At 50.8% G+C, this 57,671-nt stretch carries 51 protein-coding genes and 13 tRNA genes (1 of these 64 only partly in view); 60 read left to right on the top strand and 4 right to left on the bottom strand.

Translation table 11 applies throughout. The features are described from left to right. The first annotated feature begins 117 nt into the window (after nt 1-117). The 20 genes from prfB to WMO29_RS03110 all read left to right on the top strand — a co-directional run bounded on the left by prfB (nt 118) and on the right by WMO29_RS03110 (nt 19,322). A protein-coding gene (gene prfB, locus WMO29_RS03205; RefSeq protein WP_435391108.1) for a peptide chain release factor 2 occupies nt 118-1,237 on the top strand; the annotation gives its coding sequence in 2 pieces (ribosomal slippage) (nt 118-192 and nt 194-1,237; 1,119 coding nt in all). 147 nt (nt 1,238-1,384) lie between these two features. Next, entirely contained in the window at nt 1,385-1,828 is a 444-nt protein-coding gene (locus tag WMO29_RS03200) for an ACT domain-containing protein (protein WP_158361781.1), read from the top strand. Nucleotides 1,829-1,867: 39 nt separating this feature from the next. After that, nucleotides 1,868-3,085 carry a homoserine dehydrogenase gene (locus WMO29_RS03195; protein WP_349163736.1) on the top strand — a complete coding sequence of 406 codons (1,218 nt, stop codon included), beginning with the start codon at nt 1,868-1,870 and terminating at the stop codon, nt 3,083-3,085. A gap of 6 nt (nt 3,086-3,091) precedes the next feature. Next, nucleotides 3,092-4,303: a cofactor-independent phosphoglycerate mutase gene (locus WMO29_RS03190; RefSeq protein ID WP_349163735.1), complete on the top strand. Its 1,212-nt coding sequence runs from the start codon at nt 3,092-3,094 to the stop codon at nt 4,301-4,303. After that, the gene (locus tag WMO29_RS03185; protein WP_349163734.1) at nt 4,303-5,511 is read left to right on the top strand and encodes an aspartate kinase; all 1,209 of its coding nucleotides are present in this window, start codon (nt 4,303-4,305) and stop codon (nt 5,509-5,511) included. The genes WMO29_RS03190 and WMO29_RS03185 overlap by 1 nt, the downstream gene beginning before the upstream one ends. A 107-nt stretch (nt 5,512-5,618) precedes the next feature. After that, nucleotides 5,619-5,690 (top strand) — tRNA-Glu (locus tag WMO29_RS03180). A 4-nt stretch (nt 5,691-5,694) separates the two neighbouring features. Continuing rightward, nucleotides 5,695-5,768 (top strand) — tRNA-Ile (locus WMO29_RS03175). 31 nt (nt 5,769-5,799) lie between these two features. Continuing rightward, nucleotides 5,800-5,873: transfer RNA gene (locus tag WMO29_RS03170), tRNA-Asp, on the top strand. Nucleotides 5,874-5,892: 19 nt separating this feature from the next. Beyond that, nucleotides 5,893-5,978 (top strand) — tRNA-Leu (locus WMO29_RS03165). 282 nt (nt 5,979-6,260) lie between these two features. After that, nucleotides 6,261-6,334 (top strand) — tRNA-Arg (locus tag WMO29_RS03160). A 186-nt stretch (nt 6,335-6,520) separates the two neighbouring features. After that, a complete protein-coding gene (locus WMO29_RS03155; RefSeq protein WP_349163733.1) occupies nt 6,521-7,126 on the top strand; it encodes a cytidylate kinase-like family protein in 606 nt (201 codons plus the stop codon). An 18-nt stretch (nt 7,127-7,144) separates the two neighbouring features. Beyond that, a complete protein-coding gene (locus WMO29_RS03150) occupies nt 7,145-9,622 on the top strand; it encodes an efflux RND transporter permease subunit (RefSeq protein ID WP_349163732.1) in 2,478 nt (825 codons plus the stop codon). Continuing rightward, nucleotides 9,612-12,833 carry a coiled-coil domain-containing protein gene (locus WMO29_RS03145; protein ID WP_349163731.1) on the top strand — a complete coding sequence of 1,074 codons (3,222 nt, stop codon included), beginning with the start codon at nt 9,612-9,614 and terminating at the stop codon, nt 12,831-12,833. The genes WMO29_RS03150 and WMO29_RS03145 overlap by 11 nt, the downstream gene beginning before the upstream one ends. Before the next feature lie 80 nt (nt 12,834-12,913). After that, nucleotides 12,914-13,408, top strand: coding sequence for a DUF1700 domain-containing protein (locus WMO29_RS03140; protein WP_349163730.1), 495 nt, complete (start codon nt 12,914-12,916; stop codon nt 13,406-13,408). Nucleotides 13,409-13,653: 245 nt separating this feature from the next. Beyond that, nucleotides 13,654-14,508, top strand: a complete 855-nt coding sequence (locus WMO29_RS03135; protein ID WP_349163729.1) for a PRD domain-containing protein — start codon at nt 13,654-13,656, stop codon at nt 14,506-14,508. A 17-nt stretch (nt 14,509-14,525) separates the two neighbouring features. Then, the gene (locus tag WMO29_RS03130; protein ID WP_349163728.1) at nt 14,526-15,908 is read left to right on the top strand and encodes a PTS transporter subunit EIIC; all 1,383 of its coding nucleotides are present in this window, start codon (nt 14,526-14,528) and stop codon (nt 15,906-15,908) included. Nucleotides 15,909-15,964: 56 nt separating this feature from the next. Further along, on the top strand, nt 15,965-17,404 hold the full coding sequence (locus WMO29_RS03125; protein WP_349163726.1) for a glycoside hydrolase family 1 protein: 1,440 nt from the start codon (nt 15,965-15,967) through the stop codon (nt 17,402-17,404). Then, complete coding sequence (locus WMO29_RS03120; RefSeq protein WP_349163725.1) at nt 17,401-18,615, top strand: MFS transporter; 1,215 nt, start codon at nt 17,401-17,403, stop codon at nt 18,613-18,615. Before WMO29_RS03125 ends, WMO29_RS03120 begins: the two co-directional genes overlap by 4 nt. After that, nucleotides 18,612-19,088 (top strand): PTS sugar transporter subunit IIA, encoded by a 477-nt coding sequence (locus tag WMO29_RS03115; RefSeq protein WP_349163724.1) that lies wholly within the window; start codon nt 18,612-18,614, stop codon nt 19,086-19,088. The genes WMO29_RS03120 and WMO29_RS03115 overlap by 4 nt, the downstream gene beginning before the upstream one ends. Nucleotides 19,089-19,151: 63 nt before the next feature. Then, nucleotides 19,152-19,322 (top strand): hypothetical protein, encoded by a 171-nt coding sequence (locus WMO29_RS03110; RefSeq protein ID WP_349163723.1) that lies wholly within the window; start codon nt 19,152-19,154, stop codon nt 19,320-19,322. A gap of 125 nt (nt 19,323-19,447) precedes the next feature. Here the strand turns inward: WMO29_RS03110 and WMO29_RS03105 are convergent, their stop codons facing one another. After that, nucleotides 19,448-21,004 carry a helix-turn-helix domain-containing protein gene (locus tag WMO29_RS03105; protein ID WP_349163722.1) on the bottom strand — a complete coding sequence of 519 codons (1,557 nt, stop codon included), beginning with the start codon at nt 21,002-21,004 and terminating at the stop codon, nt 19,448-19,450. Between the two features lie 189 nt (nt 21,005-21,193). Between WMO29_RS03105 and WMO29_RS03100 the strand changes: the two genes are divergently transcribed. The 22 genes from WMO29_RS03100 to WMO29_RS02995 all read left to right on the top strand — a co-directional run bounded on the left by WMO29_RS03100 (nt 21,194) and on the right by WMO29_RS02995 (nt 36,948). After that, nucleotides 21,194-22,771, top strand: a complete 1,578-nt coding sequence (locus WMO29_RS03100) for a PTS transporter subunit EIIC (RefSeq protein WP_349163721.1) — start codon at nt 21,194-21,196, stop codon at nt 22,769-22,771. 5 nt (nt 22,772-22,776) lie between these two features. Continuing rightward, complete coding sequence (locus WMO29_RS03095; protein ID WP_349163720.1) at nt 22,777-24,162, top strand: class-II fumarase/aspartase family protein; 1,386 nt, start codon at nt 22,777-22,779, stop codon at nt 24,160-24,162. After that, nucleotides 24,143-24,610, top strand: a complete 468-nt coding sequence (locus WMO29_RS03090) for a PTS sugar transporter subunit IIA (RefSeq protein WP_349163719.1) — start codon at nt 24,143-24,145, stop codon at nt 24,608-24,610. Before WMO29_RS03095 ends, WMO29_RS03090 begins: the two co-directional genes overlap by 20 nt. Next, the gene (locus tag WMO29_RS03085) at nt 24,594-25,382 is read left to right on the top strand and encodes an HAD-IIB family hydrolase (protein ID WP_349163718.1); all 789 of its coding nucleotides are present in this window, start codon (nt 24,594-24,596) and stop codon (nt 25,380-25,382) included. The genes WMO29_RS03090 and WMO29_RS03085 overlap by 17 nt, the downstream gene beginning before the upstream one ends. A 123-nt stretch (nt 25,383-25,505) precedes the next feature. Beyond that, nucleotides 25,506-25,811 carry a rhodanese-like domain-containing protein gene (locus WMO29_RS03080; RefSeq protein ID WP_178040201.1) on the top strand — a complete coding sequence of 102 codons (306 nt, stop codon included), beginning with the start codon at nt 25,506-25,508 and terminating at the stop codon, nt 25,809-25,811. Nucleotides 25,812-25,999: 188 nt separating this feature from the next. Next, the gene (locus WMO29_RS03075) at nt 26,000-27,157 is read left to right on the top strand and encodes a THUMP domain-containing class I SAM-dependent RNA methyltransferase (RefSeq protein WP_349163717.1); all 1,158 of its coding nucleotides are present in this window, start codon (nt 26,000-26,002) and stop codon (nt 27,155-27,157) included. Further along, entirely contained in the window at nt 27,154-28,524 is a 1,371-nt protein-coding gene (locus tag WMO29_RS03070; protein ID WP_349163716.1) for a lectin like domain-containing protein, read from the top strand. Before WMO29_RS03075 ends, WMO29_RS03070 begins: the two co-directional genes overlap by 4 nt. A gap of 18 nt (nt 28,525-28,542) precedes the next feature. Further along, complete coding sequence (locus WMO29_RS03065) at nt 28,543-29,139, top strand: XTP/dITP diphosphatase (RefSeq protein WP_349163715.1); 597 nt, start codon at nt 28,543-28,545, stop codon at nt 29,137-29,139. Next, nucleotides 29,136-29,615, top strand: coding sequence for a YfcE family phosphodiesterase (locus WMO29_RS03060; RefSeq protein ID WP_178040205.1), 480 nt, complete (start codon nt 29,136-29,138; stop codon nt 29,613-29,615). Before WMO29_RS03065 ends, WMO29_RS03060 begins: the two co-directional genes overlap by 4 nt. 108 nt (nt 29,616-29,723) lie before the next feature. Next, a tRNA-Pro gene (locus WMO29_RS03055) sits at nt 29,724-29,798 on the top strand. 9 nt (nt 29,799-29,807) lie between these two features. After that, nucleotides 29,808-29,878, top strand: a tRNA-Gly gene (locus WMO29_RS03050). A gap of 151 nt (nt 29,879-30,029) precedes the next feature. Then, nucleotides 30,030-30,103 (top strand) — tRNA-Arg (locus WMO29_RS03045). 46 nt (nt 30,104-30,149) lie between these two features. Next, a tRNA-His gene (locus WMO29_RS03040) sits at nt 30,150-30,223 on the top strand. Between the two features lie 19 nt (nt 30,224-30,242). After that, a tRNA-Gln gene (locus WMO29_RS03035) sits at nt 30,243-30,314 on the top strand. Nucleotides 30,315-30,352: 38 nt separating this feature from the next. Then, nucleotides 30,353-30,425: transfer RNA gene (locus WMO29_RS03030), tRNA-Lys, on the top strand. 79 nt (nt 30,426-30,504) lie between these two features. Then, nucleotides 30,505-30,585, top strand: a tRNA-Leu gene (locus tag WMO29_RS03025). Between the two features lie 162 nt (nt 30,586-30,747). Next, nucleotides 30,748-32,274, top strand: coding sequence for a S1C family serine protease (locus WMO29_RS03020; RefSeq protein WP_349163714.1), 1,527 nt, complete (start codon nt 30,748-30,750; stop codon nt 32,272-32,274). Nucleotides 32,275-32,488: 214 nt separating this feature from the next. After that, nucleotides 32,489-33,913 (top strand): ATP-dependent Clp protease ATP-binding subunit ClpX, encoded by a 1,425-nt coding sequence (clpX, locus tag WMO29_RS03015; RefSeq protein WP_349163713.1) that lies wholly within the window; start codon nt 32,489-32,491, stop codon nt 33,911-33,913. A 3-nt stretch (nt 33,914-33,916) separates the two neighbouring features. Beyond that, nucleotides 33,917-34,903, top strand: coding sequence for an acyltransferase family protein (locus WMO29_RS03010; protein ID WP_349163711.1), 987 nt, complete (start codon nt 33,917-33,919; stop codon nt 34,901-34,903). Then, nucleotides 34,900-35,202 (top strand): hypothetical protein, encoded by a 303-nt coding sequence (locus tag WMO29_RS03005; RefSeq protein ID WP_349163710.1) that lies wholly within the window; start codon nt 34,900-34,902, stop codon nt 35,200-35,202. The genes WMO29_RS03010 and WMO29_RS03005 overlap by 4 nt, the downstream gene beginning before the upstream one ends. Beyond that, a complete protein-coding gene (locus tag WMO29_RS03000; protein ID WP_349163709.1) occupies nt 35,199-36,281 on the top strand; it encodes a DUF3810 domain-containing protein in 1,083 nt (360 codons plus the stop codon). The genes WMO29_RS03005 and WMO29_RS03000 overlap by 4 nt, the downstream gene beginning before the upstream one ends. Then, nucleotides 36,274-36,948 carry an NUDIX hydrolase gene (locus WMO29_RS02995; RefSeq protein WP_349163707.1) on the top strand — a complete coding sequence of 225 codons (675 nt, stop codon included), beginning with the start codon at nt 36,274-36,276 and terminating at the stop codon, nt 36,946-36,948. Before WMO29_RS03000 ends, WMO29_RS02995 begins: the two co-directional genes overlap by 8 nt. Before the next feature lie 275 nt (nt 36,949-37,223). On the opposite strand, the gene WMO29_RS02990 is transcribed toward WMO29_RS02995, so the two are convergent. Continuing rightward, a tRNA-Pro gene (locus tag WMO29_RS02990) sits at nt 37,224-37,297 on the bottom strand. A gap of 391 nt (nt 37,298-37,688) precedes the next feature. Here WMO29_RS02990 and WMO29_RS02985 point away from each other — a divergent pair. The 7 genes from WMO29_RS02985 (at nt 37,689) to WMO29_RS02955 (ending at nt 46,047) form a co-directional block, all read left to right on the top strand. Next, a complete protein-coding gene (locus tag WMO29_RS02985; RefSeq protein ID WP_349163705.1) occupies nt 37,689-38,816 on the top strand; it encodes a hypothetical protein in 1,128 nt (375 codons plus the stop codon). 242 nt (nt 38,817-39,058) lie between these two features. Then, nucleotides 39,059-40,405: a type I glutamate--ammonia ligase gene (gene glnA / locus WMO29_RS02980; RefSeq protein ID WP_349163704.1), complete on the top strand. Its 1,347-nt coding sequence runs from the start codon at nt 39,059-39,061 to the stop codon at nt 40,403-40,405. A gap of 46 nt (nt 40,406-40,451) precedes the next feature. Beyond that, nucleotides 40,452-41,000 (top strand): ANTAR domain-containing response regulator, encoded by a 549-nt coding sequence (locus tag WMO29_RS02975; protein ID WP_349163702.1) that lies wholly within the window; start codon nt 40,452-40,454, stop codon nt 40,998-41,000. A 19-nt stretch (nt 41,001-41,019) separates the two neighbouring features. Continuing rightward, complete coding sequence (dapF, locus tag WMO29_RS02970; RefSeq protein ID WP_349163701.1) at nt 41,020-41,883, top strand: diaminopimelate epimerase; 864 nt, start codon at nt 41,020-41,022, stop codon at nt 41,881-41,883. A 48-nt stretch (nt 41,884-41,931) separates the two neighbouring features. After that, complete coding sequence (locus WMO29_RS02965) at nt 41,932-43,146, top strand: LL-diaminopimelate aminotransferase (protein ID WP_349163700.1); 1,215 nt, start codon at nt 41,932-41,934, stop codon at nt 43,144-43,146. A gap of 227 nt (nt 43,147-43,373) precedes the next feature. Beyond that, the gene (locus tag WMO29_RS02960; RefSeq protein WP_349163699.1) at nt 43,374-44,780 is read left to right on the top strand and encodes an ABC transporter substrate-binding protein; all 1,407 of its coding nucleotides are present in this window, start codon (nt 43,374-43,376) and stop codon (nt 44,778-44,780) included. Between the two features lies 1 nt (nt 44,781). Continuing rightward, nucleotides 44,782-46,047, top strand: coding sequence for a dihydroorotase (locus WMO29_RS02955; protein ID WP_349163698.1), 1,266 nt, complete (start codon nt 44,782-44,784; stop codon nt 46,045-46,047). Between the two features lie 120 nt (nt 46,048-46,167). Here the strand turns inward: WMO29_RS02955 and WMO29_RS02950 are convergent, their stop codons facing one another. Both WMO29_RS02950 and WMO29_RS02945 read right to left on the bottom strand, forming a co-directional pair. Then, the gene (locus tag WMO29_RS02950; RefSeq protein WP_349163697.1) at nt 46,168-46,572 is read right to left on the bottom strand and encodes a helix-turn-helix domain-containing protein; all 405 of its coding nucleotides are present in this window, start codon (nt 46,570-46,572) and stop codon (nt 46,168-46,170) included. A gap of 127 nt (nt 46,573-46,699) precedes the next feature. Next, the gene (locus tag WMO29_RS02945) at nt 46,700-47,149 is read right to left on the bottom strand and encodes a CYTH domain-containing protein (protein WP_349163696.1); all 450 of its coding nucleotides are present in this window, start codon (nt 47,147-47,149) and stop codon (nt 46,700-46,702) included. 147 nt (nt 47,150-47,296) lie between these two features. Here WMO29_RS02945 and WMO29_RS02940 point away from each other — a divergent pair, with 147 nt between their 5' ends. The 11 genes from WMO29_RS02940 to ytvI all read left to right on the top strand — a co-directional run. Then, nucleotides 47,297-47,848 (top strand): DJ-1 family glyoxalase III, encoded by a 552-nt coding sequence (locus WMO29_RS02940; protein ID WP_349163695.1) that lies wholly within the window; start codon nt 47,297-47,299, stop codon nt 47,846-47,848. 78 nt (nt 47,849-47,926) lie between these two features. Next, nucleotides 47,927-48,142: an alpha/beta-type small acid-soluble spore protein gene (locus WMO29_RS02935; RefSeq protein ID WP_349163694.1), complete on the top strand. Its 216-nt coding sequence runs from the start codon at nt 47,927-47,929 to the stop codon at nt 48,140-48,142. Nucleotides 48,143-48,531: 389 nt separating this feature from the next. Beyond that, nucleotides 48,532-49,200, top strand: a complete 669-nt coding sequence (locus WMO29_RS02930; RefSeq protein ID WP_349163693.1) for a class B sortase — start codon at nt 48,532-48,534, stop codon at nt 49,198-49,200. Next, nucleotides 49,184-50,218: an LCP family protein gene (locus WMO29_RS02925; protein WP_349163692.1), complete on the top strand. Its 1,035-nt coding sequence runs from the start codon at nt 49,184-49,186 to the stop codon at nt 50,216-50,218. The genes WMO29_RS02930 and WMO29_RS02925 overlap by 17 nt, the downstream gene beginning before the upstream one ends. Nucleotides 50,219-50,283: 65 nt before the next feature. Further along, the gene (locus tag WMO29_RS02920; RefSeq protein WP_349163690.1) at nt 50,284-51,018 is read left to right on the top strand and encodes a hypothetical protein; all 735 of its coding nucleotides are present in this window, start codon (nt 50,284-50,286) and stop codon (nt 51,016-51,018) included. Nucleotides 51,019-51,275: 257 nt separating this feature from the next. Next, on the top strand, nt 51,276-52,562 hold the full coding sequence (gene tig, locus WMO29_RS02915) for a trigger factor (RefSeq protein WP_349163688.1): 1,287 nt from the start codon (nt 51,276-51,278) through the stop codon (nt 52,560-52,562). Nucleotides 52,563-52,597: 35 nt separating this feature from the next. Then, the gene (clpP, locus tag WMO29_RS02910) at nt 52,598-53,182 is read left to right on the top strand and encodes an ATP-dependent Clp endopeptidase proteolytic subunit ClpP (protein ID WP_178038877.1); all 585 of its coding nucleotides are present in this window, start codon (nt 52,598-52,600) and stop codon (nt 53,180-53,182) included. Nucleotides 53,183-53,200: 18 nt separating this feature from the next. Continuing rightward, complete coding sequence (gene clpX / locus WMO29_RS02905; RefSeq protein WP_178038870.1) at nt 53,201-54,472, top strand: ATP-dependent Clp protease ATP-binding subunit ClpX; 1,272 nt, start codon at nt 53,201-53,203, stop codon at nt 54,470-54,472. A gap of 92 nt (nt 54,473-54,564) precedes the next feature. Beyond that, a complete protein-coding gene (gene lon / locus WMO29_RS02900; protein WP_349163687.1) occupies nt 54,565-56,895 on the top strand; it encodes an endopeptidase La in 2,331 nt (776 codons plus the stop codon). Then, on the top strand, nt 56,892-57,518 hold the full coding sequence (gene yihA / locus WMO29_RS02895; protein ID WP_349163686.1) for a ribosome biogenesis GTP-binding protein YihA/YsxC: 627 nt from the start codon (nt 56,892-56,894) through the stop codon (nt 57,516-57,518). The genes lon and yihA overlap by 4 nt, the downstream gene beginning before the upstream one ends. 52 nt (nt 57,519-57,570) lie before the next feature. After that, nucleotides 57,571-57,671: the beginning of a sporulation integral membrane protein YtvI gene (ytvI, locus tag WMO29_RS02890; protein WP_178038867.1), read on the top strand. The gene runs 1,018 nt beyond the window's last position; 101 of the gene's 1,119 nt are visible here — the first part of the coding sequence; its start codon is at nt 57,571-57,573; its stop codon lies off the right edge, out of view.

Genomic DNA, 57,671 nt, shown 5'->3' with positions numbered 1-57,671 from the left:
TCAGGCGAGGCTCCTTTTTCGGGCTGTTTCGCACATTTCCCTTGCGTCCGTGTACGCCCTTTGCTATACTTAAAAATAGCGCACAGACGCGAATTGTATAAAGAAAGAGGTGGGAAAATGGTAGAATTAGATCAGTTTAAATACACACTGAACGGCTATCAGGGACCATTAGTAGAATTGAGGGATTCACTTTGACCTGGCTAACAAGGCAAAGCGAATCGAGGAATTAGAGAGAGAGATGGAGGCTCCCGGCTACTGGGATGACCCGGAGAAGTCCCAGGAAGGCATGAAGGAGCTGAAAAACTTAAAGGACGAGGCAGAGGATTATCACGCCCTGGAGCAGCAGTACGAGGACATTGAGACACTGATTGAGATGGGAAATGAGGAAAATGACCCGGATCTGGTGCCGGAGGTCCAGGCGGAGCTGGAGGCCTTTGCAGCCAAGCTGGATTCCATGACCATCAAGACCCTGCTGTCCGGAGAATATGACCGAAACAACGCAATTCTGAAGCTGAACGCAGGCGCGGGCGGCACCGAGAGCTGCGACTGGGCGGGCATGCTGTACCGCATGTATACACGCTGGGCGGAGCGCCACGGCTTCACAGTGGAAGTGTTGGACTATCTGGACGGAGACGAGGCCGGTATCAAGTCTGTGACCTTTCAGGTCAACGGTGAGAATGCTTACGGTTATCTGAAGTCCGAGAAGGGCGTCCACCGTCTGGTACGTATCTCCCCGTTCAATGCACAGGGTAAGCGTCAGACATCCTTCGTATCCCTGGACGTCATGCCAGATATCGAGGGTGATATCAATGTGGAAATTCGTGACGAGGATCTGCGTATCGATACGTATCGTTCCAGCGGCGCGGGCGGCCAGCATATCAATAAGACATCATCGGCCATCCGTATCACCCATCTGCCTACAGGTATCGTGGTACAGTGCCAGAATGAGCGTTCCCAGTTCCAGAATAAGGACAAGGCCATGCAGATGCTGAAGGCCAAGCTGTATCTCCTGGAGCAGCAGAAGAATCAGGAAATGCTGTCCGGTATCCGCGGCGAGGTTAAGGACATCGGCTGGGGCAACCAGATTCGATCCTATGTAATGCAGCCCTATACGCTGGTGAAGGATCACCGCACCGGTCAGGAAATCAGCAATGTGAACGCGGTCATGGACGGCAATATTGATCCGTTTATCAATGCGTATCTGAAATGGATTACGGTGAAACCGGAAGAAGAATAGAATATGCGCATTTTCAGATGTAGGAAATTCGTAAGAATTTTCTACATCCTTTTACTTGCAATCTTAGCTGTAGTGTGATACGATTCTAACAGTTTAATCCACGACAGACACACAAGTGTTTCTGGATAACGAACATGGAGGGAAAAGATGTCAGAAAAAAGCAAATATTTTGTAGTCACACAGAAGGCAGTCCCCGAGGTACTTCTGAAGGTGGTAGAGGCCAAGCGTCTTCTGGACTCTTCCAAGGCCATTACCGTGCAGGAGGCCACAGACCGGGTGGGTATCAGCCGGAGCTCCTTCTATAAATATAAGGATGATATTTTTCCCTTCCATGACAATTCCAAGGGAAAAAGCATCACCTTTGTATTGCAGATGGACGACGAGCCGGGACTGTTGTCCCTGGTACTGAAGACCATCGCGGATTATAAGGGCAATGTCCTGACGATCCATCAGACCATTCCGATCAACGGCGTGGCTTCCCTGACCCTGACGGTGGATATTCTGCCGACCACGGGGGATGTATCGTCCATGATCGATCAGATAGAGAGCCAGCCCGGCATCCATTATCTGAAGATCTTAGCAAGTGAATAGAGGTTCACAAATAAGATTAACAAAAGGAGCAAAAGACAAATGATTCAGATAGCAGTTATGGGCTACGGCACCGTAGGTTCAGGCGTGGTAGAGGTCCTGAGCACCAATCAGGCATCTATTGATAAGCGAGTAGGCGAAGAGGTTCGCGTCAAATATGTACTGGACCTGCGTGATTTCCCGGGCGACCCGGTAGAATCCGTTCTGGTTCACGATTTCGAGACCATTGTAAATGATCCCGAAGTAAAAGTAGTGGTCGAGGTTATGGGAGGCGTGGAGCCTGCGTATACCTTTACCAAGCGGTGTCTGCTGGCTGGAAAAAGCGTATGCACATCCAACAAGGCCCTGGTGGCAGCCCACGGTGCGGAGCTTCTTCAGATTGCGAAAGACAAGAACCTGAACTATCTCTTCGAGGCCAGCGTAGGCGGCGGCATTCCGATTATCCGTCCTCTTCAGACCTGCCTGACCGCAGATGAGATCGTGGAAATCAGCGGTATCCTGAACGGAACCACCAACTATATCCTGACCAATATGACCTACGGCGGAGCAAGCTTTGATGACGCGCTGAAGGACGCCCAGGACAAGGGCTATGCGGAGCGCAATCCGGAAGCGGATGTGGAAGGCCACGACGCCTGCCGGAAAATTGCGATCCTGACTTCTCTGGTAAGTGGTCAGAGAGTGGATTTCGAAGATATCTATACCGAGGGCATCACGAAGGTAACCGCTGAGGATATCAAGTATGCCGATAAGCTTGGACGCGTGATCAAGCTTCTGGCCATGAGCAAGAAAGAAGCAGACGGCAAATATTATGCTATGGTAGCGCCGTTCCTCATCGACGCAGCCAACCCGCTTTACAGTGTAAACGGCGTGTTCAACGCTATTTTCGTAGAGGGCAATATGCTGGGCGATTCCATGTTCTATGGAAGCGGAGCAGGCAAGCTCCCCACCGCCAGCGCTGTGGCAGCCGATGTGGTAGACGCATGCAAGAACCTGAACGAGAATCTGGGCTTCTACTGGAGCGATGAGAAGCTGGTTCTGGGCGACACCGGAGACGACAAGAGACGCTTCCTGGTTCGCGTGGAGGGCGACGCTCAGGCGGACAAAGCGGCTATGGAAGCCCTGTTTGGACCGGTTGAGGTTGTAGACGCAGACCTGGCAGGCGAGTTCGGTTTTGTGACGGTCAGCTTAAATGAAGCAGAGTACGCGGAGCGCGCCGCGAAGAGCGACAAAATTCTGAACCGCATCCGCGTGGAGGGATAGAAGGCCATGAAGTATGTGATTGTACTTGGCGACGGTATGGCTGACGAGCCCATTGAGGCTCTGGGAGACAGGACACCGCTGGAATACGCCGAGACGCCGACCATGGATGTATTGGCGAAGAAGTCCGAGATTGGACTGGCACACACCATTCCGGAAGGTATGAAGCCGGGCAGCGATACGGCGAACCTGTCGGTACTGGGATATGACCCAAAGAAATATTATACCGGACGTTCCCCGCTGGAGGCTTTGAGCATCGGCGTGGATATGAAGCCTGACGATATCGCCCTTCGGACCAACCTGATTACCGTATCCGACGGTGACGAGCCTTATGAAGAAAAAACGATTATCGACCACAGCTCCAGCGAAATCAGCACCGAGGACGCGGCGATTTTACTGGACGCAGTCCGCAAAGAGCTGGAAAATGACAGGTATCATTTTTATGTGGGAACCAGCTACCGCCATCTGCTCATCTGGGATAAGGGAAGCGTGGTAGAGCTGACACCGCCCCACGACGTGCTGGGACGGAAGGTGGGCGATTACCTGCCGTCTGATCCGGTTCTCCGGGAAATGCAGAAGAAGAGCTATGAGATTCTCTCCAGGCATCCGCTAAATGTCAAGCGTAAGGAGCAGGGCCTGAACCCGGCCAACTCCTGCTGGTTCTGGGGCGCGGGTACCAGACCGGCCTTAAGCTCCTTTGAGGAGAAAAATCACAAAACAGGCGCCATGATTTCCGCGGTTGATCTCTTAAAGGGCATTGCGGTGGGAGCAGGCATGAAGAATATTGAGGTAGAGGGGGCCAACGGTCAGCTTCACACCAACTATGAGGGCAAGGCTCAGGCAGCCGCGGACGCGCTTTTAAAGGATGGCTATGATTTTGTCTATGTCCATGTGGAGGCTCCCGATGAAATGGGCCACCAGGGCAGTGTAGAGAGGAAGGTTCAGGCTATCGAATATCTGGATCAGCGTCTGATTGCCCGCTTAAAAGAGGCTCTGGACGCCTCCGACGAGGATTATAGGATGATGATTCTGCCGGATCACCCGACCCCGATCTGCGTGCGGACCCACACCAGCGATCCGATTCCCTATCTGCTTTATGACAGCAGAAAGGCCTTCGAGGACGGCGCGGGCGTCTACAATGAGAAGGCGGCAAAGGCGGGCGGCATCGAAGTGATGCATGGCTACGAGCTGATCGACAAACTGTTTGAGGAGAAAAAGTAATGCTGATAGTGAAAAAATTTGGCGGAACCTCTGTAGGGGATAAGGACCGCATCATGAATGTGGCAAGAAGATGCGCAGAGGATTTCAAAAAGGGCAACGACATTGTGCTCGTCCTTTCCGCAATGGGTAAGACTACGGACGAGCTGATTGCCAAGGCGAAGGAGATTAATCCGGATCCGCCCAAGCGCGAGCTGGATATGCTTTTGACCACAGGTGAGCAGGTTTCTGTAGCGATGATGGCGATGGCTTTCGATACCATGGATATCCCGGCGGTATCCCTGAATGCGTTCCAGGTCCGGATGCACACCACCCGGGTACATGGCAATGCGCGTCTGAAACGCATTGATACAGACCGCATCATGCACGAGCTGGAGCATCGCCGTATCGTCATCGTGACCGGCTTCCAGGGCGTGAATAAATACGACAACTACACCACACTGGGCCGCGGCGGTTCCGATACCACAGCTGTAGCGCTGGCAGCCGCCCTGCACGCGGACGCCTGTGAGATCTACACGGACGTGGATGGTGTATACACAGCCGACCCGCGTATCGTACCGAAGGCGCGGAAGCTGGAGGAGATTACTTATGATGAAATGCTGGATCTGGCGACGCTTGGCGCAGGCGTTCTGCACAACCGTTCCGTGGAGATGGCGAAGAAATACGGCGTACAGCTTGTGGTACGCTCCAGCTTAAATGATCATGAAGGAACCATTGTGAAGGAGGAAACGAGCGTGGAAAGAATGTTAATCAGCGGCGTGGCGCTGGACAAAAATACAGCCAGAATTTCAGTTATCGGTCTGAAGGATGAGCCGGGTATGGCCTTCCGACTCTTCAATATGCTGGCAAAAGAGGGTATCAACGTAGACGTAATCCTGCAGTCTATCGGACGTGAGAACAGCAAGGATATCTCCTTCACGATATCCCGTGACGAGGCGGATGAGGCAGTGAAGATCATTGAGGCTAATAAGGCCCGCATTGGCTGCACCGGCATTTCCTGCAATAAGGAAGTGGTCAAAGTCTCCATCGTAGGCGCAGGCATGATGTCCAACCCGGGCGTGGCTGCGAAGATGTTCGAGGCGCTGTTCAACGAGAATATCAATATCAATATGATTTCCACATCCGAGATTCGGATCACGGTGCTGATCAACGAGAAGGATGCGGAGAGAGCAGTGAATGCAGTACATGACGCATTCGGTCTGGAAGAGTAAAAAAAACACTTGCCAAACGGGCCAAAGTGTGGTAGCATATCTAATGTTCAGGACATTTCTGTTCTGCCACACGATGGCCCCCAGGGGCAACGTAAGAAACAAGATGCGGCTCCTTGGTCAAGCGGTTAAGACATCGCCCTTTCACGGCGGTAACACGGGTTCGATTCCCGTAGGAGTCATTACGGACCCATAGCTCAGTTGGTTAGAGCAACCGGCTCATAACCGGTCGGTCCTGGGTTCGAGTCCCCGTGGGTCCACTTAAAAAAACTATACATGACAATTTCATATGGCCCGATGGCTCAGTTGGTTAGAGCGCCGCCCTGTCACGGCGGAGGTCGTGGGTTCGAGTCCCATTCGGGTCGCTTGCACTTAAGTGCATATGCCGGCATGGCGGAACTGGCAGACGCACAGGACTTAAAATCCTGCGGGACTAACCTCCCGTACCGGTTCGATTCCGGTTGCCGGCATGAAAGAAGCTCCGAATTCTTACAGAAGATAAGAATTCGGAGCTTTTTGTATACCTTTACAAAGTAAAATGGATATGTGCTGGATTTGGATGCGGAATGTGTGGATGGAAAAAATTTTGTAGAATCAACTGTGCAGGGAAGCGGACGAAAAACATATGAGGTGAATAAAGGTTTTAATAAATAGACAGAAAATTCTGAATTTAAAAAAGCGCTTGCATTACCCAGTGATGTGTGCTATTATAATCAGGCAGTCAGGAAACAGTACTTGCAAATGACTGAGATGTGGGCGTAGCTCAGCTGGATAGAGCGTTTGGCTACGGACCAAAAGGTCGGGGGTTCGAATCCTCTCGCCCACGCTGAAGAAAAGGGAATTCTGAGAAATCAGAGTTCCTTTTTTCATTTTGTGGAGTTATAATCAGAATTAAGGTAACAAAACAACGGAAAGTGTGTATTGCTATTTTCACAGGAATTTGCTATATAATATAGGCAGAGTGTTATGAGGGTATAAAATACTGAATTTTTGCGATCGGGAGGAAGGCATTATGGCGCATAAGATACTGACAATCGGCAGAAAGCTGGGCAGCGGTGGCCGCGAGCTGGGGGAACGTGTGGCAGAAAGCCTGGGAATCCCGTTTTTTGATCAGAACCTGATTTCCATGGCTGCAGAGCGCGGCGATCTGGCGGAGTCCTATCTGGCACGGTTTGATGAGAAAAAGCACAATCCCTGGATGTACGAAATGGTTACCGGGGGCAATAAGCATGTGCCCAAGGGAGCGTCCCTGCAGGAAGCTCTGTTTAAGCTTCAGGGCGACGTCATCCGCCATATTTCCAAAAAGACTGACGCAGTGATCATCGGACGCTGCGCGGATTATATCCTCAGAGAGCGGACGGATGCCAGGGTCTTAAGCGTCTTTGTGACCGCGCCCATGGAGGAATGTATCCGGCGGAAGATGGAGCAGAAGAATATCACGGAAAAAGAGGCGGAAGCCCTGATTAAAAAGGTCAACAAGGATCGCAGAAAATATTACGAATTCCATACAGGAAAGGACTGGAGTGCTCCGGAGAGCTACGATATCTATCTGGACAGCAGCAGACAGTCCACGGAAGAAATGACAGAAGTTCTCGTAAAACGGTTTAACGAGCTATAGACAGAGGAGCATTCTATTATGGAAGAAAAGAAACAGAAAAAAAATCCCATGGAGAAGATCGCGACCTTTATTGTGGATAAGCGCAACCTGTTTTTCCTGATTTACATCGCGGCGCTTATCTTCAGTATTTTTGCGAAATCCTGGGTAAAGGTCGACAATGAGCTGACCGATTATCTGCCGGAGACCACCGAAACCCGGCAGGGCCTGGATATTATGGATAAGAATTTCATTACCTATGGAACCTCGCGTATCATGATTTCCAATATTACATATCCCCAGGCGGAGGCCCTGGTGGACCAGATTGAGGCCATCAAGGGCGTAGATCAGGTGGAATTTGATGATTCCGAGGATCATTTCAAGGGAACCAGCGCCCTGTATTCCATTACCTACACGGACGAGGCTGAGAGTGATGTGAGTGTGCAGGCTCTGAATGATATCAGGACCCTGCTATCGGATTATGATGTGTCCGTGGCCGGCGAGGTGGGTAATGACATGTCTGTGACCCTGGCCCAGGAGATTAACGTGATCATGGCCATCGTTATCGTGATCATTATTATCGTACTGTTGATCACATCACAGACCTACGCGGAGATTCCGGTGCTTCTTATGACCTTCGGCGCGGCTATCCTGCTGAATCAGGGAACGAACTTCGTGTTTGGCGAGATTTCCTTCGTCAGTAATTCCGTTTGTTCGATCCTGCAGTTAGGCTTGTCTATTGACTATGCGATTATCATGTGCCATCGGTTCAGTGAGGAGCGGGAGAACCTGGAACCCAGAGAGGCCTGTATTACGGCTCTGAGTAAGGCCATCATTGAGATTTCATCCAGTTCCCTGACCACCATGTCAGGTCTTTTAGCCATGATGTTTATGCATTTCCAGATCGGCTTCGACCTGGGCCGCGTGCTGATTAAGGCGGTTATCTTCAGTATGATCGTGGTATTTACCCTGATGCCCGGTCTTCTGATGCTTTTCAGCAAATGGATTGACCGGACCCACCACAGGAAGTTTATCCCGGATATCTATGGCTGGGGTAAGATTATTACGAAAATCTATCCGCTGCTGATGCCGATTTTCGTGGTGGCCATCGTTTTCGGTTGCTATTTTTCCAATAAATGCCCTTATGTATTCAGCCAGAACAACATCGATACGCTGAATCAGAGTGAGACCCAGCTGGAGGAGAAGAAGATCAAAGCGACCTTCGGTGATACGAATATCATGGCGCTGATTGTTCCGTCCGGACATTATGATAAGGAAAAGGTTGTGCTGGAGGAATTGGAGACATATGACGAGGTAGATTACACCACAGGCCTGTCCAATATCGAAGTGTCCATGGATGACGACAGCAGCTCTGAAAAATCAGATTCCTATATGCTGACGGATTCCCTGACGCCCCGGCAGTTCGCCGAGCTGGCGGATATGGATATCGAACAGGCGCGGATTATCTATTCGGCCTATGCGGTGGACAATGAGGAGTACGGCCACATCATCAACAATCTGGACGGCTACGGTGTGCCGCTGATCGACATGTTCCTGTTTGCCTACGAACATCTGGATTATGTAAACCTGGATCAGGATCAGGTGGATAAGCTGGACGATCTTCATGATCAGCTGATTAAGGGTCAGGATCAGCTCCAGAGCGATAAATATACCAGAATGCTGATTAGCCTGAACTTGCCGGAGGAAAATGATGAGACCTTTGAGTTCTTAAGCACCATCCGAAAGGTGGCGCAGAAGCATTACGGCGAGGACGCGGAGATCTATCTGGTCGGTAACTCCACCAGCGACTACGACCTGTCCAGCAGCTTCAGCCAGGATAACCTGATGATCAGTATCCTGTCGGCACTGTTCGTTATTATCGTACTGCTATTTACTTTTAAGTCAGTGGGTATGCCGATTCTGCTGATTATCGTCATCCAGGGAAGTATCTGGATCAACTTCTCAGTGCCTTATCTGACCGGTACCCCGCTGTTCTTCTTAGGATACCTGGTAGTAAGCTCCATTCAGATGGGCGCGAACATCGACTACGCGATTGTTATCGCGAACCGTTATACGGAGCTGAAGAAGGAAATGCCGGTGAAAGAGGCCATTATCACGACTCTGAATCAGGCGTTCCCGACTATCATTACCTCCGGAGCCATCCTGGCGACCGCGGGCGTGTTGATTGCGCTGATTACGACGAATCCGGCCATCTACGGCATCGGTGTGTGTCTGGGCCGTGGTACTATCATTTCCATGATTCTCGTTATGGCCATCCTGCCGGCCATCCTGATTCTGGGCGATAAGATTCTGGAGCGCACCAGCTTCAATATCAAGTACCCGGAGCGGACCCACAGTGTCAGCGGCAAGGTCCATGTGGACGGCCGTGTGCGCGGTTATATCTCCGGACAGGTTGACGCGGAGATTCACGGCGTGGTAGACGGAGACATCAATGCAGTGGTGGATGTGAAGCAGATAAAGAAGCTGGATCAAGAGGAGGACGAAGAAGATGACTGGTAAAATGAGACATGCGGGGGGCATTCTTCTGGCGGTTGCCATGACGCTGTCAGTTACCTTTTCTGGTGGAAGTATCGTTTATGCGGATGGGGATACCATCACGATTTCCGGTGTGGAGGATCTGGAGAGGCTTGCGAAAAACTGTAAATTGGATACCTGGTCCCAGGGAAAGACAGTGGTGCTGGCCGGGGATCTGGATCTGGCGGATTCGGATTTTAAGTCCATTCCCACCTTTGGCGGAACCTTCGACGGCGGCGGACACACCATTTCCGGCCTGACCTTTGACGGGGACGGTTCCAACGAGGGCTTTTTCCGATATGTGCAGGAAAGTGCAACAGTAAAAAATTTACATATAGAGGGAACCCTGACGCCCACCGGTACCAAGAAAAATATCGGCGGCGTGGCAGGCAGCAACAGCGGACAGATTCTGTCCTGTACCTTCAACGGAACCATTGACGCCCAGACCAATGTGGGCGGTATCGCGGGTATCAATGAGGAGAGCGGATCCATCTATAACTCCTCTGCTTCCGGCAGCATCACCGGAACCCACAGCACCGGTGGCGTCGTGGGCCGGAACCTGGGGCAGATCATCAACTGCTCCAACGAGGCGGACGTCAATACCGGCGAGCATGAGGAAGGCGCGACGCTGGAGGATCTGAACCTGGATACGAACCTGAAACAGCTCTCCGACAGTGATGGAAAGAGCGACATTGTAAATACCACCACGGATACCGGCGGTATCTGCGGTTACTCTTCCGGTGTGGTGCAGAACAGCACCAACGAAGGACACATCGGCTATCCCCATATCGGTTACAATGTGGGCGGCGTGGCTGGACGTTCCGCGGGATATTTAAGCGGTAACCGGAACTACGGTTACGTAGAAGGCCGTAAGGACGTGGGCGGCATCACCGGACAGATGGCGCCGGACCTGACCCTGCGCTTTGACACAGATAAGATTGAGGAATTGCGCGGAGAAATCAATAAGCTGGGAGACCTGGTGGACGCGGCCCTTGATCATGTGGATGATTCCCGGTCTGGTATTTCCGATCGGATGAATAAGATTTCTGATTATACGGATGACGCTAAGAGCAGCGCCAAATCTCTGACCAATAAGACTACAGACTGGGCCGACAGCAACCTAGAAAAGGTCAATAAGTCGGAGGCAGCCATTAAGGCCGGCGTACAGGACGCAAAGGAGGCCCTGACCCAGCTTTCCAATGTGGCCGAAAGTGTCAATGAAGAGATTCAGAGAATCAACGCGATTCTGGATGCCCTCAACAGCCCGGAGCATGCGGACGAGGTAAACAGCATCAAGGAGTCCATGAGCACGGCTTCCGATAAGCTGGCCAGCGCCTCAAAGAAAGCTTCCGACGCCCTGAACCAGTACCAGACAGATCATAATCTGTCCAATCTGATCAACGGGCTGACCGATGCGGCAAATGACCTGAAAGAAGGCATGAATGCGCTGAACGACGCGCAGAATAAGCTGAATGACCTGCTGCAGGATCCGGATATTCAGGACAAGACGCAGGAAGCGCTGGACGGTCTGAAAACCATGAGCTCTGAAATTGAGGAAGCACTGAACGCCATGAAGGCGGCTCTGGATAAGCTGGGCGCGGATGTGTCAGGTATGGACCTGTCCTTTAATCAGCTGGGCGACGATTTCCGGGCGGACGGCGATCGTCTCTACGCGGCGGTAGGCGGTATTTCCGAGCAGCTTGGAAAGCTGGGTGATCAGATTTCCGATATGACGGGAGACATGATCGACGACTTCCAGGGCATTAACGCCCAGTTCAATAAGGTGATGAACACCATGGTGGATCTGGTGACAGACGTCACAGACACCGGCGATTCCATCGAGGATAAAATTGTAGACGTATCAGATGAACAGATAGAGAAAACCACCCGGGGCAAAGCCTACGGCTGTCAGAACTTTGGTGAGATTGAGGGCGATGTAAACGTGGGCGGCATCGTCGGTTCCATGGCCATCGAATACGATACAGACCCGGAGGACGATATTACCAAGCTGGGCAATAACAGCCTGAGCTTTACGCTGGAGACCAAAGCCATCATCCAGAGCTGCGTCAATAATGGTGAAGTGACGTCCAAGAAGGACAATGCGGGCGGCGTCGTCGGCAACATGGCCCTGGGTCTGGTGACAGACAGCGAGGGATACGGCAGTATCTTAAGTACCAACGGAAACTATGTGGGCGGTATCGCGGGCTATTCCGACTCCGTCATCCGCCGTTCTTATGCAAAATGCACCCTGGAGGGCGGCGACTATGTGGGCGGTATCGCAGGCTGGGGTAACGATATCCGGGACTGCTACAGTCTCATCGAGGTAACAAAGGCAGATGAGTACATCGGAACCATCGCGGGCGATGTGGATGAGGACGGCGAGCTGTCCGGCAACTACTTCGTAGGCGACGCCTACGGGGCTGTAGACGACATCAGCTACGGCGGCAAAGCGGAGCCCATGGAATTCGCGGAGCTGGCGGCGAAGGCGGAGATTCCCACCGATTTCAAGAATTTCGAGCTGCGGTTCGTGGCGGACGACGAAGTCCTGAAAACGGTACCTTTCGAGTACGGCGCGGATCTGTCCGACGTGGAGTACCCGGAGATCCCGAAAAAGGACGGCTACAATGGAAAATGGGAAGAGGCCGATCTGTCCGATATGACCTTCTCCAAAGACCTGAACGTCCTGTACACCACCGAATCCACAGCGGTAGCCAGCGATCAGATGCGTGATCTGGCACACTCCACCTTACTGGCAGAGGGAACCTTCAGTCTGGATGCCAAGCTGGTGCTGGTAGAGGCAGATGAAGATATTTCCAGGGTGCCGACCAGAGGTCGCGTACTGGAGCAGTGGACTTCCACCCTGCGGGATCCGGTTCTGACTGACGGCACCTCCTACAAGCTTCGTTTCATTGCGCCTGAGATGAAAGGCAAACCGGGATTGTACAGACTGAATGCAGATGGCAGCTGGAAGAAGATTTCCTATCAGAAGGACGGCAGCTATCTGGTATTTGATGCGGACAGCACCGAGAACACCTTCTGCGTGACCGAGGAGCCGGGCGGTGTGCTGCTGTACATCCTGCTGGGCGGTCTGGCAGTCCTTCTGCTGATTGTCCTGCTCGTGGTGAAGCGGCTGCGGAAAAAGAGAAACGCGAAAAAGGAAGCGAAGCAGCAGGAAGCAGAGGAATCTGAAGAATAAGTTGACAGAAAATACAGGAATGGGATATGATAAGGGCACTGAACAGATACCGTAGACCGGAGAAAGGGCAGAGGTAACAGATGGACAGAAATGAATTTGTGAGCACACTGCGCGCGGTGCTGACCGGCGAAGTATCGCCGGCCGTGGTAGAGGATAATGTGCGTTATTATCAGAACTATATATCCCAGGAGATCGCTTCAGGGAAGAGCGAAAAGGAGGTTCTGGAGGAGCTTGGGGATCCGAGGCTGATCGCCAGAACCATCATCGATACCCAGGGAAACGACGGATACGGAAGCGACCCAACCTATACGTACTATGAGGAAGAGCCGGAAGCTAAGAAGGGCTTCCATGCAGAGTTCAACGATGACGGCGGCATTGACATCAAGTATAAGCGGTTTAATTTCAATACCTGGTACGGCAAGCTGCTGGTGGCGGTGGTTATCATTCTGATTCTCGTTCTGATTGGTGCCATTGTGGGAGGCATCCTGTCCCTGGTGCTGCCGGTTTTGATTCCGGTGGTGATTGTGCTGTTTCTGGTGCGGCTGATTATGATAATTTTTGGCGATCGCTGGTAAGAAAAGATAGAATTCCTCTGTTTACGTAGTGATAATGACGTAAACAGAGGAATTCTTTTTGTAAAAAATAGAAAAAATGTTGAAAAGAAGGTTGACACCGATATCAGAGTGTGTTATATATAATGTATTGAATGACGGGCGTGTTACCCTAAGGAAATGATAGGGGCAGTACCAGTGAAGATACAGTTTGTGTATGTTCTTGGGCCTGTCTTTTTTTGCGTCTAAAAACAGGAGGGAGAATTTCGATGGAGGGGAATTACAGAATTTTAAAGATATTGAATAACAACGCGATTGTATCCAGAGACGCAGATGGACAGGAGGTAATTATCGTCGGAACCGGGATTGGCTTTCATACCCGTATCGGCAATGAAATCAGTCCGGAGAAGGTTTCGAAACAGTACATTCTTCAGGGGCGTGAGAATTACAGAAGATTTGAGGCGCTGCTGAAAGAGATTCCGTTTGACTGCATTGAGATTTCAGAAAAGATTATTGAGAAAGCGAAGCAGGAACTGAAGCGGGATCTGAATTCCAATTTGATTATTGCGCTGGCGGATCATATCAATTTCGCAGTGAGTCAGCTGAAGGCGGGAAACAGAAACCCCAATCTGATGCTGGACGAAATTCAGCGTTTCTACCGGGAGGAATTTCAGGTAGGCCTGGAAGCGGTAGAAATGATCAACCGGCACTATAATATCACATTACCTCGCGGTGAGGCAGCTTCTATCGCATTTCACCTGATAAACGCGGAATCAGGAGGAGATGCAGGCGAAACAACTTCCGTTATCAAAGGAACTGAGAAAATACTGCAGATTATCCAGACCACTTTGAATCTGAAGATGCGTGAAGACACTTTGAGTTATTCACGGCTTGTAACTCACACGAAGTATTTTGTAAAACGCGTATTGGCAAAACCGGATAACACAGAATCAGATATCATGGGAGTGATTCGGATTGACGAGGAGGACGGGCAGTATATACAGATTTCAGGCTGTCTGGACAAAATCGGAGCATATCTGAAGGAAACCTTTGATTATGATATTTCCGAGGATGAAAGGTTTTACATGCTGATACATATCATGCGCATTATGCAGACTGAATAAATCAGGGGGAAAGTACTATGGCAAAAGTGAATTATGCTGATTTGGCACTAAAAATTGTCGAAAAAATAGGAAAAGATAACGTAATATCGGTAACGCATTGTATGACACGGCTTCGTTTTGCGGTGAAAGATCATACGACGGTGGATTTGGATGGAATCAAAAATATCTCCGGCGTCATCGGCGCAGTATACGCAGGCGAACAGGTACAGGTTATCATGGGAAAGCACCTGTTGGACACCTATGAGCAGGTGGTAAAACAAAATAATTTTAAAGAAGAAGCAGTAGTAGAGGAAAATCTGGATACAGAGCCTCAGAAGCAGGGTGGAATCAAAGGAATAGCCAATAATATCCTGGGCTATGTAGTGGCCTGTGTAACACCGCTGATTCCGGCTATGATTGCAGCAGGTATGCTGAAGGTGGTTCTGCTTCTGATTGGAAAAGTAGTTCCGACCTTCTCCGCATCGGAGACCAACATAATTTTGAGTTGGATTGCGGACGCACCGTTCTACTTCATGCCGGTCATCGTGGCTTATGGTGGAGCGAAAAAGCTGAAAGCGACACCGGCTTACGCTATGGTTGTGGCGGCTTCTCTGCTGACTCCGGGCTGGATTGAGATGGTTTCTGCAGGACAGGCCGTGCATCTGATTGGAATTCCGGTGAGACTGCTGACTTATTCCAGTACCCTGCTTCCGGCTCTGTTGATTGCATGGGTAGCGGCTTATATCGAAAAATGGTCTAACAAAGTCATTCCCGGCGTATTTAAGAATCTGCTGGTTGGCCTGATTACTATTACCGTTACCGGTATTCTTGCATTTACCATTTTAGGACCGCTTGGTTCTTATGCAGGTTCTATTATTGCAAATGTGTTCCTGTGGCTTGGCAATACCGTTCCCTGGCTTGGTACAGGCGTTCTGGCTTTCTTCCTGCCGTGGCTGGTACTGACCGGCATGGTTTGGGCGATTTCTCCGTTCCTGGCGTTGAACATTGCGGAACTTGGTTTTGACGCAGTTCTGCGTCCGGCTTATATGTGCCACAATATGGCGGAGGCCGGAGCGGCCATTGGCGTAGCGTTTCGTGCAAAGGATCCGGAATTCAAGGCACTGGCATTTTCTGTGGCGTTTGAGTGCATCGTGGCAGGCATATCCGAACCGGCTATCTACGGAGTCAACCTGAAGCTGAAGCGTCCCATGTACGCAGTTATGATTGGCGGCGCGGCAGGAGGTGTAGTAGCGGCGCTTCTGGGTGCGACAGCATATCAAATGGGCTGGTCCAATATCTGGGCACTGCCGATTTTCATGGAGACCATTCCGGCCATGATTGCAGGAATTTTGGTTTCTATCGTAGTGGCAGCAGTGGCAGCTTTCATTATTGGTTTCGACCAGAATGAGGCTCATGTATAAGAGAAAAAAAGTATGCAGGCAGAGATGCCTGCATACTTAAAAGAAAGGAAAAAGAGATGTCAGTATTCCCGGAAAATTTCATGTGGGGCGGCGCGGTAGCAGCCTGTCAGATAGAAGGCGCTTACAATGCAGATGGACGCGGACTTTCCACTTCGGATATTCATGCCTACGACAGGGCGCTGAACCGGAAAAAAGTAAAAGAGCGGGGCGGTACCCGGGCACAGATTGAGAAAGCGATTCATGATACAGAAGGATATTATCCGAAACGCTACGGTATTGATTTTTATCATACCTATAAAGATGATTTGAAGCTTTTGAAGGAAATGGGATTTCGTGCGTTTCGTACCAGTATTTCCTGGTCCAGAATTTTTCCGAAGGGCGACGAAGAACAACCCAATGAGAAAGGACTGGAATTCTACGATAGCCTGATAGATGAGATCATTGCAAATGGTATGGAGCCGGTCATTACCATGTACCATTACGATGTTCCGCTGTATCTGGTGACGGAATATGGAGGCTTTGCCAATCGCGAGGTCGTGGATTTCTATTGCAACTATGCAAAAGTGCTGTTGGAGCGATATAAAGGAAAAGTGAAATACTGGATCGTTTGTAACCAGATTAATTATGTTCCGGTTGTGAAATTCGGATCTCTGGGAATCTACGACGATCAGACTACGCCGGATAAAATGGAAGAACTGGTATATCAGGCGGTTCACAATCAGTTTGTGGCCTGTGCGCTGGTAAAACAGATGGCATCCCAAATCGATCCGCAGGCACAGATTGGCACGATGATTTCAGATGAGATTTATTATCCAGCCAGCTGCAAACCGCAGGATATTGTGTTTACCTTAAAGAAAAACCGGATGCAGTATTATTTTACAGATGTACAGTTCCGGGGAGCTTATCCGGGTTATGCACTACGGTATTTTAAAGAAAATGGAATTGATCTAAAGATGCAGGAAGGGGATGCTGAAATCCTGAAAAATAACACCATGGATTATCTGGCGATTTCCTATTACTATACCAAGATCCTGGATGCGGAAAAGAACAGTATGGTTCCCTTTGACGGTCTGCAGAATCCGTATCTGGAGCCAACCCCCTGGGATTGGCGGGCGGATCCGCTGGGCTTCTATTATTGCCTGTCGGAATATTGGGACAGATATCAGAAACCGATTATGGTGGCGGAAAATGGCTTCGGAGCCTTTGATAAACTGGAAGAATATGGAAAAGTCCATGATGATTATCGAATCGCCTTTCTGAGAAAGCATATTGAGCAGATGAAGGAAGCGGTAAAGGATGGCGTAGATATTCTGGCTTATCTGAGCTGGGCCCCCATAGATATGGTTTCCAGCTCCAGTAATGAGATGTCCAAGCGGTATGGATACATTTATGTGGATCAGGATGATCTGGGCGGAGGAAGCAAAAAACGAATTCGTAAGGATTCCTTCTATTGGTATCAGAATGTGATTCGAACAAATGGGGAAAAATTGGAATGAAAACAGGAACATTAAAAGATTACACCATGCAGATTGTGTCCATGTGCGGACTGATCTCCTGCTCATTGGGTATCTGCTCAAACGTTCAGGGCGTGTTCTTTACAGAAGCGGCCAAAGATTTGCATGTGATGGTTGGCACATTTTCCATGCAAAATACAGTAGCATGCATCATTACGTATATCCTGGCTATCTATTTTGCGGAAATTGCGGAAAAGGTGAATTATCAGAAAATGCTGCTGACAGGAGCCGTGATGACAGGAATATCCTTTGTGGCCATGGGAGCAATCCGTAATCTGATAGTGTTTTATATTCTGGGAATTGTTCGGGGGATCGGAGCCAGTGTATTTGCAGTAGCGATTGTGACAATTGGAATTCAGAACTGGTTTAAAGAAAAAACCGGATTCGTGACAAGTCTGGTATTCTGCACCTCGGGAATTACCGGCATGGTTCTGTCACCGCTATTTGCCTGGATTATGGAACATTTCTCTTGGCGGGTGGCGTACGTCATCATGGGAAGCATCTCATTTCTGTTGATTCTTCCGGCCATATGCAGTGGGTTTACCTTGAAACCGCAGCAAAAGGGGATGCAGCCCTACGGGAAAGAACAAGCAGAAAAGCGAGAGCAGGCAGGAGCGAGTGTAGAAAAAAGTGCATGGGGCGTATTTGGCGCGCTTGCCGGAATAGCAGTCCTGTACAACCTGATCCTTGGTTTTTCCCAGCATCTTCCTGGTTATGGAGAAAGCATTGGAATGAGTGCAACGCAGGGCGCGTTTCTGTTATCCCTGTGCATGTTTGGAAATGTGGTATTTAAACTGTTTTCCGGAATCATATCAGACCGGTGCGGCGCAGTGAAAACGACAAACTTAATGGTCGGAATCAATCTGGTTTCGGTGATACTGCTTTTTGCATTGCGGGTGCTATGGTTGCAGGAGACTTGTGCGTTCCTGTTCGGAGTCATGTATTCCGTCATAACAGTCTGCCTGTCCCTGACAACACTGGAATGTTGTGGGGGGACAGAATACAGCAGAGTATTTCCGAAAATATCGATGGTTGGTGGAATCGCCAATCCGGTGGCAGTATCATTACTGGGCTATGTGTATGATTTGAGCGGTTCCTATAACGCCGTATTTTTACTATTGTTCGTATTTCATGCAGTGGGTATTTTATTATTGCTCTATTTATATAACAGATCAAGGAGATATGCAGAATGATGTTTTTCAGACGTAAAGAAGAAAAGTTTGTATCGCCGATGGAAGGAACACTGATAAGGCTGGAAGACGTACCAGATGCAGTATTTTCAGAAAAAATGATGGGAGACGGTTTTGCGGTGGAACTGACAGGGGGCTGTATTACGGCTCCAGTCAGCGGCGTGCTGGAAAGCGCGTTCCCGACGGGGCATGCTTTTGGCATCCGGACCCGGGAGGGAATGGAGGTTCTGCTGCATATCGGTCTGGATACCGTGCAGCTTAAGGGAAAGGGCTTTGAAGTGCAGGTACGCCAGGGGGAGAAAATAACCCAGGGAGCACTCCTGGCGAAAGTCGATTTGAATTATATAAAAAGCGCAGGAAAATCTGTCATATCTCCTGTTATATTCACCAGCGGAGAACAGATAGAGATTTTAAAAGAAGGCGCTGTAAAAAACGGCGATGCAGAAATTGTAAAAATCCAGAATCTGGAAAAATAATTTGTGCCATACCTGCCATACTAGAAGTGTAAACGAAACACATTTCACAAGGAGGCAGAAACCATGGCAAACTACACCGACAATATGAACAACAGCGAGAGCAAAAGCTATACCGACATGAACAACGCCAAGAGCTCCGCAAAAAACACCACCGGCAAAAACAGCGCAAAGTCCAAAAGCTCCGCCAAGAGCAGCAAGAACGCAAAGAGCGGGTCCGAGGACTGCAACTACTAAGTCCGACTACGAAACAATCGGATCGCCCGGCTCTGCTCCGTAGATCCGGGCGATTTTATGCGGAGCCAAAGTCAGAAACTCCCGGGGAAGAAAATTTTCCCCCGGGAGTTTCGTCCGTCTTATCCCTACTCCAAAAAGAAATCCGAATACCTCTCCAACAGATAATCTGTAGTCTCCCTCTCCTCCATTCCCCGAATTTCCGCAAGAAAAGCCCCGATCTTCAGCTTCCGTCTGGAGGTAGAAAACCCCATATGATTCAGCAATTCAAAATCCTGCTCCGTCAGATAAAAATGCAGCTTTACACAGGAGTATCCCAGCGAATCCAGCATTGTGGAGATACGGTTCGAAAACACAATCAAAAAATCGTAATCCAGCTTTTCCAGCAGATACAACTCATTGATATTGATCACATCCAGAAGCTCCACATCCACCCGGAACTTCATGCGTTCCATGAAAAAATCAATCTTCTCAATCGAAGAATTGGTCACGATCACCAGCTTCTTCCGATTGCGTCCGGCCAGCTTGTTGCGATTGGTAAACTTTCGGAAAATCAGGGTCAGAGAAGCAATCTGAAAATGATTCAGCCGGGTCTGATAAGTTTCCTCATAGTCAGAGATAGCGCTGCTTAGAATATCATAGAGCCGGTGATACTGCTCTTTTGTTTCCTCCAGCTTATTATCATAAAAAGAAAAATGATAGGTATTTCGTATCAGCGATTTATGGAGATACGCATATACCTCTTCATAAATAAAACGGTCGTCACAAATCCGGGTAATGATATTATTCTGGACTTTCCGTACCAGTTCCCTGGTGATGGCAAAAAGGTGCTCATTTACCGGAGGCATGACCCGTGTGCTGAAATCCAGGGAGGAAATCAGATGATTGACAAAGGTATTTTCCGCAGTGCGCTTCATCAGATGATAATCCTGTACCGGAACGGGCAGATCCCGGGAAGTCTCCAGCGGATGCCCGGAATGCTGACGGAAATACGCGCAGGACAGATAAATATACAGAAACTTTACAGACGCATAGGAAATCCGAAAATGGCAGGTCTCGATAAGCTGCATTAACTGAGTTCGTACCGTCTGGATCTCTGCGTCAGATCGAATCAGAAAATACTCGGCAATCATGGTCTGCAGCGGATGATTGGCCAGACGCCGGGTGAGATGAAAATCCTGACCAACCTCCAGATAGCGGGACAGAATACTGGTGACGCAGATACGAAAGGTCAGTTCATCTCCCACAATCCGAACACCGGTTTTCGGAACCACTTCCGTGCCGAGATTCTGCGTTTTCAACCATTCCGACAGGGCGCGGCTATCTTTTTTCTTAGTCGAAGGGCTGAAATGAAGCGTCTCATATAAATGGGACATATTTAAGGCTGGATTAAAAAAGGCATAGATAACCATAATATCCAGACGCTCATTCTGGGAGGGTACATAATCCTCCAGGGTCAGAGATTGAATAAATGTCAGATATTCCGGATAGGTCATCTGAAAAACAGCCTGGTTGTTGCTGATGAGAATCTGTTGTGCAGGCGCCAGATATTCATTGACCGCGGCGATGCTCCGCTTCACGGACGCAATACTTTTGCCTGAAAGCCGGCTGCATTTTTCCAGAGACAGCGTCTGCTTTTCCTGGATAAAAGCGCAGGTCTGTAAATCGTAAGAATGAATACTCATAGTTCATTTCCCCCATATAGCCGTATTATAGCAGATCTTTCGGCTTAAGGGTCATATTTTGTAATTTTTTCAGGTCGAAAGGTGACCTTGAAGAGAAAACGCACAAGGGCTATAGTATAATTAATCTTTGGCCAAAGGATGCAGAAAAATAAGAGGATGAGTAATTGTTAAGAATTCAGGAGGGTTATGATGAGCAAGAAAAAAGCGGGAAGCTTTAAAGACGGAATCCAGACCTTTGGACGTTCACTGCTGCTTCCGATTGCACTTTTAGCACCGATTGGTATGGTTATGGGTATCTGCAGCGCTTTGGGGCAGAGCTACATGATTGAAAAATTTCCGATTCTGGACGCAGCCGTATTGAAATTGATTATCAGTGGAGCGAAGGATATTACCAGTATTATTTTCAACAATATTCCGATTCTGTTTGCCATGGGCGTAGCGCAGGGAATGGCAAAGAAAGAAAAGGGAATCGCCGTATTCGCATCTGTCGTCGGATATCTGACGCTGAATACGGTCATGAATGTATTCCTGAAAAACACGGGTACGCTGGCAGACGCCGACACCATGGCGCAGGTAGGTCAGGGTATGGTGCTGGGCGTACAGACACTGAAGACTGAGGCTCTGGGCGGATTGATTTCCGGTCTGGTGGCTGCCAAGGTAGCAGATAAGTTCTACAATCTGGAGCTGCCACTGGCCTTCGCATTCTTTGGAGGAAAGAAATCCATTCCGATTATTACGTTTGTATGTATGATCCCGATTGGTCTGGTGCTGCCGATTATATGGAACCTGTTAATCAGCTTCCTGATCAGCATTTCCTTTATCTTTACCACCAACTACATCGGAAGCGGTATTTACTATATGCTGCACAGGGTGCTGATTCCCTTCGGACTGCACCACGTACTGGCAGCGGTTGTCCGCTTTACAGAGGCAGGCGGAACTTATCTTATCAATGGTACAGAGTATGTAGGTATCCTTCCGGCAGTCAATGAGATTTTATTTAACCTGGGTCCGGACAGTCCCTACTGGGCAGAACTGATGCCGAAGCTGACCAGCTACCTGGGAGGTTCTCAGATGCTGACCACACTGTTCCGTATCCCGGCCATTGGTCTGGCGATGTACCATACTTCATATCTGAAGAACCGCAAGATGTGCAAGGGTGTCATCATGACCTGTGTACTGACTGCTTTCCTTGGAAATATCACCGAGCCGCTGGAGTTCTCATTCCTGTTCATTTCTCCGCAGCTTTTTGCGGTATATTGCGTACTGTGCGGCCTGATGACCATTCCTTATCAGTTCCTGCACATCAGCATCGGATACATCCGCGGAACGATCTTCGACTTTGGAATCTTCGGTCTGATGTATGAGAACACCCATTGGGTGAACCTGATTCTGCTGGGTATCGTAAACTTTGTAATATTCTATTTTGTATTTAAATTCTTCATTAAGAAATGGAACCTGGAGACGCCGGGACGGGAGTCCTTCGAAATTGAGGAGTCCGCAAGCACCTTACTGAAGGAGAAAAACTGGCCGGAAATCGCCCGCATTGTTGTGGAGAATCTGGGCGGCCCGGAGAATATCGTACATGTGGAGAATTGTGTATCCCGACTTCGTATTGATTTGCAGGATCCGGAGCAGGTCAATCAGACAGGTCTTCGTGATTCTGGTTGCGCAGGTATCTTTTTCCCGTCCAAGAATCATATTCACGTGGTATTCGGACCGCACGTGGAATTTGTAAGAAATGCCGTTGATAAATTGCTGAAGGGATAAAAAAAATGAGAGCATTATATGATTCAAAGAGCAAAGGAAATGACAGAGGAATCAAGAAGCTACTTACAAAGGAAGCAAAGATAGAATCCTGGCTCCTTGCGGAGGCTGCGCTGGCTGACGCGCAGGCAAAGGAAGGCTTTATTCCCCGCAGCGCAGCAGACAATATCATAGAAAATGCGAAACTGGAGCGAATCGATCTGGAAGAAATGGATCGCATTCAGGCAAAGGTAGGCCATGGCTTTGTGCCATTTGTAAAGGTGCTGGTAAAGGCCTGCAGCGAGGAGGGTGGAAAATACGTCCATTACGGCGTGACCACCCAGAATATCCAGCAGACCGGCCAGCTCTATGTCACCTATAAAATCCATCGGATATTCCAGTCCTATGTGGCGGATATCCTGGATCACCTGGGCGATCTGGCTGAGGCTCATGCGGAGACGGTGATGCCGGGGCGTACCCATGGCCGTCACGCCATTCCAATTACCTACGGTTATAAAGTATCTGTCTGGATCAGCGAGCTCCTGAACGCGCAGGAGCGCCTGCAGGAATGTGAAAAACGGGTATTCCAGGCCATGGCAGGAGGCGCGGTAGGCGCCTTCAACGCCACCGGCGAGATCGGCTGGCGGGTGCAGCAGCGCTTTGCCAAGAAGCTGGGTATGTACAGCATGCCGGTTCCCTCCCGCAATATCTTCAGTCACAAAGAAGAATACATCATGAACCTGGCGCTTTTATGTAACGCCCTTCACAAAATAGCGGAGGAAGTTTACTACACGGGACTGGAAGAATTCGGGGAGGTCAGCGAGGCTTTTCAGAAGGGTACAGTGGGAAGCTCCACCATGCCCCAGAAAATCAATCCGAAGCTGGCGAAGGGCATCATAGCCAACTCCCAGAAGCTCTATTCCCTGGTATCTACCGGACTTTTTACCGGCGTCCGGATGTTTGAGGGAGATTCCAGCGCTTACATGCTGTACGACGGTATGCTGGAGGAAGCATTGGAACTGACGACAGAAGTCCTGATGCGCGCGGAGGAGCTGACTGCCACCCTGCATGTGAAGAAAGAGCGCATGTATCAGAATGCTCTTTTAAATAAGGGTCTCGATAACAGTGAATGCGTCATGATGAAAATAGCGGAAAAGCTTGGCAAGGATCGCTCCCATGAGTTATTATATGATAAAGCGATGCTGGCAGAGCTGGACGGCAAAGATTACCTGACCGTACTGAAAGAAGATCCGGTATTGTCCGACAACTTCACCGATCAGGAACTGGAAGAAATGATAAAACCCGAGAACTACACGGGACTGTCCGCCTTTCTGGCCCGCCGCATGGCAAAAGAAGCAAAAGAATGCGCCAAAAGGGTAAAGGAGAACCAGAAAAATGGGATTATTCAGTCGTAAGAAAAAAGAAGAATTCGTATCACCGATGACCGGAATCCTGCTCCCCATCGAGCAGTGTCCGGATCCGGTATTCGCCGGAAAAATCATGGGAGACGGCTTTGCGATCGAACTGACCGGAGCCGAGGTAACCGCGCCTGTGAGCGGAACCATTGCCACCGCATTTCCTACCGGACATGCATATGGCATCAACACCGATGACGGAAAAGAAATCCTGATACACATCGGCATGGACACCGTAGCGCTGAACGGACAGGGCTTTGACGTAAAAGTAAAGCAGGGAGATACCGTAAAACAGGGTGACCTGCTGGTAAAAGTAGACGTAGAGTATTTGAAAGCGCAGGGAAAATCCGTAGTCTCTCCGGTCATCTTCACAAGCGGAGAAAAAGTAGAGCTGCAGAAAACAGGCGCAGTTCAGAATGGAGAAAACGGCATTGTCAAAATCAGGTAAAATGCTGGCGTCCGACTTCGATCGGACCTTCTATGTAAACTGCGAAATCACAGAGGCCAACATCCGTGCAGTGGAAAACTGGCGGCAGCAGGGCAACCTGTTCGTCATAGCTACAGGACGGGAAGAAAGCATTCTCAGGGAAAAACTGGAAGAATGGGAAGCCGAGGCTGACTATCTGATCTGTAATAATGGCGCGCGTATCGTAAGCTGGGACGGTAGAGTCCTGTATGAGAAAATAATGGATACGGTCGAGGTACTGCAGATAACCGATTATCTGCTGGAACAATATGGAATGCCGGTAGACGTCACCTGCAAAAGCTTCCGGAAACAGGTCATCACAGGAACCGACCCGGAGAAGGATCCCATCATGTACAACGGCATCCGCGAGACCATCACACAGGAAGACTTCCAGAAAGCCTGTCGGGAAGTCCTGCAAGTCCATGTGCGTTTTTCTAATAACGAGGAAACCTGCAAAGCAGCCGAGGCCATCAACGCCCGCTATCCAGGCGCAGAGGCTTTTGTCAACGAAAACAACGCCGACATCGTAAGCCGGGGCCTGGGCAAAGCCGAGGGCATCGCTATCCTGACCAAAGCCATCAGCTTCCGGGGTCAGATCGCCGCCATTGGCGACGCCCATAACGATCTGGGAATGCTCCGTCGCTATCAGGGCTGCACTCTGCAGGCTGCCAACCCGGCTATCCGCCAGGAAATCCCGGTATCCCGCACATTTGCAGACGTAGCTGCCTGCCTGACCTATCTGTCCACAAATTAACGTGTCATCTGAATCGCCCGCTCTGCTTTGCAGAGCCGGGCGATTTTCACGCATCCGTTCTTCACATTCCCTTCGCCTCCCGCATATCTATAAAGTATACCCTTCTATCCAAAAGGTGATCCCATGAACTTTGGCACCATCTCCCCCAGGGAAATAGACAGCTATCTCTTTAAACCCGACTACATCCTCATTGACATCCGCTCTCCCCGGGACTTCCGCCGCCGGCACATCAAAGGCGCCGTCTGCATCCCTTACGAGAACCTGCAGGACCGCGTGTACCTGCTCCGCCGCAAAACCCTGATCCTCTACTGCGAGCGCGGTAGCACCAGCATGAAAGCCGCCCGGGAGCTGGCCGAAGCAGGCTACCGGGTCTTGACCTTAGTGGGCGGTATCCAGTCCTACAAAGGGCGGAATCTGGAACAGTATTAGAGATTCAGCCCCGGCATGGCGCAGAAAAATCATTGACAGCGGGGAAAGGGCATATTAAGATAAACTATAAGTGGATGACGGCAGGCGCAGGAGCAAACAATCAGAAGCGTCTGCCGTCAAACTGAATACAAAAAAGTAAGAAAATGGTAACAGTTCAGGCGGAACCGTTACAGAAGACGGAGAGATAAATGGAAACATACGAATTCCTCGCCCCCTGCCACTTCGGCCTGGAGGCGGTATTGAAACGGGAAATACAGGACCTGGGATACGACGTAAGCCTGGTCGAGGACGGCCGCGTCACCTTCATCGGCGACATGGACGCCCTGTGTCGCGCCAACATCTTCCTTCGGACCGCGGAGCGCGTCATGCTTCAGGTGGGCCGCTTCAAGGCAGAGACCTTCGACGAGCTCTTCGAGGGCATCAAAGCCATCCCATGGGAAAACTACATCCCGGCAGACGGAAAATTCTGGGTCACAAAAGCTACGTCCGTAAAAAGCAAGCTGTTCAGCCCGTCAGACATCCAGTCCATCGTCAAAAAAGCCATGGTAGAGCGACTGAAGACCAGATATAAGATGGAATGGTTCAGCGAGGACGGAGCCTCCTACCCTATCCGTATCACATTTTTAAAGGATGAGGCAGTGGTAGGTCTGGACACCTCCGGCGTCTCCTTGCATAAGCGCGGTTATAGAAGACTAACCAGCAAAGCGCCCATCACCGAGACTCTGGCGGCAGCCCTGATTATGCTGACACCCTGGAAAGGCGACCGCATCCTGGTAGATCCGTTCTGCGGCTGTGGCACATTTCCCATCGAGGCGGCCATGATGGCGGCCAACATCGCCCCGGGCATGAACCGGGAATTCGTGGCCGAGGACTGGAAAAACATGATCCCGAGAAAACTCTGGTACAACGCGGTGGAAGAGGCGAACGACCTCATCAAAGACGACATCGAAACTGACATCCAGGGCTACGACATCGACCCGGACATGGTAAAGGCGGCCCGGGAAAATGCAAAGGAAGCAGGCGTCGACCACCTGATCCATTTTCAGGCGCGGCCGATCTCTGAGCTCCGCCATCCGAAAAAATACGGCTTTGTCATCACAAATCCGCCCTATGGCGAGCGCCTGGAGGAAAAAGAAGCCCTGCCGACCCTGTACCGGGAGATTGGCGAGGCCTATGATCGCCTGGATGACTGGTCCATGTACCTGATCACCGGCTACGAGGACGCGGAGCGGTATCTGGGCCGCAAGGCGGCGAAGAACCGTAAAATCTATAATGGCATGTTGAAAACCTATTTCTATCAGTTTCCGGGACCCAAGCCGCCCCGGAGACCGCGGCAGGATATATGAGAAAAAAACTTCGAACCCTGACAGTGCTGGCATTTCTGGTCTGCTGTTTTCTTGTGATACGAGATATGGATATTCAGCCGACGGAGGCGCCGGTGAGCGGCGCGGCCCTGGTGGAATCCATGCTGGAGGAAAAGGCCGGCAAAACCGCGGAGAGTCTGGCTATTGACCGGACAAAGGAAGAAATCGAACTTCCGGAACGGTATGATTACCGGGAGGAAGGCAGGAGTGTTCCGGCCCGGGATCAAGGACAGCACGGTACCTGCTGGGCCTTTGCGGGCCTGACCGCGTTGGAGACGGCACTGATGCCGGAAAAGCAATATGATTTTTCTCCGGATCACCTGAACTATCACAATCATTTTAAAATGGGAACAGAAGAAGGCGGTTCCTATATCATGTCGATGGCTTATCTGACGTCCTGGGCCGGACCGGTGCTGGAGCAGGACGATCCGTACGGCGACGGGCAGTCCCCCGACGATCTGCAGGCAGTTTGTCATGTGCAGGAGGTGCGGATGCCCGCGGCGAAAGACTACGAGGCCATCAAACAGACCGTGTATCTCTACGGCGGCGTGGAAAGCTCCCTTTATATGGATTTTACCGAATATACTGGGCAATCCGACTACTATAGCGAGGAGCATAAAAGTTATGGCTATACCGGGCAGGAAGCGTCCAATCACGACGTGGTGATCATCGGCTGGGACGATGGGTATCCGGCAGATAATTTCAATCGGACTATGCAGGGAGACGGCGCTTTTATCTGTCAGAACAGCTGGGGAAATGAGTTCGGGGAAGACGGTGTATTTTATGTCTCCTATTATGACACGAATATTGGAAGCGATAATGTGGCGTATACCCGTATCGACGCCCCGGACAATTATGATACGCTTTATCAGTCTGATCTGTGCGGCTGGTGCGGACAGATTGGCTACAATACAGAAAAGGCCAGCTTTGCCAATGTATACGAGGCGGTCGGAAATCAGGAGCTGAAAGCCGTAGGCTTTTATGCTACCGGACCGGATACGGAATATCGCATCAGCATCCAACCGGAATTTACCGACGCAACGTCTCTTGGGGAGGCGCAGATTCTGCAGTCGGGATATTTGCAGTACGCGGGCTATTATACCGTAGATCTGACGGAAGCGGTATCCGTGTGTGCGGGTGACCGGTTTGCCGTGATTGTGCAGATAACCACGCCGGGCAGCCAGTATCCGATTGCTGTGGAATACGCGTCTGACGAGCTTCAGGACGCAGTAGATTTAAGCGATGGCGAGGGGTATATCAGTGCCGACGGCTATCTCTACTGGGAAGGTGTGGAGACGGAGCAGCAGAGCAATCTGTGTCTGAAGGTATATGCTTCGGACCGGAACTAGGAAACAGAGGAGAAGAAAATGGATAAACTGATATTTGCTACCGGAAATGCAGGAAAAATGAAAGAAATCCGTGAGATTCTGGGACGGCCCGGTCTCACGATTCTGTCTCAGAAGGAGGCTGGCATCGTAAGCGACGCCGAGGAGAACGGAACCACGTTTGAGGCTAACGCCCTGATTAAGGCCCGGGCGGTGGCGGCCCAGACGGATGCCCTGGTGCTGGCGGACGATTCCGGCCTGGAAATTGATTACCTGAACGGTGAGCCGGGCGTCTATTCCGCGCGTTATATGGGGGAGGACACTTCCTATGAGATTAAAAATCAGAAGCTCCTCGATCTGCTGGCAGGCGTGCCTGAGAAAAAGCGGACCGCGCGCTTTGTGTGCGTCATTGCGGCAGTGCTTCCGGATGGACGGGAATTTACCACAAAGGGGACCATCGAGGGTATCATCGGCTACGAATCCAGAGGCGAAGGCGGTTTTGGTTACGACCCGATTTTCTTTGTGCCGGAATTTGGCTGTTCCACCGCAGAGCTTACCATGGAACAGAAAAATAAAATCAGCCACAGAGGAAAGGCTTTAAGGGCTATGAAAGAAGTTTTAAAAGAGGTAAATGCATGAAGGTACTGATTGTCAGCGATACACATGGAAAAGAAGGCAACCTGAAAGAAGCTATGGAACGGGAAAAGCCCTTTGATATGCTGGTTCACTGCGGCGATGTGGAGGGCAGTGAGGAAAAGATCCGGGAAATGGCAGGCTGTCCGGTCCACATGGTGGCGGGAAATAATGATTTTTTCTGTGATCTGCCCCGGGAAGATGAATTTGAGATAGGAAAATACCGGGTGCTTCTGACCCACGGCCATTATTACTATATCTCCATGGGAACCGAGATGCTGAAGGAGGAAGCCCGGGCGCGGAATTTCGATATCGCCATGTTCGGCCATACCCACCGGCCTTATCTGGAGCAGGAGCGGGATGTAACGGTGCTGAATCCGGGCAGTATGTCCTATCCCCGCCAGGAGGGCAGGAAGCCCAGCTATATGGTAATGGAAATTGATGGAAATGGGGATGCCGCTTACACTATCAAATACATTTAAAAAAGATTTTTGAAGAAGTTGAAAAAAATTAAAAAAAGTTGTTGACAATTTTACTTTTATCCAGTAGAATATATTTTGCGTCACGAGTGACGCGGCGGTGAACAGCTTCGGGGTGTGGCTCAGCTTGGCTAGAGCGCCTGGTTTGGGACCAGGAGGTCGCAGGTTCGAATCCTGTCACCCCGATGATACTCTGCGGGTGTAGTTCAATGGTAGAACACCAGCCTTCCAAGCTGGATACGTGGGTTCGATTCCCATCACCCGCTGACTGTGAGTACTTGGTGAGGTATTTTCGAACCTAGTACGAACGTCCACCTGAACACTTAGCGAATTGGGAGCGCAGCGAGCAAATGAGCTTAGTGATCAGTGTGTACTGTGAGTACTTGACTCACAGATAACACTTCTATCGAAGGGTTTGTGTTCGTAGCTCAGTTGGATAGAGCAACGGCCTTCTAAGCCGTGGGTCGGGGGTTCGAATCCCTTCGAGCACATTTGCAGATTGTAAGATTTGCATATGCCGTTACTTGGCAAGATATGGTGGGTATAGCGCAGCTGGTTAGCGCGCCAGATTGTGGCTCTGGAGGCCAAGGGTTCGAATCCCTTTATCCACCCTTTGCGAGAGCAAAATTTTGGGCTATCGCCAAGCGGTAAGGCACAGGACTTTGACTCCTGCATTCGCTGGTTCGAATCCAGTTAGCCCAGTTGGGCGGATGAAAACCTTCCGCAGTTATTATGAATAAGGAGCATTAGCTCAGTCGGTAGAGCACTTGACTTTTAATCAAGTTGTCCCGGGTTCGAATCCCGGATGCTTCATGAGAAGATCGAAGATTTTGTGAATACAGGGTTTTCGGTCTTTTTGTTTAAACAAGTCCACGAAAGCGGACAGCAATACGCGGATATGGCGGAATTGGCAGACGCGCCAGATTTAGGTTCTGGTGGTAACCCCGTGCAGGTTCAAGTCCTGTTATCCGCAGCCTGGAATCGTGCAGTTTTGCAGAAACTGCACGATTTTTTTGAATTATACGGGCGCGGGCATTTATAAACTTTTTTTAATCCTTTGCTCACACTTTGAACACAATTGCCTGTTACACTACAGGATAATGATACAAGTGAGTGGAGGAAGGAGTGCATCTTTATGTACGATGAGGAAAATAAAAACCTGTCTGAAAATCCGGATATGGAAAATGAAACAGGAGCAGATGTAAGAGATACAGAGAACGCCGGAGCGGAAGGAAAAGACAGTACGGCAGCGCAGCCTGAAAGCGGAACCACAGGCAGCCAGTATCGTTACAGCGGTCCGTTCTATCAGGATACAGATTATCAGCGCACGGAGAGCCGGAATACGGAGAGCAGTTTCCGGGGCAGCGTGTCGAAGAAGCAGAAGAAAAAGAAGAATTTTGGCCGCACCATTGCGAAGACCGTGTGCATTGCGCTGGTATTTGGCGTGGTGGCCGGAGCGGCATTCCAGGGCACGAATTTTGTGGGACAGAAGCTGTTCGGCGATAAGGTGACGGCTCCTGTAAGCCAGGATGCGTCAGCGGATACGGCGGCACCGGAGGTCGGAACCGTACAGCCCCAGACCGGAAACAGCGGTTCGGAAGACAGCGCTGCGTCCGTATCAGCGATTGTGAAGCAGTGCATGCCGTCCCTGGTGGCTATAACCAATGTCAGCGTAAAAGAGGTACAGAATTACTGGGGCTTCGGCTGGTACAGTCAGCCACAGCAGCAGGAGTCCACATCCACAGGAACCGGCATTATCATCGGTCAGAATGACAGCGAACTTCTGATTGTCACCAACAACCATGTCATCACAGGGGCAACCAACCTGTCTGTGGTATTCAGCGTGGACGAGGGCAAGGATGGAACTACTCCGGTGGAGGCTCAGATTAAGGGAAGCGACGCCACAAAGGATGTGGGCGTCATTGCCGTGAAGCTTTCAGATATTCCGGCGGAGACCATGTCTGCGATTAAGACAGCCACGATTGGCGATTCCTCACAGATGCAGGTGGGCGATCAGGTGATTGCCATCGGCAATGCGCTGGGATATGGACAGTCGGTGACCAAGGGAATTGTCAGCGCGCTGGACAGGGAGGTAACCCTGCAAAATGACGATGGCAGTACCATCAGCAATAAGCTGATTCAGACGGACGCGGCCATCAACCCGGGCAACAGCGGCGGCGCACTGCTGAATATGAAGGGTGAGGTCATCGGTATCAACGAGGCCAAGCTTTCATCCAACTATGTAGAGGGTATGGGCTACGCAATCCCCATTTCCGATGTGGAGGGCATCATCGGAGATCTGCAGAATCTGCAGACCCGTTCTGAAGTAGACAGTGAGAAAATGGGGTATCTGGGCGTTACCTGTCAGGATGTGACCAGCGACATTGCCCAGCAGTATGATATGCCTGAGGGCGTCTATCTGAAGTCTGTGGTAGCAGGCTGCGCGGCGGATAAGGCAGGACTGAAAAAGGGAGATATCCTGACCCGCTTCGACGGAATGGGCGTGACAACCTATGATACGCTGCGGGATCGCCTGCAATACTATGAAGCCGGTGAGACGGTGGAAGTGACAGTACAGTCCCCGGAAAATGGAAGCTATGTGGAGAAAACAGTATCACTGACTCTGAGTACCAAGGCAGAGGTAGAAGCGGCCAATAAGTAGACAGATGAATCGAAGAGATCGGTTATGCGTAAAACGTGCAGCCGGTCTCTTTTACATATTTAAACTGGGATAATTTTACAAAAACGGACAAAATCATCAGATATGTATATTTGATAAAATAATCGAAAGGATTTATAAAGAATATGAAATTTTAATTCTTCGCTCACAATGGGGTAAATTATGATATACTGTGTGAAAAGGAGAACAGGAATATATGCAGGATAAAGATTACTTAGAGAACGATAAGGAAAAAGACACTCCGGAAGGGGTAATCCATACAGAAAGTACAGAGCAGGAGGAACATGACTACGAGCGGTTCTGCTTCCTCTGCCGCCGTCCGGAGAGCCAGACCGGGAAGCTGATCACCCTGACAGATGGCATCAGTGTCTGCCCGGACTGTATGCAGAAGACGATGGATACGATTCAGAATGGAAATATTGACTTCTCCAGGCTTCAGGGCGTCAACTTTATGAATTTATCAGATTTACAGAACATGATGTCCAATCAGCAGCAGGTGAAGAAGAAAAAGCCAAAGAAGGAAGGACCGAAGCCTGCGTTTGATATCCGGAGCATTCCGGCACCCCATAAGCTGAAGGCCAGCCTGGACGAATTCGTTATCGGACAGGATCATGCCAAAAAGGTTATTTCTGTGGCTGTATACAATCACTACAAGCGTGTGGCCACCGGAACCCAGGACGATATCGAGATTGAGAAGTCCAACATTCTGCTGATAGGTCCCACCGGAAGTGGCAAGACTTATCTGGTGAAGACGCTGGCGAAGCTTCTGGATGTGCCCCTGGCTATTGCGGACGCCACGTCCCTGACCGAGGCAGGCTACATCGGCGACGACATCGAGAGCGTTATTTCCAAGCTGCTGGCAGCGGCGGACAATGATGTGGAGAAGGCCGAGAGGGGAATCGTCTTTATCGATGAGATTGACAAGATTGCGAAGAAGAAGGATACCCATCATCGGGACGTCAGCGGAGAGTCGGTGCAGCAGGGACTTTTAAAGCTTCTGGAGGGCGCGGAGGTTGAGGTACCTGTGGGCGCAAGCAGCAAGAACGCCATGGTACCGCTGACCACGGTGAATACCCGCAATATCCTCTTTATCTGCGGCGGCGCGTTCCCGGATCTGGAGAATGTCATTAAGGAGCGTCTGAACCAGAAGTCCTCCATGGGCTTCCAGGCGGATTTAAAGGATAAATACGACAAAGAGCCGAATCTGCTTTCAAAGGTGACCGTGGAGGATCTGCGGGCCTTCGGTATGATTCCTGAGTTTCTGGGGCGTCTGCCGATAATCTGTACCCTGGGCAGGCTTGACAAGGATATGCTGGTTCGGATCCTGAAGGAGCCGAAGAATGCCATTCTCAAGCAGTACCAGAAGCTGCTGGATCTGGATGAGGTGGATCTGCAGTTCAACGACGGCGCACTGGAGGCCATCGCGGAAGAGGCGCTGAAGCGGGATACGGGAGCCAGAGCGCTCCGGGCTATCATAGAGGAATTTATGCTGGATATTATGTATGAGGTGCCGAAGGATGACAATATCGGCCGCGTCACGATTACCAGAGAATATATTGAGCATCGGGGCGGCCCGGTTATCGCCATGCGGGGCGTGCTGGAGCTGGAGCAGCAGGATTAAGTCATGAAGACGAAGAATGATTGTCTGAATGTATGGAAGGGAATTGCCGCCTTTGCAGTGGTGCTGATTCACTGCACCCTGCCCGGCGTTCCCGGGGAAATCATAAAAGGAATAGCCCGGTTCGCGGTGCCGCTGTTTTTCCTGATCAGCGGATATTTCGCCTATGGACGGGAGGACGCTGTCTTAAGACGGCGGGAAATCCATATTCTCCGGCTGTATGTGGGAGCGGTGGTGGTTTATTACCTGTGGGCCGCAATCCGGTATTTTCTGTCCCAACGGACCTTCGCGCAGATGGGAGCAGAGCTTTTTCCGGAGGGAGGCAGGACGGTGTCCGATCTGCTGTTCTTTAACCGGACAGCTATGGCGCCTCATCTGTGGTTTATGGGCGCGCTGGTGTATTGCTACCTGTTTTACCGGCTGCTGGCGCGTAAACGCCTGGAGGAAAGGACATATCTTCTGATTCCGGTACTGCTGGCAGCCAATCTGTTGCTGGGAGAGGGAAGAGGACTGACCGGTATCGCGGTGCCGGTCCGCTGGATCCGAAGCTTCTGGCTGACGGGCTTTCCGTTTTTCCTGTGGGGCAGCTGGTTTGCCTGCCGGGAGAAGCAGGGAAGGCTGACGCTGCGTACGGGCTTCTGCCTGGCAGCGCTGTCGGCAGGTGTCGTGTTATCGGCGGTGGAATGTCTGTGGAGCGGATATGACGAGCTGTATGTGGGCAGTATCCTGACGGCGGGCGGGATGTTCGCATTGGCTCTGGCCCATCCGGCCTTTGGAAAAGGCTCGGCTCTGGCCCGCATCGGCGAGCGGGATTCAGCACAGATTTATCTCTGGCACATGCTGCTGCGAAATTTCGCGGCGCTGGCTTTTATGATGGTGAGATTTTATGAGACAACGATCTGTCAGACGCTGATGCCCTTCCTGGTGGGAGCGGCTTCGATAGTACTGGCGGAGGTTATAAATGTATTTTATAATACAAGGAGGTATAGATGATGAACAGCAATATCTGGGACAACATTGGAAGAACCGTAACAGGAGCGGCGGACACCGTAAGCCGCAAAGCGACTGAGGTGGCGGGCGTAGCGAAACTGAAAAATCAGATCTACAGCCTGGAGCGGGACATGAAGCGGGATTACGAGGCCATCGGAAAAATCGTATACGAGCGCTTCGCGGCTGCGGGCAGTATCGACGATGTGCCGCTTCAGCAGCTTTGCGAGGAAATCGCGCGCAAGGAAATCCTGATTGACGAGTATCAGGGAGAAATCGATGAAAAGAAGAGCGCCCTTTCATGAGGCGTGCGGAGCATAAAAGCCGGGTACGAAGGAGTACAGTGTGCTGGAGCGGCAGCCTTCTGGCTGCCCTGGCGCTGGACCTTGCGGCCCGGCTTTTTCCAGCCTTTGCGGAGTGGTACGCGGAAAAGATCTATCCGATCTGGGTGGGAAGCCTGGGACGCGTAAGCGCCCTTGTACCCGTTTCCCTGATTGAGCTTCTGATTTACGCGGCGATACTGTCGGCGCTGGCCGGGCTGCTTCTGGTGATCCGGCGACGGCTGCGGCTGCACAGAATGGCAGCAATTGTGGTAAAATTCGCGATTATTTTATTTGTTCTGTTTACTTTGAATTGCGGAATCAATTATCAGCGGCTGACCTTCGCGGAACGGGCCGGCTTTACCTTACAGAAGTCAACGGAAGATGAACTGGCTGAGCTTTGCGAAGCTCTGGTGCAGGAAATCAATGAGGCTGCGGCGGAGCTGGAGACAGAATCCCCCGAAGGACTGTCTGACAGCCGAGATCTGGGGACAGAGGCGGTGAAGGCCATGCAGCGGGCGGGGGAAAGCTATCCGGAGCTGGCCGGGTATTATCCGGTTCCCAAGCAGATTTTCAGCTGGTGGTACATGTCCTATCAGCAGCTGCAGGGGGAATACAGCCCATTTACCATAGAAGCCAATTATAACGGGGATATGCCGCAGCCGGACAAGCCCTCCACGGTCTGCCATGAGCTGTCTCATCTGAAGGGCTTTATGCGGGAGGACGAGGCCAATTTTATCGCATACCTGGCCTGCCGGGCTTCGGACAGCGCGGCTTTTCGTTATAGCGGAGCGCTGCTGGCCTACATTTACAGTGGAAATGCCCTGTACCGGGAGAATCCGGAGCGGATGATCGCGATCCGGAAGAAGCTCTGCGCCCGGGCGGAAGCCGATCTGGCAGAGCATAACCGTTACTGGAAGAGCTTTGCCGGAAAAGTGGCAGATATTTCCGATAAAATGAACGATACCTATCTGAGAGCCAATTCCCAGAAGGGTGGAGTCAAAAGCTATGGCCGCATGGTGGATCTGCTGCTGGCGGAGAGAAGGAGGAAGACAGATGAGTGAGTTACTGGATTTACGAAAGGAAGACGGAAGCCGGAAGGGAGAAACAAAGGAGCGGGAGCTGGTACACCGGGACGGCGATTTACACGGTACCTCCCATGTGTGGCTGGTGCGTTACCGGGCCGACCGGGGATCTGCCGACGTGCTGCTTCAGAAGCGGAGCGTCCATAAGGATTCTTTTCCGGGCTGTTATGACATCTCTTCCGCGGGACATATTCCGGCAGGACAGGATTTTCGGGAATCGGCGCTGCGGGAGCTTCGGGAAGAGCTGGGCGTAAAAGCTGAGCCCGGGGAATTGCATGAGGTGTTCACCCATAAGGGTTACGTAAAAGATGTATTTTATGGAAAGCCGTTCATCAACTATGAGTACAGCAGGGTGTATCTGATGGAGTATACCGGACGTACCGGGGATTTGAAGCTTCAGAAGGAAGAGGTGGAGAGCGTTCTGTGGATGGATTACCGGGCCTGTCTGGACGGCATTCGGAACGCCACGCTGAAAAACTGTATCTTTGAGGATGAATTTGAAAAGCTGACGACGGCTATCGAGGATTATTTCCGGAAGACCGGACGACCCCTGGCCTGTGCGGAAAAGACGGAGACCTGGGCAGAGGATGCCCAGAACGATCTGCAGGACTGGATTGAAGAGCAGGGGATTTATCTGCGGCAGTAAGACGGAAAATGGTGGATTGGAATAAAAAGTCGCTCATTTTTTGTGCGGAAATGCAGAGGAGAGAAATAAGAGGAGTATAGAAAAGGGCTGGGAAACATACCCAGTCCTTTTATTATATAAAGAAAAAGCCAGAACCATAAAGATTCTGACTAAGATAGTTGCAAGGTCCTTTCTTTTAGATTAAATAGTAACAATTAGTAGTAACAAGGAATCAAAAGTAATCATAGTTTTTAAAGTTCCGAAATCCCGCAAACCCTTGATTTTGCAATAAAAAATCGGAGTAACAGGATTTGAACCTGCGACCTCTCGGCCCCCAGCCGAGCGCGCTACCAAACTACGCCATACTCCGATAAAATATAAATATGAAATTCACATGCAAAAATTATTATAAGGAAAAGGAAACGATTTGTCAAGAAGTTTTTTGCTTTATCGCTCCCGCTTCCTTTTCCGGTCATTTTTCAATATAATTACAGTAAGAAATAATCCCTACAGAGGAACGTCTATGCCCAGAAGAAAATCCGATCTGAATACCATCTATATTAGCGAGCGCCTGCAGGAATATCAGCGCCCGGCGGCAGCTGGAGACACTGATACAGCTAAAACCCTAACCTTAAGTTAGTATTTATTTTATAAAATACACCTTACAATGGACGTAGGGTGTAATTTTATACCGAAAAAAAGGCCTGTCCTAGAGAAAAGGGAAACGAGCGCAGGCCTTATGAGGAAAGGGGAAAAGAAATATGAAAAAAATGAGACAGCTGTGGAAAAAGAGCGGACTGACGCTGGTGTTGAGTCTGTTGTTCTGCCTGCTGGCACTGCCGGTGACGGCGCGGGCAGCGGAACTGGCTCCTACGGGAGATCCGGAGAACGTGCTGGATGCAGGAGCAGGATCGGGACTTCAGGGAGCGAAGCTTGGAACGGTAGAAATCAGGGGTGCTGGTGAGCAGCATATCGAATGGAAAAATCCGGATCAGAGGATGACGGAGAGTGGAGGGCACCAGTTCCTGGCTGTCCGTCATGGCGACAACCGATACGAGGAGGCGGAAGGATATATCTATGTCTGGGTTCTGCCGGTGGAGAAACTCGCGGTCACAAACCCACCGTATAAAACGGCATATCTTTTGGGTGAAAATTTTGAAGAAACGGGAATGAAGGTTACGGCATATTACAAGGCAGAGGCGGAAGCGGTTGCGGAAGCCGGAGCAGAAGAAAGCTATCCGTACAGCCGGCAACTGGATGACGAAGAATACATCATACCAGACGGTGAAAATCTGCCGCTGGCACAGACGGCTGTAACGGTAGCGGCTTACGGAAAGACCGCGGCCCAGCCCATCAGCGTAAGTAAGGGCTATACCGTAAAAATCAATGGAATCATATCCGGGCATTATTCGCAGTACCCGGAATACGACAAAGTGAATCATACGCTGATCGTAAACGAACGGGAAGGAAGCGATGTAAGTTTTCTGTTTGAACAGCCGGAAGGCGCCACCTATGAGGGAATCAGTATCATAAAGGGGCTCACAAAAGAGCAGCTTGGGCTTCAGGTTTCCCCGGAACATTTTGCGGGCGGCCAGGCAGGATTTTTTTTCACCATGCCCGCCAACGACGTGGAGCTTACCATCCAATGGTCCGGCCTGAATGACAAGAAGCAGGAGACACCGGACAATAACGGCGGTGGCAGCAGCTCCGGCGGCTCCGGATCATCCGGTTCCGGCAGCAGTACCCCGACAGCATCCGCCCCTCAGCCCATCGCCCAGGGTCCGAAGACCGCAGACACAAACGCAGTCCGTACCCTCGGCTACACCCTGCTCCTTCTGGCAGCCGTAACTGGCGTGGGTGGAATCACGCTGTGTCGCAGAAAGCGTTAATTCCATTTTAATAATCCATGGAAAAGCCCTGCCGTAAAAGCGGAATTTCCGGTTACGGCAGGGCTTTTTGTGTAGAAATAATCATTGACAAAAAAAATCCCACCTGCTATATTTTTTACAGAACAATGACGTTCTCCAAGGGGGAAGTCTGCGAAAGGGGAGTCCCGTGCGGGGCTTCCCTTTCGTTTTATTTTCGCAAGCGATGAGGGAAAAAGAAACACTCATAAAAAAGGAGAGAGCATATGAGTCACTATACAAAGAAAGATATCATGCGTATGGTAGAGGAAGAGGATGTGGAGTTTATCCGCCTGCAGTTCACCGATCTGTTCGGCAATCTGAAAAACGCGGCTGTGACGGCCAGCCAGCTGGAGAAGGTGTTGGATAACCGGTACGTTTTTGACGGCTCCTGCGTGGAGGGCTTCCTCCATGACAATGACATGGACATGTTCCTGTGTCCGGATCTGGACACCCTGGCCATTTTTCCGTGGCGGCCCCAGCAGGGCAAGGTAGCCCGTCTGATCTGCGACATTCAGAAGCGGGACGGATCGCCTTATGAGGGCGATTCACGTTATATCTTACAGAAGGTACTGAAGGAGGCAGAAGGCCTCGGTTACCGCTTCGATGTGGGACCTGAGTGCGAATTCTTCCTGTTCCACACCGACGACGACGGCAATCCCACCGTATTCAGCCATGAAAAAGCAGGCTATTTCGATATGAGCCCCATCGATCAGGGGGAAAATGTCCGCCGTGACATTATCCTGACTTTGGAGGAAATGGGCTTTGAGGTGGAGTCGTCCTATCATGAGGTGGCTTCCGCACAGCACGAGATCGATTTCCGCTATGACGAGGCCCTTTTATCTGCCGATAATATTATGACCTTCAAGCTGGCCGTAAAGACCATTGCCAAGCGCTTCGGTATGCATGCCACCTTTATGCCCAAGCCCCGTGCCGGTATTAACGGATCTAGTATGCACACCAATATTTCCCTGAAAAAGGACGGAAAAAATGTCTTTGCGGATGAGAATGACGAGTATGGTCTGAGTCAGGAAGCCTACTGGTTTATCGGCGGCCTGATGAAGCACGCCAGAGGCTTGTCTGCTATCACCAATCCACTGGTGAATTCTTACAAACGTCTGTTTCCGGCTCAGACCGGCGCGGGCTTTACAGCTCCGGCCTACATCTCCTGGTCGCCCATTAACCGCAGTCAGATGATCCGGATTCCGGCTCAGCGGGAGGAGAATACCAGGATTGAGCTTCGAAGTCCCGACCCGTCCTGCAACCCGTACCTGACTCTGGCAGTCTGCTTGGCAGCAGGCCTGGATGGTATCAAAAAGCACATTGAGCCGCCGAGGCCGGTCAATGAGGATGTGCGGAAAATGACAGATGAGGAGCGCATGGCTCTGAATATCGAGCCGCTGCCGCGGAATCTCTATGAAGCGCTGAACGGTCTGGAGCAGGATGAGCTGGTAAAGCAGGTTCTGGGCGAAGAACTCTGTAAATGCTATATCGCGGCCAAAAAGCAGGAGTGGGAGAGCTACTCTGCCCAGGTGTCCCAGTGGGAGACCGAACAGTATCTGTATCGTTTCTAGCTTTCACCTCAGGATAACGTAATTCGTAATTCCGGGAGGTGTAAGTGTGACGAATGTAATTGTATTATTTCCGAAAATAGAAGATGCAAAGAACATCCGCAATCTGCTGGTTCGTCACGGATTCCGGGTTTCGGCGGTCTGCACCACAGGAGCGCAGGCTCTGGCCAGTGCCAACGGTCTTGGCGATGGGATTCTGGTCTGTGGGTACAAGTATCCGGATATGATGTACACGGAGTTGGCAGACTGCCTGCCGACCCATTTCGAAATGCTTTTGATGGCGTCCCAGAGGGTCTTGAGCGAATGTGTCGGATCTGGTATTATGTCTGTGGCGATGCCATTGAAGGTTCAGGATCTGCTGAATACGCTGGAAATGATGGCAGCGGGCGTTGAGCGTAAACGGAAGAAGCGGAAGGCCATGCCGAAGGTACGCTCTGACGAAGACCGGAAAGTACTGGACGAGGCCAAGGTCCTTCTGATGGAACGAAACGGCATGACCGAGGAGGAAGCCCACCGCTATATCCAGAAATGCAGCATGGACAGCGGAACGAACCTGGTGGAGACGGCGGAGATGGTATTAAGCATGATGAAATTCTAGGGAGGAAATAATTTTGAAAATGAAATTTACAAAGATGCATGGAATCGGCAACGACTATGTATACATGGACTGCACTAGGGAGCGCCTGGAAAATCCGGGCGAGATCGCGCGGCTGGTCAGCGACCGGCACAAGGGGATCGGGTCCGACGGCCTGATTTTGATTCAGTCTTCCGATGAAGCGGATTTTGAGATGGCCATGTACAATGCGGACGGCTCCTACGGAAAAATGTGCGGCAACGGCATCCGCTGTGTGGCGAAATATGTCTACGACAACGGTCTGACCGACAAGACCGAGATCAGTGTTATTTCCGGAGGGGCGGTGAAATATCTGAAGCTGACCGTCGAGAACGGCAAGGTAAAAAAAGTCCGTGTAAACATGGGGGAACCTATCCTGAAGCCGTCCGAGATTCCGGTGGTGGGCGAAGGGGATAAGCTGGTAGCAGCTCCCATTGTGGTGGACAATCAGGTGTATGAGATGACCTGTGTCTCCATGGGCAATCCCCATGCAGTTGTGTTTATGGACGGTGTGGATGATTTAAAGATAGAGGAAATCGGCCCGAAATTTGAGCAGCATGAGCGTTTTCCGGATCGTGTGAATACCGAATTTGTGGAACGAATGGATCGCAAAAATCTGAAAATGCGCGTCTGGGAGCGTGGATCCGGCGAAACCATGGCCTGCGGAACCGGTGCCTGCGCCACGGCGGTAGCCGCGATTCTGAACGGCTGCGCAGAGCGGGAAGTGACCGTGCATCTGTTGGGCGGCGACCTGGAAATTCAGTGGGATGAGACAGATAACTGTGTCTATATGACAGGCGCGGCGGCGACTGCATTTACCGGAGAATTTGATCCGGAGGAGCTGAGATCCAGCGTCGAGGATCGTTAGAAGTGTTAAGAAATTCAAGTGCCGGAGGCACAAAGAGGAGTGAATATTATGTATAAAGTAAATGAAAATTATCTGAAACTGCCGGGAAGCTATCTTTTTTCCACCATCGGTAAGAAAGTAGCCGCTTATTCTGCGGAGCATCCGGAGAAGACCATCATCCGTCTGGGGATCGGCGATGTGACCCAGCCTCTGGCTCCGGCCATCATTGAGGCGCTGCATAAGGCGGTGGACGAGATGGGCCACGCGGAAACCTTTCATGGCTACGCGCCGGATCTGGGCTATGAATTTCTGAGAAATGCCATTGCGAAAAATGATTATCAGGATCGAGGCGCTGATATTCAGCCGGACGAGATCTTTGTCAGCGACGGCGCAAAGTGCGATTCCGGTAATATTCAGGAGATCTTCGGCCTGGATAATAAGATTGCAGTGTGCGACCCGGTATATCCAGTGTATGTGGATACCAATGTCATGGCAGGACGTACCGGTACCTATGATCCAAAGACGGAGATGTGGAGCAATGTGATTTATATGCCCTGTACTGCGGACAATGGTTTCGCGCCGGAGCTTCCGAAGGAGACGCCGGATATCATTTATCTGTGCTTCCCGAACAATCCGACCGGTTCCACAATTACGAAGGATCAGCTGCAGGTGTGGGTAGATTATGCCAATAAGGTAGGTGCGGTCATCATCTATGACGCAGCTTACGAGGCTTATATTTCCGAGGAAAATGTGCCGCACAGCATCTATGAGTGCGAGGGCGCGAAGACCTGTGCTATTGAGCTTCACAGCTTTTCCAAGAACGCAGGCTTCACCGGTGTGCGTCTTGGTTACACGGTTATCCCGAAGGAGCTGAAATGCGGCGATGTATCCCTGCACGCACTGTGGGCGAGACGCCACGGTACCAAGTACAACGGAGCGCCGTATATCGTACAGCGGGCCGGTGAGGCGGTTTACTCTGAGGCCGGTAAGGCGCAATTGAAGGAGCAGGTGGGCTACTACATGAACAATGCGAAGACCATTCTTAAGGGCCTTCAGGATGCGGGCTACACCGTATCCGGCGGCGTAAATGCACCTTACATCTGGCTGAAGACGCCGGATAAGATGAATTCCTGGGAGTTCTTTGATTATCTGCTGGAGAACGCGGGCGTGGTTGGTACGCCGGGATCGGGATTCGGACCCAGCGGAGAGGGGTATTTCCGGCTGACGGCCTTTGGATCTTATGAAAATACCGTGAAGGCGTTGGAGAGAATCAAGGCTTTATAAGGCGGACGATAGCGACAGAAAGCCAGAAGCAAACCCACCCACCCGTCCCATGATCCCATCGTTTCCATGTCAGGGTAAAGCAAATACATCCGATATCAGAAGAGAGGGAAAAGTGGCACTTTTTCCTCTCTTCGTCCGTTTATTCAATCCACCCATTTCCACGATTTCCCCCTTGTCCCACCCCCGCATCTGTGCTATAGTAAAACAGATTAGGAGGACTTACAAACATGACGAACTGGAAAAAACTTACAGCACTCACCGCTGCCAGTCTCCTGGCCGTATCTGCCATGGGATGCCAGAGTAAAAAAGACACAGGCAGCGAAGATATAGATATCGCAGACGTAGTAGAAGACACCGCAGACACAGCCGAAGCAGAGACGCAGGCCGAAGTTGTCTCCGACCTGGAAGCCAGCATCACCTGGTGGACCTACCCCGTATTCGTACAGGACGAGGACCAGGCCGACGGCACCTACGAGCAGACACTGATCCGAAAATTCAACGAAAAATACCCGAACATAAAAGTAGAACTGAAGCTTCTGGACTATACCGATGGTCCCGGCATGATCGACGAGCAGATCAAAGCCGAAGGCGGCGAACTCCCGAACGTCCTTCTGGACGAGCCGGGCAGAATCAGCACCTACGCAAAAGCAGACATGCTCAGCGACATCAGCGACCTGTTCACCGACGAAGTCAAGAATGACATGATAAGCGAAAACCTGTTAAGCGCCTGCAAAAATGGCGACGCCTACGTTATGTACCCCTTAAGTGGATCCAACTACGTGATGGCCTTCAACCGGGAAATGCTGGAGGGCTCCGGAGCCATCGATCTGATGAACCGGGAAGGAGCCTGCACCTGGACCACCGACGCCTTCGAGCAGGTACTGGAGAAGCTAAACGCATCCGGCTTCGGATCGGGCATGCTCTACTGCTCCGGAATCGCAGGCGACTACGCGACCCGCTCCTTCATCACAAATCTGTATGACGGCAGCCTGATGAACGATGAGAAGACTGCCTATACCATGAATAGTGACGCCAATCAGAAGGCATTTACCAAGATAAAAGAGTGGGTGGACAAAGGCTGGATGCTGAACGGCGCCGATTCCACCGGCGCGGATGCGGTGGAAGAATTCGTGGCGGGCAATCAGTCCTATTGCCTGCTGTGGAGCCTGCCACAGGCTATCAACAACGCGGCGGCCCTTCAGGAAAATGGTGTGGACGTGGTTGTTATGCCATACCCGTCCGAGGACGGTAGCCCGTCTCTGGAATATATGCTGAACGGTTTCTGCGTATTCAAGACCGAGGATGAAGCCAAAGAGCAGGCTTCCCGTTATCTGATCGATTTCCTGTGCAACGATGAAGCTGTTGCGAAGGAAAACGTGGTACGCAGCGGTGCGTTCCCGGTACGCGCGTCCATGGGCGACGTGTACGACGGCAACGAGGAGGCGCAGCTTTTCGAGGCGTTGATGCCCTATAGCGGCACATACTACCAGTCTGTAAACGGCTTTGAGAAGATGCGTGTATACTGGTACCAGATGGAAAGCGAGATTCTGGACGGACAGTACAGTGTAAAAGAAGCCGCCAACAGCTTTAATGAGTATGCGACCAAAACGCTGACAGAGAAAGAGGAAGATTAACATGACAGGAATTCGCGGAGGCAGAATCATCGATCCGGTAAGCGGCAAAGATTTTATCGGAGATCTGATTCTGGAAAATGGGACAATCAAAGCTGTAGGAGAGCAGCTGAACCTGGACGGCTGCGAAGATATCATAGAAGCGGCAGGCATGGCGGTTGCGCCGGGCTTGGTGGATGTGCATGTGCATTTCCGCGATCCGGGACTTACGTATAAAGAGGATATCCTGACCGGTGCGCATGCGGCGGCAGCAGGCGGTTTTACCACCGTCGTCTGCATGGCCAATACGAAGCCGGTAATTGATAACGCCGAGACCCTTCAATATGTATTGAATAAGGGAAAAGAAACCGGCATCCACGTACTTTCCTGTGCCTGTGTCACCAAAGGCATGCAGGGAAAAGAACTGGTAGATATGGATGCTTTACGTGCGGCGGGAGCAGCAGGCTTTACCGATGACGGCATCTCAATTCTGGACGAAGAGGTTCTGAAGGCAGCACTCATCAAAGCAGAAGAACTGCAGGTGCCTGTCAGCCTTCATGAAGAAGATCCGAAGCTTATTACCAACAACGGTATAAACCGAGGCCCGGTATCAGAGAAGCTCGGTATCGGCGGTTCCCCGGCGGAGGCCGAGATCACCATGGTAGAGCGGGACTGCCGTCTGGCCGAGGAGACCGGCTCATACGTAAACATCCAGCACATCAGTACGGCAGGAGCCGTAGAAGCAGTGCGCGCCTCTAAGAGACGGGGCTCCCATGTGACCGCCGAGGCGGCGCCCCATCATTTTACCCTGACGGATGAAGCTGTCCTGACCTATGGCACCCTGGCGAAAATGAATCCGCCCCTTCGGACGGAAGCAGACCGGCAGGCTGTTATCGAGGGCCTGAAGGACGGAACCATCGACATGATTGCCACCGACCACGCGCCCCACAGCATCGACGAAAAGGGAAAGCCCCTGACCGAAGCCCCCAGCGGCATCGTCGGCCTGGAGACCTCTCTGGCCCTTGGCATCACAGAACTGGTCAAACCGGGCTGCCTGACCCTTATGGAACTGATGCGCAAAATGAGCCAGAACCCCGCCGCCCTCTACCACCTGCCCTATCAGGGCATCGCCGAAGGCGCCCCCGCAGACCTGGTCATCTTCGCTGCAGACGAAGAATGGAAGCCCGAAAGCTTCTGCTCCAAAGCAGTCAACACCCCCTTCAAGGGCTGGAATCTGACCGGCCGGGTGCATTACACCATCTGCGATGGAAAGATAGTATACAGTCTATAAGAATAACTATATGCGAAAAGAAAAACGCTGCCTGTGCAGATGAACTTCATCATCCACACAAGCAGCGTTTTTTGGTAACAGAAAGCAGAGTTTATGAAGCCGCAAAATGCGGCTTCAAGCTCATTTCTGCTCCTTCGCCAACAAATACTTCTTAAACCGGATATACTCCCGTATCTCCAACTGCGTCTCCTCCGGAAAGCTTAAGAAATCCATGATGGACTTGGCGTTGGCGCCGCTTAAGGGAATCAGACTCTTGTTGGGGACGGCCGCGTAGTGGCGGGGCTCGGTTCCGTCGGCGATAATATCCGAGTGGGCCGACAGATCCGTCAGTACCAGTTGATCCAGAGAAACGTCGTAAATATTGGCCAGCTTACAGATAAGGCTGATATCCGGGACACGGTTGCCGCTTTCATAAACAGTGTAGGTCTGCCGTGCAATATGAAGCTGTTCACTGATATATTTCTGGGAATACTTTTTAGCTTCGCGCAGGCTGCGAAGATTATCAGCCAGATAAGATTCCGACATTGCGTTTCTCCTTGTGTTCCGAAAAGATGGCATTATTATACCAGTTTGCGGATTCATATATGCGCAATGTCACAAAACGCAGCGCAAGCCAAAACAATTTGTCATCAAACAATGACAATACAGGATATCAGAACTTTTTCTGACTGAGCGTACTGTTATGGTATTCGGAAGACCAGGTAACCTCTTCTCCGAACCACTCCGGCGGTGTAAATGTATTGGCCTGCTCTTCGGATTCAAATTCCACCTCTGCCAGCCACAGTCCGTCAAAAGGCGTCGCGAAGACATCCAGCTCAATGGTAAGTCCGTCGGACAGCGGAATCAGATAACGTCTTTTGGAAATAATATTTCCATCGGCCTTGGCCTTCAGGTGAGCGTAGCTTTCCGCAGTCAGCGGCAGATTGTATTCCTCGCGGCTCATAAGTCCTTTGGATTTGTAAGTGAGAATATAAGAATCGTCGCTGCGCCGTACCCGAACCACAGGATCCGTACACAGATAGGCCTGCTCCAGCAATCTGCTTGGATAGGAAGCCAGGTTTTCCGGCAGCCTGGGAATTAAAAATTTACGTTCAATTTCCATGCATAAACCTCCGTAAACAATTGATAAAAGGACAGTAGCACATAGGTATAGAAAATTCAATGAAAATTTGATATAATAACCAAAGAAAATAACTTGATTCAGGAACTGAAACTGAGAAATGACAGAAAACGGAAGGAGTCGGAAAAAATGAAAAAAGTAAGTATATTTTTGGCAGATGGATTTGAGGAAGTGGAGGCGCTGACACCGACAGATCTGCTGCGCAGAGCAGGAGCGGAGGTTACCCTGGTGTCCACCGGAGATAAAAAGGAAGTAGCCGGAAGCAATGGCATTGTCATCACCGCAGATCATCTCTTTGCGGAAATGGATTTTACAGAGATGGATCTTCTGGTGCTGCCCGGTGGAATGCCCGGTACTCTGAATCTGAAAGCCTGCGAACCGCTGCTGGGGCTTCTGAAGGAGCATCATGCCAAGGACAGAAGACTGGCAGCTATCTGCGCTGCGCCCACAGTCCTGGGCCACGCAGGACTGCTGAATGGCAAGAAGGCCACCTGCTATCCCGGCTGTGAGGACGGACTCATCGGAGCCATCTGCGAGACCGCCCCGGTCGTTACCGACGGCGTCATCACCACCAGCCGCGGCGTCGGCACCGCTATCCCCTTCGCCCTGAGTCTGATTGCCCAGCTCTACGGACAGGAGAAGGCGGACGAGATCGCGAAGAGTATCGTGTACGAAGTGTAAGACGAAGAACAGGTTTCAAAAAACTTCCAGCATATCCGCCGTCCCGCCATGCCACACTACCATCATGGAGGTGATAACATGACACAGCAGAACAGCGGAAGCCAGAATCAGATGGCAGTCCCCGAAGCCAAAGCAGCCATGAGCCGCTTCAAGGAAGAAGTAGCCAGCGAGCTGGGCGTCCCCTTAAAGGAGGGCTATAACGGCGACCTGACAAGCGCCCAGGCCGGTTCCATCGGCGGCGAAATGGTCAGAAAAATGATCAAGAAGCAGGAAGAGCAGATGAGCGGCAGATAAACAAAACTATAAGTAGTGAGAGAAAACTCCGACATGCAGGTAGAATGGCATGTCGGAGTTTTTAGTACAATGAAAAAATGCACAGAATTTAATGGAAAAATGTCCAAAATTATACAATTTGTGAATTGACAAAAATATTCGGGGGGGGGGTAAAATATTTCTAGTAAAAAATTAGTAAAATTGAGAACTTCAGGATATCGAACATGAAGGAAATAAAAACAAAAAAGGGCAGACACAGAAGAAAGAAAAAGAATAGACAGAGATACCGGATAGGCAGTATAGCATTTGGAATTCTTTTTTTGAGCTGTGCGCTCTTTCTTATTATTTCTTATGGAAAACAGAAGCAGGCAGAAAGGGAATATACATCCCTGCGGTCAGAAGAACCGTGTGTGACAGTGGGCCAGATTGCGATGCGGACAGGAATTGCGGCAGTATCGGCGGCGGAGAAAGAAGAAATTCCGCATTCCGATGCGCCGCATCTGGAAAATACAATAGATTTTAGCGCACTGCAGGAAAAAAACGCAGACATTTACGCATGGATTCAGATTCCGGGAACCCTGGTGGATTACCCGGTTCTGCAGCATTCCACGGACCGGCTGTATTATCTGAACCATACCATAGACGGTACAGCGGGACTTCCGGGCAGCATTTATTCGGAGGCTATTCATCCAAAAGATTTTTCCGCTCCTATGACCGTGCTCTACGGCCATAATATGCGGAATGACACCATGTTTGGAAGCCTTCATGATTATGAGGATCCGGACAAGCTTACGGATGCTCCATACGTATATATTTATTTGCCGGATAAAACCCTGATATACCAGATTTTTGCTGCGGTGCGCTTCTCAGACACATATCTGCCGGACTATTGTGATTATGAAAAAGAGTCAGATTTTATGACCTTTGTAAAGGTACTCTGTTCTTCACCCGGGAATATAAATGAAACGGTTGAGGTGCCCTATGGCAGCAGACTTCTGATGATGTCCACCTGTATCGGCAATGCGCCCAATAACCGGTTTCTTGTGGGGGCGGTACTGATCGATGAGTACGAAAAATAAGAAGCAAAAAAAGATAATGATTCTGGCTGTGGTTGGAATCCTGGCAGGCATCTGTGCGGCAGGCGCTGTTGCCCTGGCTGTTTTTCTCCATCGGGGAAGAAACAAACTGGAAAAAACAGGAAAATATACGGAGCAGGTCGTGAAACCGCTTCCGGATTATCGATGTCTGACGGTTGGCGGTCAGATGTACAGCTATCGGGACGGTCTTATCAATATTCTCTGTCTCGGCGTGGACGGCCGGGGAAAGGCAGAGGCAGATGATACCTATGGTTTTGGCCCGAAAGCGGATTGCATCTATCTGGCTGTTCTGGACATGGAAAATCGGACGGCAAAGTTAATCAATATATCCCGTGACAGTAAGGTTCCCATCCGCTGGTTCGACAGTACGGGAAAAGAGATTGGGCTTTATGACTGGCAGCTGGGGCTTCAGTATACTATGGGAAATGGCCTGGAGGAAAGCTGTGAGCTGATGGAGGAAGCAGTTTCCCGGATGCTGGGAGGGATTCCGATTCATGGTTACTGCGCGCTGTATTGGAACGGCGTGTCGGCTCTGCAGGAAGAGCTGGGGAACATTACCCTGGATGTGACGGAGGAATTAAGCCGTCTGGATTCGTCGCATTTTCCGGAAAGCGGGGAGCAGGAGCTTACGCCGGAGCAGATACAGATCTTTGTGCAGGGCCGGGACATCAAAGTGACCGGCAGCAATGAAATCCGCCGGGAGCGTCAGCAGCAGTATCTGAGAGCCCTGTATCGGGAGGTACAGAAAAGAGTCCGCAGAAACCCATGTTCTATTTGGAAAATGAAGTCTGCGGTGGAGGATTATCTGGTGACCGATCTGGACACCGATGAGATAGCAGCTCTGTCTTGGCAGTTGGGCGCGCGGAATTGGGAGTTCCCGGAGATTGTCAATGTACCGGGCACATCTGTAGCCACAGAGTTTCAGGATGAATATCAGATCGACGAGGCAGGCCTTACGGATCTGGTGATAGATACATTTTATCGAAAGACGGGCCAATGAGGGAGGTATTAAGGCAGAAGCCTTGATATAAAACAAAAGAATTCCGACAGAGGAGGAAAAGCAAAATGAAGAAGATGAAACTTGTTGCACTGTCTGCAGTACTTTGTCTTGTACTGGGCATGACGGTCAACGCGGAGGGAAGCAGCGCAGGTGGCGTACAGGTTTCCCAGGAAACAAAGACAGCTACGGTTACAAAGGCAGACGGAACAAAGGTAGAAAATGCAGCGGTTGTTCCGGTTGTAAAGGAAAGTTCCAAGGCTGTAGTAAAGGAAGAAGCGAAAAAGGCGCTGAAAATCGACAGTGATAACTTTACTTCTTACACCATGGATGTATCTCTGGCTATGGCAGATGATACTACTTCTGCGGTAACTCTAGCAGATGGAAGCGCTGCCATTGAAGTTGCGTTTAAAGTCCCGGAAGTAAAGGCTTCTTCCAAGGTAGTTGTACTGCACTGGAAGGGAGGAGCCACAGAACCGGAACAGCTTCCGGTAACAGTCGGGGACGGCGTGGTAAAGGCTGTGTTTACTTCTTTTTCACCGGTAGAGATTCTGGTTTATAATGGCAGTGAAAACACTCCGGACAATGAAAACACACCAAAGCCTTCCGACCCCAATAAGCCCGGCCCATCCAATGGCTCCGGTTCATCCAACAGTTCAGGCTCTGGCAGCACAACTACAACCGCCAGCACAGGTACTTCCCCGAAGACAGCAGATTCTTCCGCAGTTATCTACGTGGCTGAGGCACTGGCAGTTCTGTCACTGGCAGGTGCTGTAATCTGCAGAAAGAAATCCCGTGCGTAAGTGTAGGACATCTCTGAAAAAGTAAAACAGGAACCCCGATTCACAAAGCTCTTCCCAGAGGAGCAGAAAGAATCGGGGTTTTTCTGCGCTATATGAGAAAAAATCTGCGCGTCCATACCATATATTTTGGGGTAAAATACTTGATTTTTCGGGGAAACCCATGCTATACTACTAAAATGACTGTAAGTATGTAAAAATATACACAGAGAATTCGTGGAAGGCACAAAGCGCCCCACATTTAAGGAGGAAAATAGAACATGAGTTTACAGGTTGAAAAATTAGAGAAGAACATGGCGAAGCTGACCGTTGAAGTTCCCGCAGAGGAAGTAGAGGCAGCGCTTCAGAACGCTTATCTGAAGAATAGAAAGCAGATTTCCGTTCCGGGCTTCCGTAAGGGCAAGGTTCCGCGTCAGATGATCGAGAAGATGTACGGACCGGAAGTATTCTATGATGACGCGGCAAACGCGCTGATTCAGAAGGCATATCCGCAGGCGGCAGACGAGTGCGAGCTTGAGATCGTATCCCGCCCGACCGTAGACATCGTACAGCTGGAGAAGGGCAAGCCCTTCATTTTCACCGCAGAAGTAGCAGTAAAGCCGGAAGTAACCCTGGGCCAGTACAAGGGCATCGAGGTAGAGAAGGCTGACACCACAGCGACTGATGAGGAAGTAGCAGCAGAGCTCGACAAGGAGCGCGAGGCGAACTCCAGAACCATCACCGTAGAGGACAGAGCAGTTCAGGACGGCGATATGACCGTCATCGACTTCGAGGGCTTTGTTGACGGAGAGGCATTCGAGGGCGGCAAGGGAACCGATTACCCGCTGACCATCGGTTCCGGCGCATTTATCCCTGGCTTTGAGGAGAAGCTGGTAGGCGCTGAGATCGGCAAGGAAGTAGAAGTAGACGTGACCTTCCCGGAGGAGTATCACGCAAAAGAGCTGGCAGGAAAACCGGCAGTCTTCAAGTGTACGGTTAAGGAGATTAAGGTAAAAGAGCTTCCGGAGCTGGATGACGATTTCGCTCAGGACGTATCTGATTTCGATACTCTGGAGGAGTACAAGGCAGACGTCCGCAAGAAGGTAGAGGAGAAGAAGGCAGCAGACGCTAAGGCAAAGAAGGAAGATGCTGTCATTGAGAAGATCATTGAGGGCGCTGCCATGGAGATTCCGGACGCTATGGTTGAGACTCAGGCAGAGCGTATGGTAGACGAGTTCGCACAGAGACTGCAGATGCAGGGTCTGACCATGGAGCAGTACCTGCAGTTCACAGGCGGTAATGTACAGGCACTGGTTGAGCAGTCCAAGCCGCAGGCGCTGAAGCGTATCCAGAGCCGTCTGGTACTTGAGGCAGTTGCAGCAGCAGAGAACCTGACTGCATCCGATGAGGAGCTGGACGCAGAGCTTGGAAGAATGGCTGAGCAGTACAAGATGGAAGTTGAGAAGCTGAAGGAGATGTTCGCCGAGGAGGATCTGAAGTCTGTCCGTGAGGATCTGGCTATTCAGAAAGCCGTAGAACTGGTAACTGATGCAGCAGTAGAGAAATAAGCAAGATAATAAAGGATTGATTGAATATGGCAAATATGAGTTTGGTACCTTATGTCATTGAGCAGACCAGCAGGGGAGAGCGATCTTACGACATCTATTCCCGTCTGCTGAAAGACAGAATTATCTTTCTGGGGGAGGAAGTTACAGACGTATCCGCAAGCCTGATCGTATCCCAGCTCCTGTTTCTGGAGTCTGAGGATCCGGGTAAGGACATCAGCCTGTATATCAACAGCCCGGGTGGTTCCGTAACCGCAGGTATGGCTATCTACGATACCATGCAGTATATCAAGTGCGACGTTTCCACCATCTGTATGGGCATGGCAGCCAGCATGGGAGCATTCCTTCTGGCAGGCGGCGCCAAGGGCAAGCGTATGGCGCTTCCTAACGCTGAGATTATGATTCACCAGCCCTCAGGCGGAGCACAGGGCCAGGCTACAGACATCAAGATTGTAGCGGATCATATTCTGAAGACAAAGAAGAAGCTGAACGAGATTCTGGCGGCCAACACAGGACAGCCGCTGGAGGTTATCGCCGCGGACACCGAGCGCGACAACTATATGAGCGCCGAGGAAGCAGTTGCGTACGGCCTGATCGACAGCATTGTAACAAAAAGACAGTAATATAGAGGAAATTGTTGAATGGCTAGAATTAGTGATGATAAGGTAAGATGTTCTTTCTGCGGAAAGACGGGCGACCAGGTACGAAAGATGATATCCGGCCCCAGCGGAACCTATATCTGCGACGAGTGTGTGGAACTCTGCGCCGAACTGATTGAAGAAGAATTCGAGCACGATGAAGCACAGGAGGAAGAAGTACGGGAGCAGATCAATCTGCTGAAGCCCAAGGAGATCAAAGCAGTCCTTGATGATTATGTCATCGGCCAGGAAGAAGCCAAGAAAGTACTTTCCGTGGCAGTCTACAATCATTACAAGCGAATTCTGGCGATGGAAGATAAGAAGGATACTTCGGACGTGGAGCTGCAGAAGAGTAACGTTCTGCTGCTGGGACCCACCGGTTCCGGTAAGACGCTGCTGGCTCAGACCATGGCCCGCCTTCTGAATGTTCCGTTTGCCATTGCGGATGCCACATCTCTGACAGAGGCTGGCTATGTAGGCGAGGATGTAGAGAACATTCTGCTGAAAATCATTCAGGCAGCGGATTACGATATTGAGCGTGCGGAGCACGGCATTATCTATATCGACGAGATCGACAAGATAACCAGAAAATCTGAGAATCCGTCCATTACCCGCGATGTATCCGGTGAGGGCGTGCAGCAGGCGCTGCTGAAAATTCTGGAGGGAACCATTGCTTCCGTTCCGCCTCAGGGCGGAAGAAAGCATCCCCATCAGGAACTGATACAGATAGATACGACCAATATTCTGTTCATCTGCGGCGGAGCCTTCGAGGGGCTGGAGAAAATCATTGAGCACCGTATGGATCGCAGAAGCATGGGCTTCGGCGCATACCTTGGTCGGCCGGGTGAGAACGAGGAGATCGGACATCTGCTTCATGAGATGCTTCCGGAGGATCTGGTAAAATTCGGTATGATTCCGGAGTTTGTGGGACGTCTGCCGGTGACAGTAGCGTTGGACGCTCTGACCAAGGATGACATGGTCCGGATTCTGGTGGAACCGAAGAATTCTATCGTAAAGCAGTATAAGAAGCTGTTTGAACTGGACGGCGTGAAGCTGTCCTTTGAGCGTGAGGCCATTGAGGCCATCGCGGAGCAGACGGTGAAACGGAAGACAGGAGCCCGGGGCTTACGTTCCATCATGGAAGGCATTATGATGGACACCATGTACGAGATTCCGTCCGATGACAGTATCACCAACTGTATGATTACAAAAGAAGTTGTAGAGGGAACAGGTACGCCTGTGACCGCCAGCAACGAGATAAAAGCGCGGGCGTAAGTCCGGAGTCAGAAAGAGTTCCGTTTGCGGGACTCTTTCGTGCATAAGATAAGAAGAAACGAAATACAAATGAGAAGGAGTGAAAAGGATTTATGTCAGAATTAACCGAAACCCTACCCGTGGTAGCATTACGCGGAATGACCATCCTTCCCGACATGGTAATACATTTTGACGTGAGCAGGGAGCGCTCGGTGAAAGCCATCGAAGAAGCCATGCTGCGTGATCAGAGAGTCTTTCTGGTAACCCAGAAGGACGTACAGGTGGAAAATCCGGGACCGGATGATCTCTACCGTATCGGAACCATCGCATCGGTAAAACAGGTCATCAAGATGCCCCAGAAAATTATCCGTGTGCTGGCCGAGGGCCTGGAACGCGGGGAACTGTCCCATTTTTCGGAAGAAGGGGACTATCTGGAGGCGGAAATTATCCGGTTTGAGAAGGACAGAGAGCTGGAGGCGCTGCCGGAAAGCGCCAGGGAAGCCATGGTTCGGAATCTGGCGGAAATCTTCAGCTTTTACTGCCAGGAAAATGGCAAGATGAACAAGGATATGGAACGTCAGATTCTGGAGGAGACCGATTTGGAGAAGCTGATGAGCCAGGTGCTGATCAACCTGCCGTTGTTCTATGACGATAAGCAGAGACTCCTGGAGGCTGTGAATCTGTCGGAACGTTATGAACAGCTTTGCCTTTTGATGAATAAAGAGATTGAAATTATGCGTTTCAAGAAAGAACTGCAGCAGAAGGTAAAGGCCCATGTGGATAAAGGTCAACGGGAATATCTGCTTCGGGAAGAAATGAAGGTCATCCGGGAGGAGTTAGGAGAGGATAACACCTTTTCCGACGCGGATCATTTCACAGAAGAAGTGCAGAAACTGAAGGCCTCCAAGGAAGTGAAGGAAAAGCTGAATAAGGAGATCTCCAGATTTCGCAATATGGGAATGAATTCTTCTGAAAGCGCAGTCCTTCGTGGTTATATTGAGACTATGCTGGAGCTTCCCTGGGACAAGGCATCCCGGGACAGCAGTGATCTGAAACGTGCTGAAGCAATTCTGAACGAGGATCACTATGGCATGGAGAAGGTCAAGGAGCGTGTGCTGGAGTATCTGGCCGTGCGGATCCTGACGAAGAAGGGAAGCAGTCCGATTCTCTGTCTGGTGGGCCCGCCTGGAACCGGTAAGACCTCTATAGCCCGTTCCATTGCGCGGGCATTGAATAAGAAATATGTCCGCATTTCCCTGGGCGGCGTCCGGGATGAGGCAGAGATACGCGGTCATCGGAGAACCTATGTGGGCGCCATGCCGGGCCGCATCGCCACGGGCATGAAGCAGGCGGGCGTGAAAAACCCATTGATGCTGCTGGATGAGATTGACAAGGTCAGCAGTGATTACAAGGGAGATACCTCATCGGCTCTTTTGGAGGTGCTGGATTCTGAGCAGAACAACCGGTTCCAGGATCATTATGTGGAGATTCCCATGGATCTGTCGGAGGTGCTCTTTATCGCCACCGCCAACGACGTACAGACCATTCCAAGACCTCTGCTTGACCGTATGGAGCTTATTGAGGTCAGCAGTTATACGGAAAATGAAAAGGTACATATTGCCCGCGAGCATTTGATCAGCAAGCAGATGGAGAAGAACGGACTGAAGGAAGGACAGCTTACTATCAGTCCGAAGGCGTTGGAGGATCTGATTCACAGCTATACCCGGGAGGCCGGCGTGCGCCAGCTGGAGCGTAAAATCGGCGAGGTTTGCCGCAAAGCGGCCCGGGAGATTCTGGAGAAGAAGAAAAAGAGTGTAAAGCTCACTGAAAATAATCTGGAGAAATATCTGGGCAAGGCCCGTTATCATTATGATATGGCCAATGAAACCGATGAGATCGGCATCGTCCGTGGTCTGGCCTGGACCAGTGTGGGCGGCGATACCCTGCAGATCGAAGTCAACATCATGCCCGGAAAGGGTGAAATCTCCCTGACCGGCCAGCTGGGCGACGTGATGAAGGAGTCCGCGCGGACGGGCTTAAGCTACATCCGTTCCGTCAGCGACCGCTACGGGATTGACAAAGCTTTCTTTGGAGAGCATGATATACATATCCATATTCCGGAGGGAGCAGTGCCGAAGGACGGTCCGTCCGCCGGTATCACCATGGCGACGGCTATGCTGTCGGCGATGACAGGCATCCCGGTGTATGCCCATGTGGCCATGACCGGCGAAATCACCCTGCGGGGCCGGGTGCTTCCCATCGGCGGTTTAAAAGAAAAGCTTCTGGCAGCGAAAAACGCGGGAATCAGGACGGTCATCGTGCCGGAGAAGAACCGCCGGGATGTGGAGGAGATTTCCGCGGAAATCAAGAAGGGACTGGAGCTTGTCTACGCGGAGCAGATGGAAGATGTGCTGAAAATAGCCTTTCATGGAGAGACGAAATGATTATTAAAAATGTAAATCTGGAGACGGTCTGCGGTATTACCAGCCGTCTCCCGGAAAATGAACTGCCGGAGATCGCCTTCGCAGGCAAGTCCAATGTGGGAAAATCTTCCCTGATCAACGGACTTTTGAATCGGAAGTCTCTGGCCAGGACCTCGGCCCAGCCGGGGAAGACCCAGACTATCAACTTTTATAACGTGAATCAGGCCATGTACCTGGTGGATTTGCCGGGCTACGGCTATGCTAAGGTGACCCAGGAAATCCGGGAAAAATGGGGAAAGCTCATTGAGCGCTACCTGCATGGTTCGAAGCAGCTGAAGGCGGTATTTCTGCTGATTGATATCCGTCATGAGCCGTCGGAAAATGATAAGCGCATGTATGAGTGGATTGTCTGGAACGGTTATGATCCGATTATCATTGCCACCAAGCTGGATAAGATTAAGCGCAGCCAGATTCAGAAGCAGTTAAAGCTGATTCGTACCGGGCTGAACGTGAAGCCCGGTACCCAGATTCTTCCATTTTCTGCGGAAACCAAGCAGGGGCGGGATGAGATCTGGGCGCTGATTGATACGTTGATTGCGCCGGAGACAGAGCTTGAAGAAGCTCCGGAACAACCGGAAGCATAATAAGGAAAGAATCCGGCGGTTTTTCCGGATTCCCTGAAAAGAGGTTAAACATATGGACAGAAAGTACTTGAGAAATGTGGTAAACATTGTACTGTTTCTTATGGGGGTGGTGCTGGTCTGTCTTCTGGTTCCACGGTTTCTGATCTTTTTCAT

It is taken from the genome of Laedolimicola intestinihominis (assembly GCF_040096155.1).
GTDB classification, from domain to species: domain Bacteria; phylum Bacillota; class Clostridia; order Lachnospirales; family Lachnospiraceae; genus Laedolimicola; species Laedolimicola intestinihominis.
This window is presented reverse-complemented; position numbering and strand designations above follow the sequence as displayed.

What these genes read in the sequence shown, in the direction of transcription:
- WMO29_RS02985 (WP_349163705.1), top strand. Translation starts at nt 37,689, where the DNA reads ATGAAAAAAATGAGACAGCTGTGGAAAAAGAGCGGACTGACGCTGGTG.
- WMO29_RS02995 (WP_349163707.1), top strand. Translation starts at nt 36,274, where the DNA reads ATGAGTGAGTTACTGGATTTACGAAAGGAAGACGGAAGCCGGAAGGGA.
- WMO29_RS02960 (WP_349163699.1), top strand. Translation starts at nt 43,374, where the DNA reads ATGACGAACTGGAAAAAACTTACAGCACTCACCGCTGCCAGTCTCCTG.
- WMO29_RS02940 (WP_349163695.1), top strand. Translation starts at nt 47,297, where the DNA reads ATGAAAAAAGTAAGTATATTTTTGGCAGATGGATTTGAGGAAGTGGAG.
- WMO29_RS03150 (WP_349163732.1), top strand. Translation starts at nt 7,145, where the DNA reads ATGGAAGAAAAGAAACAGAAAAAAAATCCCATGGAGAAGATCGCGACC.
- WMO29_RS03185 (WP_349163734.1), top strand. Translation starts at nt 4,303, where the DNA reads ATGCTGATAGTGAAAAAATTTGGCGGAACCTCTGTAGGGGATAAGGAC.
- WMO29_RS03100 (WP_349163721.1), top strand. Translation starts at nt 21,194, where the DNA reads ATGAGCAAGAAAAAAGCGGGAAGCTTTAAAGACGGAATCCAGACCTTT.
- clpX (WP_178038870.1), top strand. Translation starts at nt 53,201, where the DNA reads ATGGCTAGAATTAGTGATGATAAGGTAAGATGTTCTTTCTGCGGAAAG.
- WMO29_RS02920 (WP_349163690.1), top strand. Translation starts at nt 50,284, where the DNA reads ATGAAGAAGATGAAACTTGTTGCACTGTCTGCAGTACTTTGTCTTGTA.
- WMO29_RS02925 (WP_349163692.1), top strand. Translation starts at nt 49,184, where the DNA reads ATGAGTACGAAAAATAAGAAGCAAAAAAAGATAATGATTCTGGCTGTG.
- WMO29_RS03130 (WP_349163728.1), top strand. Translation starts at nt 14,526, where the DNA reads ATGGCAAAAGTGAATTATGCTGATTTGGCACTAAAAATTGTCGAAAAA.
- WMO29_RS03125 (WP_349163726.1), top strand. Translation starts at nt 15,965, where the DNA reads ATGTCAGTATTCCCGGAAAATTTCATGTGGGGCGGCGCGGTAGCAGCC.
- WMO29_RS03020 (WP_349163714.1), top strand. Translation starts at nt 30,748, where the DNA reads ATGTACGATGAGGAAAATAAAAACCTGTCTGAAAATCCGGATATGGAA.
- WMO29_RS03120 (WP_349163725.1), top strand. Translation starts at nt 17,401, where the DNA reads ATGAAAACAGGAACATTAAAAGATTACACCATGCAGATTGTGTCCATG.
- WMO29_RS02965 (WP_349163700.1), top strand. Translation starts at nt 41,932, where the DNA reads ATGTATAAAGTAAATGAAAATTATCTGAAACTGCCGGGAAGCTATCTT.
- WMO29_RS03190 (WP_349163735.1), top strand. Translation starts at nt 3,092, where the DNA reads ATGAAGTATGTGATTGTACTTGGCGACGGTATGGCTGACGAGCCCATT.
- WMO29_RS03115 (WP_349163724.1), top strand. Translation starts at nt 18,612, where the DNA reads ATGATGTTTTTCAGACGTAAAGAAGAAAAGTTTGTATCGCCGATGGAA.
- WMO29_RS03195 (WP_349163736.1), top strand. Translation starts at nt 1,868, where the DNA reads ATGATTCAGATAGCAGTTATGGGCTACGGCACCGTAGGTTCAGGCGTG.
- WMO29_RS03110 (WP_349163723.1), top strand. Translation starts at nt 19,152, where the DNA reads ATGGCAAACTACACCGACAATATGAACAACAGCGAGAGCAAAAGCTAT.
- WMO29_RS03095 (WP_349163720.1), top strand. Translation starts at nt 22,777, where the DNA reads ATGAGAGCATTATATGATTCAAAGAGCAAAGGAAATGACAGAGGAATC.
- WMO29_RS03000 (WP_349163709.1), top strand. Translation starts at nt 35,199, where the DNA reads ATGAGGCGTGCGGAGCATAAAAGCCGGGTACGAAGGAGTACAGTGTGC.
- WMO29_RS02945 (WP_349163696.1), bottom strand. Translation starts at nt 47,149, where the DNA reads ATGGAAATTGAACGTAAATTTTTAATTCCCAGGCTGCCGGAAAACCTG.
- WMO29_RS03010 (WP_349163711.1), top strand. Translation starts at nt 33,917, where the DNA reads ATGAAGACGAAGAATGATTGTCTGAATGTATGGAAGGGAATTGCCGCC.
- WMO29_RS02950 (WP_349163697.1), bottom strand. Translation starts at nt 46,572, where the DNA reads ATGTCGGAATCTTATCTGGCTGATAATCTTCGCAGCCTGCGCGAAGCT.
- WMO29_RS03065 (WP_349163715.1), top strand. Translation starts at nt 28,543, where the DNA reads ATGGATAAACTGATATTTGCTACCGGAAATGCAGGAAAAATGAAAGAA.
- WMO29_RS03070 (WP_349163716.1), top strand. Translation starts at nt 27,154, where the DNA reads ATGAGAAAAAAACTTCGAACCCTGACAGTGCTGGCATTTCTGGTCTGC.
- WMO29_RS03145 (WP_349163731.1), top strand. Translation starts at nt 9,612, where the DNA reads ATGACTGGTAAAATGAGACATGCGGGGGGCATTCTTCTGGCGGTTGCC.
- lon (WP_349163687.1), top strand. Translation starts at nt 54,565, where the DNA reads ATGTCAGAATTAACCGAAACCCTACCCGTGGTAGCATTACGCGGAATG.
- WMO29_RS02955 (WP_349163698.1), top strand. Translation starts at nt 44,782, where the DNA reads ATGACAGGAATTCGCGGAGGCAGAATCATCGATCCGGTAAGCGGCAAA.
- WMO29_RS02935 (WP_349163694.1), top strand. Translation starts at nt 47,927, where the DNA reads ATGACACAGCAGAACAGCGGAAGCCAGAATCAGATGGCAGTCCCCGAA.
- WMO29_RS03135 (WP_349163729.1), top strand. Translation starts at nt 13,654, where the DNA reads ATGGAGGGGAATTACAGAATTTTAAAGATATTGAATAACAACGCGATT.
- WMO29_RS03200 (WP_158361781.1), top strand. Translation starts at nt 1,385, where the DNA reads ATGTCAGAAAAAAGCAAATATTTTGTAGTCACACAGAAGGCAGTCCCC.
- WMO29_RS03140 (WP_349163730.1), top strand. Translation starts at nt 12,914, where the DNA reads ATGGACAGAAATGAATTTGTGAGCACACTGCGCGCGGTGCTGACCGGC.
- WMO29_RS03155 (WP_349163733.1), top strand. Translation starts at nt 6,521, where the DNA reads ATGGCGCATAAGATACTGACAATCGGCAGAAAGCTGGGCAGCGGTGGC.
- WMO29_RS03090 (WP_349163719.1), top strand. Translation starts at nt 24,143, where the DNA reads ATGGGATTATTCAGTCGTAAGAAAAAAGAAGAATTCGTATCACCGATG.
- dapF (WP_349163701.1), top strand. Translation starts at nt 41,020, where the DNA reads ATGAAATTTACAAAGATGCATGGAATCGGCAACGACTATGTATACATG.
- tig (WP_349163688.1), top strand. Translation starts at nt 51,276, where the DNA reads ATGAGTTTACAGGTTGAAAAATTAGAGAAGAACATGGCGAAGCTGACC.
- WMO29_RS03075 (WP_349163717.1), top strand. Translation starts at nt 26,000, where the DNA reads ATGGAAACATACGAATTCCTCGCCCCCTGCCACTTCGGCCTGGAGGCG.
- WMO29_RS03105 (WP_349163722.1), bottom strand. Translation starts at nt 21,004, where the DNA reads ATGAGTATTCATTCTTACGATTTACAGACCTGCGCTTTTATCCAGGAA.
- glnA (WP_349163704.1), top strand. Translation starts at nt 39,059, where the DNA reads ATGAGTCACTATACAAAGAAAGATATCATGCGTATGGTAGAGGAAGAG.
- WMO29_RS03005 (WP_349163710.1), top strand. Translation starts at nt 34,900, where the DNA reads ATGATGAACAGCAATATCTGGGACAACATTGGAAGAACCGTAACAGGA.
- clpX (WP_349163713.1), top strand. Translation starts at nt 32,489, where the DNA reads ATGCAGGATAAAGATTACTTAGAGAACGATAAGGAAAAAGACACTCCG.
- WMO29_RS03060 (WP_178040205.1), top strand. Translation starts at nt 29,136, where the DNA reads ATGAAGGTACTGATTGTCAGCGATACACATGGAAAAGAAGGCAACCTG.
- WMO29_RS03080 (WP_178040201.1), top strand. Translation starts at nt 25,506, where the DNA reads ATGAACTTTGGCACCATCTCCCCCAGGGAAATAGACAGCTATCTCTTT.
- yihA (WP_349163686.1), top strand. Translation starts at nt 56,892, where the DNA reads ATGATTATTAAAAATGTAAATCTGGAGACGGTCTGCGGTATTACCAGC.
- clpP (WP_178038877.1), top strand. Translation starts at nt 52,598, where the DNA reads ATGAGTTTGGTACCTTATGTCATTGAGCAGACCAGCAGGGGAGAGCGA.